This is a genomic window from Cupriavidus sp. C1SS-2L, from assembly GCF_057073735.1.
Genome location: NZ_CP172711.1, coordinates 1 through 54368, shown reverse-complemented (window position 1 = coordinate 54368; position 54368 = coordinate 1). Strand labels below are relative to the sequence as shown.

Sequence of the window (54368 nt, the reverse complement as noted above, 5' to 3'; positions counted from 1 at the left end):
CTGGCGTCCTGTTCGAAGAAGCGGTTTGCGCGGGAAACCGGCGCGCCGGCGTGCGCCGGTTCGTTACATTCGCGCCGTACTGTCGCGCCCAGGTGCGTACCGAGGGAGCGATATCGACTAACGTCGGCGGCATGTTCGGCAACACATCCATCGTCCAGCCACCCAGCCGCTTTGGCGCAATATACGCCGGTCGCCAGCTGCCGTCGGCCAGGATATCGATCACGAACAGCGACGTGCCGACGCTCAGTCGCCAGGTGTTGACCACGGCTGGGGGTAAAGGATTACCTGGTTGTGGCATCGTATTCCACCGTAACAGGAATAAGGGATTCCAAGCCAGAACCGCCGAAAATTCGATCACTCCAATTCGAGCCCTGCAATGAGCGCGTCCAGGTCGATTTTGTTGTCGCTTTGAAAAGTGTAGTGCCCGTTCAAAAGGATATGCCGCCAGGCTGCCGGTGATATCTGCGTAAGCCGCGCCAGCGCCTTGGCGTTGCCACTGGCCTCCCATTTCGTCAGTAGATGCGACAGAATCGCCGAGTTGTAAAAAATGATGACGTTGGCGATCAGCCGGGCGCACTGGTTGCTGATCTCGATTTCGATGTCGGTGCGGCCGGTCAATTCCTTCTTGCCGCCGACCTGGGCGATGGTCGAACGAAGCTGATGGTAAGACTCGAGGCGGTTTTGGGAGCGATGCACGTTTCGCTCGAGCTGCGGGTCGCGCAGGTAACGCAACGTGTAGATGGTACGAATGAGCTTATCGAACTCAAAAATCGCGCGACGTGTCGGGTTTTCCTGCGAGTACGTACATAGTTTGCGGATCAGCGAGCCCTGCGTGATCTCTTTGAGGCCCAGCGTGGCGACGATCTGATCGATATTTGTCTTCTCACTGGTGATGAGCTGCCGATCGATTTGTCCGATCGGCTGAATCAGGCATTTCTCGTACAGCGCCGGGTCGTCGATACAATACAATTCCTGCAACTGGTCATCGAGGTTTGTGAAGCGAGGCTCGAAGCGCAACCCGAACCAATACAGGATAGCGAAGTTGGCTTTGTTGATGCTGTGCATGTCGCCGGTGATCGCAGTCGGCACTATATCCGACGTGTTGCGATACCAGATGTCGAACACGTGATGCGCCTCGTACTCGTGCGCGCCGATTAGGTAGCCGTTCAACGGGACATGATTGCACAGCAGCGTGTAGGCGACGACGCCTTTGCCTCGTCCGAAGTATTTGCGCGAGTAACGCGCCTTCACGGTCGGTCGCTCGACGCCGAATTTCTGCCCATCGACGGCGCTGTACAGCGCATCGAGATCGAACGAGTAGTACGGGAAGATCGGCAGCGCGGCGATGGCGTTGCTGATGCAGTCGTTGGCCGCATGCAGCGTCGCCTGACGCAGATACTGCTGGTAGGTGCTATCCAGAACGTGGTACGGAATGTCGCTGGTGCGCGCCATGACATGGTTGCCATGGTTCATTGCCTGAGCGATGATAACCGCCATCAGGCTATCGGCGTCCGCTACCTTCTTCGCGTAGCGCGGCTGCAATGGCGTCAGCGCCGACAGGAACTGGCACTGGCCGTTGACGAAGCGGAACACGTCGGCAACATCGCAGAATGGCAGTTGCTCGTAGAATGCCTGCTCACGCACCTTCTGGTTCTCGGTTTTCGGTTTGCGCCAAATCAGCTTCTGCGTATCCTTGTCGTATTCCAGGTGCGTAAGCTTGCCCTGTTTCAGCTCTCGGTTGAAGGCCAGCCATTGTGCATGCAACTCGGCCGCTAACGCATCGAGTTGGGCATCGATTGGCTGCTGCAGGAACGGGATCTCCATCTGCGCCAGCGCGTCGGCCTTCTCGTTCATCGAAACAAGCTCGTCGGAGAAGTGACGATGTTGCAGACTGTCGTCGAGATAGATCTCTCCCGACTGGAAGCGCTTCCGGATCTGGCGGTACAACCAGAATTCGTAGCGATCGGCGTGCAAACCGGTCGGCTGACCATCAGCGCCGAAGATCAGCAGGTACGGTCGCAGGCGCTTCGGCAGCGTGGCCGCGGGACATTCGGCGAGCGGTCGTTGTGACAGGCGCTGCTGTTTGGCGAAGGCCCCCTTGACCCAAGCCAGCGCCGCGAGCCACGGGTTGTCTGGGGAGGTGCCGACGAAGTCGAGCTCGACGTACAAGGGGCGCAGGTGACGGCGAATACGTTTGGCTAGGCCGTCCACCGCCAACCAGTGTAGTGCCAGTTGACTCAGCGGCTTGACCGTCATGCGTTGCGCCGTGTTTTGTAGCACATCTTTGGCCATGATTTTATAGGCGCGCTGACGCACCTCGCCGAACGGCGTCGGATCGGCTACGCTGTCGTCCACATAGAGCGACAACAGGCGGCCGATCTGCGGCGTTTCCCGATGGCGTTTTACTTGCTCGGCGATGAGTGACTGTTTCGCGCCCGCGCTGCTTTCTTCCTCGAGCTGCTTCATGTGGAAGGCCATCGCATCGACCAGGTTGTCGGTGAGCTGTCGGAAGCGCACCCAGGCGTAACACAGCAGGTAGAGCTGCGCCTGATCCGCCTTCAGGTTGCGCAGGTCGTGGACGGTATAGAAGTTCGCCAGGCTTGCGTAGTACAGCACGTTCTGCTGCGAGATATCCAGCCGGGGCAGCAGCGTCCTGGCGATTTCGTGCAACGGCTGCAGCGTGCCGCGCTTTTCGCGTTCGCGGACCATCTGACGCCAGCCGAAATTCTTGGCATCCTGTTTCAGCGCCGCCAGTTTCGACAGAGTATCATCGCGCACCAGAAGTTGGTCTAGCGCGGTTTGGGTCAATTCGTCCAATACGCCGGTGAGCAGGTCGCCCAGCCGCCGACGTTCGACGGACAGGGCTTCGCTGACTAGCTCTTGCAAGGTCGTGTAGCCGGGCCGGATCATCTTGTGCTCATTGAGCCACACGATGAGCTCGGCGGCGACGAATCCCGGTGTCACGTCGCGACGTACGATCTGCGCGGCCTGCTGCATGAGTTGCGGCAGGAAGGCGGCCACCCACGGTCGATAGCCGTACAGTTCAGCGATCTGTTCGCGCTGGGCGTAGTACTCGTGCCGGGTGATCGGCTTGCGTTCGAACGGCTCGCCGTGGAAATAGCGGCTCAACACGAAATCGTAATCGTCCTCAACCTCGTCCCAATCGAAGCGGAAGAAGGCGTGCTTGGACTTGAAGTAGCCAATCTGCAAGATGCAATAGACCTGCGCGGGTATGGAGGGCCGGCTACTGGCGAGCGCCAGTTCGGATTCGGTCAATGCCAGGTATTCCAGCCGCTGCGCATCGTCGAAATCAGGCAGGCCATACAGGGCTTCCTGTTCGGCGTCGGAAAAGACGCTGAGCAGCTTATTCTTGTTGATCATCGACCATCCTCTCCACGCAACGTCAGATCCTTCAATTTTGTGATATCACGACATGGGGTACGACAGAAATATTGAACTCCCGCATTCTACAGAGATAAGCTTTATTATCTCTGTGGCATTGTTTCCATATTAAACTCGATGACATGAAAACGCGCCCCACGAGCCCGTCCGCCGCCGACATCCCGACCGACTTTCCTGATGCTGATGCACTGGCAGCGCTGCGTGCCTGGTACGAGGGCGCATCCTCGCGTGAGGCGGCACACCGGTACATGCAAGATCGGCTCAGCCACAGCCAGTCAGCCCGCGGCGTCATCGGCCAGATCCGCCGGCAACTGGCACTTTATGCCCGTAACCGACAGCGGGCAGATCTGGCCACGCTGTTCGAATGCCCGGCCCAAAAGCGTATGCATCATGCGCGCGCCACCACGCAGGCTGTCGAGCTACTGCGCATCATGCCTGCGCCAGCTCCGCAGATCGGCGACGACATTGCGCACTGGCTGCCGAATCGCGCTGCCCGCACCCTGCACGCGGCCGGCATCCGGACCCTGGCCGATCTCACGGTACGGATTCCGCGTCGCCGGCAGTGGTGGACCGTCATTCCGGGTCTCGGGCCGGCCAGTGCAAGAAGGATCGAGGCCTTCTTTGCCGCGTACCCGGCGCTCACGGAGCGGGCCCGCGCACTGATCATCGCGGATCGGCAGTCAGTCGTGACGCCTTGGGAGCAACTACGGCTACCGCACGAGATCGACGGATCCGCCGGCGCCTTCCGCGCACCGGTGTCGGCCTGCATCCTCGGCGTCGACAACGATTACGACGCTATCCAGGCATGGCTCGCGTTGCACGAATCCCCGGCCACGCAGCGGGCCTACCGCAAGGAAGCCGAACGGCTGATTCTCTGGGGCATCGTTGCTCGCGGCAAGGCGCTGTCTTCGCTGACCACCCGGGATGCCACCGACTACAGGGCGTTTCTGCGCAGACCTACACCGCGAGAACGCTGGGTCGGGCCACCGCGGCCGCGCACATCAACGGACTGGCGCCCGTTTGTCGACAACCTCTCGGCCCGTTCGATTGCGCATGCGCTTGCCGTGCTCAGCGCCATGTTCCGCTGGCTGGTCGAGCAGCGCTACGTCGTGGCCAACCCATTCTCCGGCATCAAGGTACGCGGCAGCAAGCGCGCCATGGCTCTTGAAACCTCGCACGCTTTCACCGAAGGAGAATGGATGCTGACGCGCACCATCGCCAACGGGCTCGAGTGGTCGTACGGCTGGCAGGCGCCCGCTGCGCAACGGTTGCGGTTCATGCTGGATTTCGGCTACGCAACGGGACTGCGGATCAGCGAACTGGCTGACGCCACACTGCGCAGCATCGAAGTCGACGCAGCCGGTGATCACTGGCTGCACGTGGTCGGCAAGGGCGGCAAGCCAGCCCGCGTTACCCTGACACCCCTAGCGCGCACAGCGCTGGACCGATATCTGCAGGAGCGGGGGCTTCCTGTCAGCCGTGCTCACTGGAATCCGACCACGTCCCTGATTGGCAGCCTTGACGACGCCGATGCCGGCATCAAGCCCTTGCGGCTGTGGGAAGTCATGCGCCGGTTTTTTCGGCTCGTCGCGCAGATTATCAAGAACGACCATCCGGTGCTGGCTGAAAAGCTGCATCGGGCCTCTCCGCACTGGATGCGGCACACCCATGCGACCCACGCGATCGCCAGAGGGGTTGAGCTGAGCGCCGTACGAGATAACCTGCGTCACGCGTCGATTTCGACCACGTCGATTTACTTGCATACCGACGATGTAAAGCGGGCACGGCAGTTCGGGCAGGCATTTACCGACTGAGTTACTCGCTCGGCACGTCAGGCAACAAACCGATTGACGTTCACAATGTGGAATGACGGAATTTTCTGGGGTTCCGGCGTAGAACCCCATAACAATCGCAACATTATCGGGCGCTGCCTCGAGTCGCTACAGACTCATGGAAAATGCCTCCTGCGGGAAATTATCGTTGTTGACAACGCGAGTACGGATGGCGGTGCAGACTTTATCACTGAGAACTTCCCGGACGTCCGGGTAGTAGTTAACCCCGTCAACGGCTGTGCCTCCGGGAGAAATCTCGGTGCAAGTCTGGCGACAGGTAGGTATCTGGCGTTCTTCGATTCAGATCAGTGGTTTACCAGCTCGTCGTTCTTGGTCGAGGCACTGCAGATCCTCTCTCGAGACGCAAGCGTTGGCGTCGTAGGATGGGCGGCTGGGTGGTTCGATCGCACGCGTACCGATCTGGGCGGCATGATTGCCGACTATTGCCAAAATCGCGCGATGAACCAAGAGGCGTTGCTCAATGGCTATCGCGCCGACATCGGCTATCTGGGCACTGGCGGGTTTTTTGTTCCGAGATCTGTTTTCAATGCAACTGGTGGATTCGACGATTTTTACGATCCGACCTGTTTCGAAGACACCGACATGAGCTTCCAGATCAAAAGGCTCGGATTGAAGGTCTGCTATAGAGACCTGACAGGTATCCGGCATCAGCCGCATCAGACTACCAACGCCAACTCACAGGGTCGGAGCTACACCAAACTCTTTCTCAGAAACGGCGAGTATTTCAAGAAGAAGTGGGAGGCTCATCCCGAGTTCTTCCTTGACTATCCTGGGCACTAATGTGACGTCCTGTGAGCCCAGCGCACGTTTCTTGCGAAAGACGATGCACCAACGGGACGCCGCCTCAAGGTTGGGCGCCGCCTTCGTGAGCAGCATGACGGTTGTGGGTCTGAGCGAGTTGGGTCAATCCGGCTCAACTCGCGTAGAACGTACCTCTCACCGCTCGGCTGGGAGTACATCGACCTGACTGGCGACTAAATGTGTCGCAAAAAGCCACTGTCTGCAGGAAGGGAGATTCCGGCCGTTGCGGCCGCTTCCGGAAATGCGTTAGCGATGAGCCATGGGCCTGAGCCGGATTTTCAGACCATTCGGCTCCATGGCATTTCTGAAGCCCAAGCAACGGCGGGCGCCTCCGTCGAGGGGCTTAGCGTGCAATATTCTCCGTTTTCTGAAGCGACCCCCTTATGGTGCAGCGCCGGATCGCCGATCTGTGGCGTCAGGCTGCCGCCGATGTCCCCGCTACCGTCAATTGGGCCGCAATGTACAAAACGCTGCTCGGCGAACTTGTTGCCTTGAGCGCGCAAGGTGCGGTGCCAGATGCTGAGTTGCGTGCCCGTCTTGAAGCCTTGATCACCGAAACCCAGAAACGCAAACCACCGAGCAGGGCCTCCCTGGTCCGCGAGGGATTGATTGATGGAATTCGCCCCGTGCGGTCGTTGCTCGTCGCCATTGCAAAGCTGCCCTGGCAGGCCACCGGCGAGCATCCTGCCATCGAGTACCTTGCCAAGCTGCAAGCTTTATATCTCAAAGGATCCAGAAAGCTGCCAGTTGAAGTGGTGGCACCAAGTCTGGGAATGATCTGGCAGGTTTCGATCTCCAGCCCAGACCGGGAACGGGCGTTTCAGGCGTTGGAGGTGGCCACCCTGTTTGCCCTGCGCCGCGCGGTGCGCAATGGCTCGGTCTGGATTGAGCACAGCCTGAGCTTTCGGGGTCGTGCGCGCTTGTTCTTCACGGACGAGCGTTGGCAGGCAGAGTCCAAGAAACACTATGCCCGTCTATCGTTACCCAGCAAGGCTGCCACTTTCTTGAAGCCTTTGCTGGCCAGAGTAACTGCCGGTGTCGATGCGGTGGCCGCTGCAGCCCGCAGTGGCGTACTGCGCGTGGATGATGAACTCCATTTGTCGCCATTGCCCGCAGAGGACGAAGACCCAGAAGTGACCAAGCTGCGCGCGGCTTTGGATCACCGCATCGGTGAGGTTCAATTGCCGGAAGTGATTCTGGCCGTTGACGCCCAGGTGCGCTTTAGCTGGATCATGCTCGGACGTGAGCCGCGCTCTACCGACGAGCTGCTGATGGTCTATGCCGGCATCATGGCCCACGGCACCAGTCTGACTGCGGTCGAATGCGCGCGCATGATTCCGCAATTGTCTGCCACCAGCATTCGCCAGGCCATGCGCTGGGCGCGGGACGAACGGCGTCTGAGCCAGGCCTGCCAGGCTGTGCTGGAATTCATGCAGCGACACCCGATTGCCGCCACCTGGGGGCGGTCCGATTTGGCATCTTCTGACATGATGAGCATGGAGACCACCAAACGGGTGTGGCAAGCCCGGCTTGATCCTCGGCGCAACACACCTTCCATTGGAATCTACTCCCATGTAAAAGACCGGTGGGGCATCTTCCATGCGCAGCCCTTTGTGCTCAATGAGCGCCAGGCGGGCGTGGCCATTGAAGGTGTCATCCGCCAAGAAAAGCTGGAGACCAGCCAGCTTGCTGTGGATACCCATGGCTACACCGACTTTGCCATGTCACATGCCCGTTTGCTTGGTTTTGATCTTTGCCCGCGGTTGAAGGAACTCAAACAGCGCCACCTCTTTGTGCCACGCGGCACCAAAGTGCCCGCAGAAATCGCTGCGGTGTGCGAAGCCAATGTCGACGTCGCTTTGATCGAAAAGCATTGGGATAGTCTGGTGCACCTGGCAGCCTCGGTCATGAGCGGACATGCCAGTGCGGTGGCAGCTCTTGCGCGGTTCGGTTCTGCCGCCCAGGGCGATCCAATCTATGAGGCTGGCGTGCAATTGGGGCGGTTGCTGCGTACGGCGTTTTTGGCTGACTACTTTGTCAAGGACGCTTTCAGGAACGAGTTGCGCCGGGTGCTCAATCGGGGCGAGGCTGTTAACGCCCTCAAGCGCGCCATTTATACCGGCCGGATCAGCCCGGCGCAGGCCAAACGTGTCGATGAAATGCAGGCTGTGGCCGATGCGTTGAGCCTGATGGCCAACATCGTGATGGCGTGGAATACCTCACAGATGCAGGCGGTCCTGGATCGCTGGTCGAACCGCCGCCAGGTCATTCCACCGGAACTGATCGGGAAGATTGCGCCCACCAGGCTGGAGAGCATCAACTTGCGGGGTGTGTTTCGCTTCCCGGTTGACCGCTATGCTGACCAAATCCTGCCTTCGCGGCCAAATGCATCGATAACTGGCACCAATGGATGAAACCGACCACGGTTTGACGCCACGAATCGCAGATTTGAAAGTGAACAGGAAAGTCAATGAAATCAACGATCTACCAACACCACCTCCGCGCCAGTGCTAGCTTTTCGTACCGTCACTTATTGCACTGAAAACGAGGAGACCCCGGATCACCAAACGCGACCGATTCGGTCAGCTCGATTTCGAGATACTCGGCGGGCAACTCGGCATCAGCCAGCACGCCCTTTACCCACCCGTCGAAGTCCGGTCCCACTTGGCTCGCCGAAACATTGACGGCCAGCCGGAACGGTCGCCATGCCAGCATTCGCCAGTCACGCATCTGGCGGCAGGCTTCGCCCAGCACCCAAGCGCCGATTTCAGGCATCAGGCCGGACGATTCGACCACGGGCAGGAACTGGCCCGGTGGCAATAGTCCAAGCGTCGGATGACGCCAGCGCAACAGGGCTTCCGCGCCGACAATCCCACCACTGCGCAGATCGACGACGGGCTGGTAGTGCAGTTCAAGCTGCCCGCGCTCGACCGCTTGGGCCAGTTCCGGCGTCGTCCATCCATCCGGCCGGAAAGCGCTCATTCTCTTTCCCTGAATGCCCGCAACGCCCGCGACAGGGACAGAAGGAACAGGCCGGTCAAACCGAGCGCCGCGATGACCCAATGCTCGCCGAGGAAAGCACCGGCGGTTGTGCCGGCCAGCACGACAGCGAGGATGGGCAGGTGGCAGGGGCAAGTCAGCACAGCCAGTCCGCCCCACAGGTAGCCGGTGATCGGTTTGTGCGTCTCGGACGGCAAGCGCTCGGGGTTGTTCATGGCAGACTCTCCGCGTGCTGTGCCGGCTCGGTCGGCAGGGTGGCCAACTGCACTTCCAGATCGGCCAACGCTTCGCGCCGACGCTCGACGAACTGACGCAGCAGGGCAAGCTGCGCGGCCGCTTCGTCGCCGTCCGCCGCATCCAGCGCCCGGCACAGCCGCGCCAGCGCGTCGAGGCCGATGCCCGCCTCGAAGGCCGCCCGCACGAAGCACAGCCGTTGCAAGGCGGCGTCATCGAACAAGCCGTAGCCGCCTGGTGTGCACGCCACCGGGCGCAGCAATCCGCGCAGCAGGTAGTCGCGCACGATATGCACGCTCACCCCGGCATCAAGAGCCAGCCGGGACACCGTGTAGGCGTTCATTGAACACCTCCTTTTTCTCACCCGGCGCAGCAGGAAAGCTGCTTCACATCCTTGTTGAAGGTCTGCGCCGCGAGCTTCAACCCCTCGACCATCGTCAGGTAGGGGAACAACTGGTCGGCCAGTTCCTGCACCGTCATGCGGTTGCGAATGGCCAGAGCCGCCGTCTGGATCAGTTCACCCGCTTCCGGCGCGACCGCCTGTACGCCGATCAGCCGATGGCTGCCTTCCTCGATAACCAACTTGATGAAGCCGCGTGTGTCGAAGTTGGCGAGCGCACGCGGCACGTTGTCCAAGGTCAAGGTGCGGCTGTCGGTCTCGATCCCGTCGTGGTGGGCTTCCGCCTCGCTGTAGCCCACGGTCGCCACTTGCGGATCGGTGAACACCACGGCCGGCATTGCGGTCAGGTCGAGCGCCGCATCGCCGCCGGTCATGTTGATCGCGGCACGGGTGCCGGCCGCTGCCGCCACATAGACGAACTGCGGCTGGTCGGTGCAGTCGCCGGCCGCGTAGATGTTCGGGTTGCTCGTGCGCATGCCTTGGTCGATGGCGATGGCACCTTGCGCATTGACAGTGACCCCCGCTGCGTCCAGCGCGAGGCTGCGCGTGTTCGGTGTCCGACCGGTGGCAACCAGCAGTTTGTCGGCGCGCAATTCACCGTGCGTGGTGGTCAGCACGAATTCACCGTCCATATGGGCGACCTGGCTGGCTTGCGTGTGCTCCAGCACCTCGATGCCCTCGGCACGGAAAGCGGCTGTCACCGCCTCGCCGATGGCCGGGTCTTCACGGAAGAACAAGGTATTGCGCGCCAGGACCGTGACCTTGCTGCCCAGCCGGGCAAAGGCTTGCGCCAGCTCCAGCGCCACCACCGACGAGCCGATTACGGCAAGGCGTTCGGGAATGGTGTCGCTCGCCAGGGCCTCGGTGGAAGTCCAGTAGGGTGACTCTTTCAAGCCCGGAATCGGCGGGACCGCCGGGCTGGCACCCGTGGCGACCAGGCAGCGGTCGAACATCACGACGCGCTCGCCACCCTCGTTCAAACGGACGGTAAGGCTCTGGTCGTCCTTGAAGCGCGCCTCACCGTGCACAACGGTGATGGCCGGATTACCGCCCAGGATGCCTTCGTACTTGGCGTGCCGCAGTTCGTCGACGCGGGCCTGCTGCTGGGCCAGCAGCTTACTGCGGTCAATCGTAGGCACAGTTGCCGCAATACCGCCATCGAACGGGCTTTCCCGGCGCAGATGGGCGATGTGGGCGGCGCGGATCATGATCTTGGACGGCACACAGCCGACATTGACGCAGGTGCCGCCGATGGTGCCGCGCTCGATCAGCGTGACCTGCGCGCCTTGCTCGACGGCTTTCAGCGCCGCCGCCATCGCGGCTCCACCGCTGCCAATGACCGCTACCTGCACCGGGGGCTCGTTGCCACTGTGCTTTTCGGCGGCGGCCATCCATCCCCGCACCTTGTCGAGCAGTCCGACGCGGTTGTCCGCCAGTGGCGCATCGGCTAGCGTTGCCTTGTAGCCCAGTCCGGCCACGGCGGCAGTCAGCGCGTCCGGCGATGTGCCCGGCACGATGGCGAGTTGCGCTGTGCCCTTCGGATAGGACACCAGCGCCGACTGCACGCCTGGCACTTTTTCCAGCGCTTCCTTGACGTGCGCCGCGCACGAGTCGCAAGTCATGCCGGTGATTTTTAGATGGGTCATGCAACAGATCCTTTATCGTTTGTGGCGCCAGACAATGACGTCCGTTGTGCTGCGGTGCCGTTTTCAGTGACTCACTGCTTGACGCTGGACGGATAGCCCGCGTCTGCGGTTGCCTTGGTCAGCTTCTGCACGCTGGTCTTGGCATCGTCGAAGGTGACGACCGCTTGGCGTGTCTCGAAAGTCACGTCAACTTTGCTGACGCCTTCGACCTTGGAAATCGCCTTCTTGACAGTGATCGGGCAGGCGGAGCAGGTCATGCCCGGTACGGACAGCGTGACGGTCTGGGTGGCGGCCCAGACGGGGGCAACAACGGCGGCGAGGGCGAGGGAGGCAAACAGTTTCTTCATGGTGAACTCCGATCAGTAGAAAAATGGCATGACGTAGGGAAATCCGAGCGCGACCAGAACCAGCGCGGCCACGATCCAGAAAATGAGCTTGTAAGTAGCTCGCACTTGGGGAATCGCGCAGACCTCACCCGGTTTGCAGGCCGCTGCCTGCCGGTAGATGCGCCGCCAGGCGAAGAACAACGCCACCAGCGCCACGCCGATAAAGATGGGGCGATAGGGTTCCAACACCGCCAAGTTGCCGATCCAAGCGCCGCTGAACCCCAAGGCGATCAGAACCAACGGCCCGAGGCAGCAAGCCGAGGCGAGGATGGCGGCAAGCCCTCCAGTGAAGAGCGCGCCGCGCCCGGTTTTTGGTTCAGACATGCGCTTGTCCTTTCGAATTGAAATTGGATAGCGTAACCTTACTTCCGTACTCATGTACGGAGTCAAGCGATATGGAAAACAATTTGGAGAACCTGACCATTGGCGTTTTCGCCAAGGCGGCCGGGGTCAATGTGGAGACCATCCGTTTCTATCAGCGCAAGGGCTTGTTGCTGGAGCCTGACAAGCCCTATGGCAGCATCCGCCGCTATGGCGAGGCGGATGTAACGCGGGTGCGCTTCGTGAAATCAGCCCAGCGGCTGGGCTTCAGCCTGGATGAGATCGCCGAGCTGCTGCGGCTGGAGGATGGCACCCATTGCGAGGAAGCCAGCAGTCTGGCCGAGCACAAGCTCAAGGACGTGCGCGAGAAAATGGCTGACCTGGCGCGCATGGAGGCCGTGCTGTCTGAGTTGGTGTGCGCCTGCCATGCGCGAAGGGGGAACGTTTCCTGCCCGCTGATCGCGTCACTACAGGGTGGAGCAAGCTTGGCAGGTTCGGCTATGCCTTAGCGTGCTTTATTTTCCGTTTTCTGAGACGACCCCTGCCTCGCCGGAAGTGGCGATGCTCGAGAAAAAAAGCCGCCTCGATCTCGGGCGGCTCCAGGGGAGGGCAGGGGGGCGATCACCGCTTGCAATGCACCAGGTCGTCGTTCACCCACGCACTTTCGACCAGGCCGTTTTCGCGCAGCTCGTCGCACGCTTCGCCTACCTGCTCGCGCCACTTCTTCGGCCGGGTGGAATCCGAGCCGCACATCAGCCGGAACGTCTCCAGCTTGAGCGGGTACGGCTCCTTGTGGGTGGCGAAGTAGTCGAACATGCGCCGCGCGGTGGGCGACAGCTTGCGGTACTTCTCCCACACGAATTTCGTGTAGTGGTCGCCGGCGAACAGCACCACGATTTCGGCGTCGATCTCGACCTGGCAGCGCGACGTGCGCTTGCCGCGATCCAGGACGCGGAAGCGCCGGATCAGCGACACCGATTCGAGCCGGCCGATGCGTTGGGATGAGAACTGCATGGCCGACGCCTGGAGCCGCGTCAGGCATTCCTCGGCCCTTGTGTAGTACCGACCGTTGATTGACCAGTCCAAGTCCTGGCAAAGCTCGTAGAACGTGAAGGAAACCGGCTCTCCGAGCGCGGTGCGCTTCGCGTACTCCAGCACCTGGGCGAATACCAGCTCGTCGTCGTCGGCGCGCAGCTCGATCCCGGTGTAGGTGATCTCCACGTCTTTGTTGACGTGGTAGATCGACTGGCCTTGCAGCGCGGCGCGCGGCACCTTCTTGTTGCGGACGGTGAAGATCGCCGACCGCCCGAAGTCGTTGGGCAGTGCCCGCATGTGATCCGGCCAGGGAGCCAGGTCGAACAGCGAGAGCTGCATGTCCTTGATCTGCTGCTTCGTGTGCTTGAGCAAGGCCGTCTGCTTGGCCTCGCTGACCTTCTCGGCCAGCTCACCGCCGGCCGTTCGCTTCTTGGTCGCCATCGCACTACTCCGTTTGTCCTGGGCCAGCGCGCCGATCTGCTCGGCCATCTTGTTCACGGCGGTGCGCGGTTCGGGCGGCAGGCCCATCGTGCGCGCAAGCTCGGCCGATTCCTGCGCCATGCGCTCGGATCGCTCGACGGCGGCACTTGCCGGCGTCGGTAGCTTCGGCGGCAAAGCCGCCTCGTTGTCGCCGGCCGTGGCCGGCAGCTCGAAGAGGGAACCGGCGGGGCGGAAGGCCCCGCCGGCGCTGCCCGAGTCCCTGCGAGCGGCGGCGGTACGGGCGGCAAGGTCGGTGGCGTCGGCTTCGCTAAGCCCGCCCTCGATGAGCTTGCGCCTGTATTCCTGCTCGTTGAACTCGTTCTGCATCTAATCTCCCTCCTAGCATACTGCCCGGCCGTGGCCGGGCCTGGCCTTACTGGCCGCCGCCTGGCGCTTTGGTGTCCAGGTATTCGATTTCCTCGGCGATGAAATCGAAGCCGTATTCGGTCTTGCCGTCCTTCTCGTACTTCGTCGGCTCGATGCGGCCCTGGACGAACACCTTGGAGCCTTTGCCCAGGTACTTGCCCGCGTTCTCGGCCAGGCCGCCGAACGACTTGATGCGGAAGAAGTCCGTCTGCTCCTGCTTCGCACCGGCTGCGTTGCGCCACACGCGATTGACAGCCAGGTCGAAAACGGCGCGGGCGCTGTTTTCGCTATGGCGAACGTCGGTATCGCGGGTAAGATTACCGATAAACTGGAACAGGTTGTGGCTCATTCGTCATGCTCCTTTCGCTAATGGAGTCGTCAGTTTAGCTAAACCTGCGTCCGTGGTCAAGAACTTTAGCGGCTAAAATTTTCTGCCGCCCGCACCGAGAAGGCATACGGGCCTTGTACAACTACATCTTCTTCACGAACGTGCTCCGGCTGCTCGATGAGCGGCACATGACGAAAAAGGAGCTATCGGACAGGTCGGGGGTTTCGATCTCCTTCCTGTCCGATCTCACTACTGGCAAAGCCAACCCCTCCCTAAAGGTGATGGAGGACATTGCGCAGGCCCTTGAAACTCCCCTGCCGCTCCTGCTTGAATCGACCGACCTGGACAAAGAAGCCCTTGACACCCTGGCCGGCGGCAAGGCACCCCGAAGCCTGCCGCCAGGCTTCGAGCGCGTGGCGGCCGTGCTGCCAGAACACCAGGCGTTCATCGTCAAGAAGTGGGGCGAAGCGACAAGGAAGAAACTTAGAGGGAGTTGACGCCAGGATGTGAGAAGGGAAGGGAAGCGGCGCGGAACTGAGCCACAAGAGCCAGCCAAGTTTTAGCCGCTAAAGCCCGCCGGGGTGGCTCAACCCCCGGACAACCCATAACGCAAACGCCACGGGTTCGGCGCGAGGGCGCACGGAGCATGCGCCGCGTTGTCGCCTCTTTCGCCCCTGCAATCCGCGATGCAACGTCGCGGCCGAAGTCACCCTTGTGCGCTTCGGTGTTGCGGTCGAAATTAGTTCGGTATATCGTATGAACCTGTGTAGAATGCGCGAAACGCAACGGCATACAGGGCATACGGAATGACCGACCAGAAACCAGAACACAACAGCATCAAGGAACGGGCGAAGAAGAAGCTCGAACGCGACATGGGGCCGGAGCTGCTGGCCGCCCTCAACGATCCCAAGACCGTTGAAATCATGCTCAACGCGGACGGCAAGCTCTGGCTCGAACGCCTGGGCGAGCCGATGAAGTGCATCGGCACGCTGCGCGTCGCGCAGGCGCAAGCCATCATCGAAACCATCGCGGGCTACCACGGCAAGGAAGTCACGCGCTCCAAGCCGATCCTGGAAGGCGAGCTGCCCCTTGATGGCAGTCGCTTCGCCGGCCAGCTCCCGCCGGTTGTGCCCGCACCCACCTTCGCCATTCGGAAGAAGGCCGTCGCCATCTTCACGCTCGATCAGTACGTCGAACGCGGAATCATGACCGCGCCGCAGCGCGAGGCATTGATTGCAGCGGTGCGCGCGCACCGGAACATCCTTGTGATCGGCGGCACCGGCTCGGGCAAGACCACGCTGGTGAACGCGATCATCAACGAGATGGTGATTCAAGACCCGACCGAGCGGGTTTTCATCATCGAGGACACCGGCGAAATCCAGTGCGCCGCCGAGAACTACGTCCAGTACCACACCAGCATCGACGTGAACATGACGGCGCTGCTGAAAACCACCCTCCGCATGCGCCCCGACCGAATCCTGGTCGGCGAGGTGCGCGGCCCCGAAGCCCTTGATCTGTTGATGGCCTGGAACACCGGGCACGAAGGAGGTGCTGCAACCCTGCACGCAAACAACGCCAAAGCTGGATTGGATCGGCTCGCCATGCTCATCAGCATGCACCCCGATTCCCCGAAACCCATTGAACCGCTTATCGGCGAGGCGGTTCACGTGGTTGTTCATATCGCCCGCGTCGAAGGCTCGCGGCGCATCCAGGAAATCTTGGAGGTTTCCGGGTTCGCCAACGGCCAGTACATCACCAAAACCCTCTGACTAGGAGTTACGACCAATGCAAGCAACCTTCCCGGCATTCCGCCTCAACCGCAACGCCCTGTTCTACATGGGCCTCTTCGCCCTCCTGGCGTTCTTCCTGCTGGCCCCCCAGCACGCATTCGCCTCCGAGGGCACCGGCGGCTCTCTGCCGTATGAGAGCTGGCTGACCAACCTCCGCAACTCCGTCACCGGCCCGGTGGCCTTCGCGCTGTCGATCATCGGCATCGTGGTCGCCGGCGGCATCCTGATCTTCGGCGGCGAACTCAACGGCTTCTTCCGCACGTTGATCTTCATCGTCCTGGTCATGGCCCTGCTGGTCGGCGCGCAGAACATGATGAGCACGTTCTTCGGCCGTGGCGCGGAAATCGCCGCCCTGACCGATGGCGCGCTGCACCAGGTCAAGGTCGCCGCGCTGGACGTGGCCGGCTTCCCCGGCGAAGCCGTCATGCGCTGGGCCGAGCGCGGCCACATCGCGGGGTAAGTCATGGCTCTGCGCGCGATCCCCATCCGTAGGGCCGGCAACCGAGAAAACCTGTTCATGGGCGGGGATCGTGAGCTGGTGATGTTCTCGGGCCTGCTGGCCGGCGCGCTGATTTTCAGCGCCCAAGAAGTGAGGGCAACGGTGTTCGGCATCGCCTTGTGGTTCGGCGCGCTCTTCGCGCTGCGCCTCATGGCGAAGGCCGATCCGAAGCTGCGACACGTGTACCTGCGGCACCGCCGGTACAAGCCGTACTACCCGGCTCGCAGCACGCCCTTCCGTGACAACACGCCGAGTCAAGGGAAGCAATACAAATGATCGAAGCAATCGCAATTGCCATTGCTGTGCTCGGTGCGGTTCTGTTGCTCATCCTCTTTGCCCGCATCCGGGCTGTCGATGCCGAGCTGAAGCTCAAGAAGCATCGCGCCAAGGATGCCGGCCTGGCCGATCTGCTCAATTACGCCGCCGTGGTCGATGACGGCGTGATCGTGGGCAAGAACGGCTCCTTTATGGCCGCCTGGCTGTACAAGGGTGATGACAACGCCAGCAGCACCGAGGAACAGCGGGAAATGGTGTCGTTCCGCATCAACCAGGCCCTGGCGGGCCTGGGGAACGGCTGGATGGTGCATGTCGATGCTGTGCGTCGGCCTGCGCCGAACTACTCGGAGCGGGGCGTGTCATCGTTCCCCGACTCCGTTTCCTTCGCCATTGACGAGGAACGCCGGCGCTTGTTCGAGGGCCTGGGCGCGATGTTCGAGGGCTACTTTGTCCTGACCGTCACGTGGTTCCCGCCAGTGCTGGCCCAGCGCAAGTTTGTCGAACTCATGTTCGATGACGATGCGGTGGCTCCCGACCATACGGCGCGCACTACGGGCCTGATTGCGCAGTTCAAGCGCGAGATCACCAGCCTGGAATCGCGCCTGTCCTCGGCGGTCAAGATGACGCGCCTGCGCGGCCAAAAAGTCGTGTCGGAAGAGGGCAGGGAAGTCACGCACGATGACTTCCTGAGCTGGTTGCAGTTCTGCGTGACGGGCCTCCATCACCCGGTCATGCTGCCCAGCAATCCGATGTACCTCGATGCGGTAATCGGCGGGCAAGAGCTGTGGGGCGGCGTCGTGCCCAAGATCGGGCGCAAGTTCATCCAGGTGGTCGCCATCGAAGGCTTCCCCTTGGAGTCAACGCCTGGGGTGCTCTCGGCCCTGGCCGAGCTGCCCAGCGAATACCGCTGGTCGAGCCGCTTCATCTTCATGGATCAGCACGAGTCCTTGAAGCACCTGGACAAGTTCCGCAAGAAGTGGAAGCAGAAGATTCGCGGCTTCTTCGATCAGGTGTTCAACACGAATACCGGCTCGATCAACCAGGACGCGGCCGCGATGGTCGGCGACGCCGAGGCGGCCATCGCCGAGGTCAACAGCGGCTTGGTGGCGGCCGGCTACTACACCAGCGTAGTCGTGCTGATGGACGAGGATCGGGAGCGCCTGGCGGCCTCCGCGCTCCTGGTCGAGAAGGCCGTCAACCGCCTGGCCTTCGCGGCCCGTATCGAGACGATCAACACGCTCGATGCGTACCTGGGCAGCTTGCCCGGCCACGGCGTCGAGAACGTGCGCCGGCCGCTCATCAACACGATGAACCTGGCCGACCTGCTGCCGACAAGCTCGATCTGGACGGGCAGCGCCACGGCTCCGTGCCCGATGTACCCGCCGCTGTCGCCGGCGCTCATGCACTGCGTGACGGTGGGCGCTACGCCGTTCCGCCTGAACCTGCACGTGCGCGACCTGGGCCACACCTTCATGTTCGGCCCGACCGGCGCAGGCAAATCGACGCACCTGGGCATCATCGCCGCGCAGCTCCGTCGCTACGCCGGCATGTCGATCTACGCCTTCGACAAGGGCATGTCGATGTACCCACTCGCGGCCGGCATCCGCGCGGCCACGAAGGGCAAGAGCGGCCTGCATTTCACGGTGGCCGCCGACGATGACCGCCTGGCGTTCTGCCCGCTCCAGTTCCTCGAAACGAAGGGGGATAGGGCCTGGGCGATGGAGTGGATCGACACCATCCTGGCGTTGAACGGCGTCAACACCACGCCGGCGCAGCGCAACGAGATCGGCAACGCGATCATGAGCATGCACGCCAGCGGCGCGCGCACGCTCTCCGAGTTCTCGGTGACGATTCAGGACGAGGCGATCCGCGAGGCCATCAAGCAGTACACGGTGGACGGCTCGATGGGCCACCTGCTCGACGCCGAAGAGGACGGCCTGTCGCTGTCCGACTTCACGGTGTTCGAGATCGAAGAGCTGATGAACCTGGGCGAGAAGTTCGCGCTGCCGGTGCTGCTCTACCTGTTCCGCCGCATCGAGCGCGCACTGAAAGGCCAGCCCTCCGTCATCATCCTGGACGAAGCCTGGTTGATGCTGGGCCACCCCGCGTTCCGCGCCAAGATCAGGGAATGGCTCAAGGTGCTGCGCAAGGCCAACTGCCTTGTGCTGATGGCGACGCAAAGCCTCTCCGACGCGGCCAACTCGGGCATCTTGGACGTGATCGTGGAATCGACCGCGACCAAGATTTTCCTGCCTAACGTCTACGCCAGGGATGAGGACACATCGGCGCTCTATCGCCGTATGGGCCTCAACGCGCGTCAGATCGAAATCCTGGCGACTGCCATTCCGAAGCGTCAGTACTACTACGTCTCGGAGAACGGCCGCCGTCTCTATGACCTTGCCCTGGGGCCGATGGCCCTGGCCTTCGTCGGTGCGTCCGACAAGGAATCGGTCGCCACCATCAAGAGCCTCGAAGCCAAGTTCGGCCACGAATGGGTGCATGAGTGGCTGGCCGGCCGTGGGCTGAATCTCAACGACTACCTGGAGGCCGCATGAGCATCGCCGACACCCTCAAGGGCTTGATCTTCAAGAAGCCCGCCAACTCCGCCGAGCCGCGCGATCCGCGCCGCTCGAAGGAACCGCTCGCCGGCGGCCGCCGTGCGGGCGAGGCCGAGAACCCCTACCTGGCCGCGCGCCGCACCTGGAACGATCACGTGGGCAGCGTCGTCTCGCAGCGCCAAACCTGGCAGGTGATAGGCATCCTGTCGCTGTTGATCGCGCTGGCCGGCGTGGGTGGCGTGATCCACATCGGCAGCCAGTCGAAGTTCATCCCCTACGTGGTCGAGGTGGACAAGCTGGGCCAGACGGTGGCCGCCGGCCCGGTGCAGGCCGCAGGGAAGGCCGATCCGCGTGTCATCCACGCCGCCGTTGCGGACTGGATGAGCTGCGCGCGCATGGTGTCGCCTGACGTGGCCTTGCAGCGCAAGTGCGTGTTCAAGGCGTACTCGATGCTCGCCCCCAACGATCCGGCGACGCCAAAGATGAACGAGTGGTTGAACGGCACGCCCGATTCCAGCCCGTTCAAGCGCGCCGAGAAGGAAATGGTCAGCGTCGAGATCAAGACCGTCATCCCGCAAACGCCCGACACCTGGCAAGTCGAGTGGGTGGAAACCACGCGCGACCGCCAAGGCACGCTGAAAGGTCAGCCCGTCACCTGGCGCGCGCTCGTGACTACCTACATCGCCGAGGTCACGCCCAACACCACCGATGAGCAACTGCGGAACAACCCGTTGAGCATCTACGTGCGTGATTACTCCTGGTCCCGCATCCAATGAATTCGAGGTCATCCACCATGAAGAAAACCCTCTCCGCTTTGATCGTGGGCGCTGCTGTGGCGGTGCCCTCCCTGGCTCTGGCCGCCCCTGGCGACGACATTGCCGACAAGTATTTCAACAAGACCAACCCGACGCTGACCGCTCAAGAGCGCGCGGCGCTCGCCATCGCCAAACGGTGGGAAGCGGGGTCGGCGACCGGCATCAAGCCGGTGGCCGGCTCGGGCGGTGCCATCAAGTTCGTGTACGGCGCGCAGCAGCCGAGCATCGTTTGCGCGGTGCTCCAGGTGTGCGACGTGGCCTTGCAGCCCGGCGAACAAGTGAACTCGATCAACCTGGGCGACACGGCCAGGTGGACGGTGGAACCGGCCATCACCGGCAGCGGCGCGACCGAGGTTCAGCACCTCATCATCAAGCCGATGGACGTGGGCCTCGAAACCAGCCTGGTTGTGACCACGAACCGCCGCAGCTACCACTTCCGCCTGCGCTCGCATCGCACCGAGTACATGCCGCAAGTCTCGTTCACGTACCCCGAGGAAGCGCAAGCCAAGTGGGACGCGATCCAGCGCCGCGAGAAGCAGGAACGCACCGACAACACCCTGCCGGCGACGGGCGAGTACCTGGGCGATCTCTCGTTCGACTATGAGCTGTCCGGGTCGGCGAGCTGGAAGCCTGTGCGCGTCTACAACGATGGCCGCAAGACCATCATCGAAATGCCCGGCACGATGCAGCAGACCGAAGCGCCGACGCTCCTGGTCGTGCGCAAAGAGGGCGGCTTGTTCACCGACGACGAAACGGTGCTGGTCAATTACCGCGTGCAGGGCAATCGCTACATCGTGGACACGGTGTTTGACCGCGCGATCCTGATTGCCGGTGTTGGCAGTAGCCAAGACCGCGTGACCATCAGCCGGAGGAAGTGACCATGCGCAAGATCGTCTCTCTCGCGCTGCTCGCCCTCGCCCTGGGCCTCGGCGGCTGCGCAACCACCAGCCAGTACGGCAACTTCGTCCAGTCGGCCGCGCTCGATCAGCAGAAGCTCGCCACCGACGCGGTGCAGCAGCTCGCCACGCTGTACGCGCCGGCGCGCACGCGCCTGGAGCTGCAACAGCCGACGCCCGATCCGTTCGGCCAGGCGCTCGTCAAGTCGCTGCGCGACAAGGGCTATGCCCTCCTGGAGTACGCCCCGGCCGGCGCTTCCACGCAGGCCCCGGCCTCGGCGGCATCGCAGGCGAGCGCACCGGCCACCACGGCCGCGTCGGGCGGCCTGCCGTTGCGCTACGTGCTCGACCAGGCTGGCGACTCGAACCTGTACCGCCTGACCTTGATGGTCGGCAATCAATCCATCACCCGCCCTTACCTGGCGCAAAACGGCACGTTCGCGCCGGCCGGGTACTGGGTGCGCAAGGAGTGACGCCATGACAGAAAACGCCGATCAGATGGCACCTGACGCTTCGCCTGGCGAAGTGTCCAAGAAGGCGGGCGTCCGTCGCGTCAACAACATGCCCATGTACATCCTCGGCGGCGTCCTGCTGTCGTTCGTGCTGGTCATGGCCCTGGTCGCGGCGGATCGCGCGGCCAAGCAGAACGCGCCGGCGGACGGCCCCAAGGAGAAGGCCGGCAACACGTCGATGTTCGCCAAGGAGATCGCAGGCGACAAGACCGGCGGCTTGATCGAGCCGGCAAGCCCGCTCAAGGTGCCCGACATGCCGACCGGCCCGGCGTCGGCTCCGCTGGAGATCGCGCGGCCGTCCAACCCGGACGCGCCGCCGGCCCCGCCGGCCAACCCCGGCAACCCGGGCCAGCCGGTGAACGACGACGAGGCCCAGCGCATCCGCATGGCGAAGATGCAGATGTTCGGCGAAGCCGTGAAGGCCAAGACCACCGTGCGCGTGGATGCCCCGCGTAGCAACGGCTCCGCGCCGGGTGGCCCGAGCACCTACACCGGCACGCCGCAGACGCGCGATGAAATGCTGAACCGCATCGCAGCGGTGCAGCAGCAAATCGACGCGCAGCGCAGCAACGATCCGACCGCCGCCTATCAAGCACGCCTGGCGCAGATTCGCGGCATGGGCGTCGGTGGTGGCGGCGCGGCTCCGGCCGCCGGCGGCATGGGCGCGGGCGGTGCGCCGCAGCTCCTGCAAACCTCGACCAGCGGCGGCGGGCGCAACAGCATGGCGCAGTTCGGCCAAGGTGGGCAGGGCGACCGCTGGAAGCTGGATTCGCAGCCGGAAGCGCCGCGCACACCGTTCGAGCTGCGCGCGGGCTTCGTCGTGCCGGCCACGCTCATTTCGGGCATCAACTCCGATCTGCCGGGCCAAATCATGGCCCAGGTCGCGCAGGACGTGTACGACACACCGACCGGCAAGCACCTGTTGATCCCGCAGGGATCGCGCCTCGTCGGCTCGTATTCGAGCGACGTGGCCTACGGCCAAGCGCGCGTGCTGGTTGCGTGGCAACGCATCGTGTTCCCCGATGGCAAGGCGATGGACATTGGCGCGATGCCAGGCGCGGACAGCGCGGGATACGCGGGCTTCCACGACCAGGTGAACAACCACTATGTGCGCCTGTTCGGCTCGGCCTTCCTCATGTCCGGCGTGACAGCAGGCATCACCTACAGCCAACGCCAGAACCAGGCCACAAACACCTATGGCGCACCGAGCGCCAGCAGTGCCCTAAGCGAAGCCCTCGGCCAGCAGCTCGGCCAGGTTACGGCGCAACTCATCGCCAAGAACCTGAGCATTTCGCCGACGCTGGAAATTCGGCCGGGGTATCGCTTCAACGTCGTGGTCACGAAGGACATGACGTTTTCCAAGCCGTACCGTTCCTTCGATTACTAACGCCATAGGAGAAAAGCACCATGAAGCCGAAGTTTTTAGCCGCTAAATTGGCCCTCGTCATTGCTGTTTCGAGCACGCTGGCGGTCACACCTGTGCAGGCTGGCATCCCCGTCATCGACGGCACCAACCTGTCGCAGAACATCATGACGGCCATCGAATCGGTGGCCCAGACGCTCAAGCAAATTGAGCAGTACAGCACCCAGCTCCAGCAGTATCAAAACCAACTCCAGAACACGATGGCCCCGGCCGCGTATATCTGGGATCAGGCGCAATCGACCATCAACGGGTTGATGAACGCGGTCAACACGCTGGATTACTACAAGACCCAACTCGGCAGCCTGGACAGCTACATCGGCAAGTTCCAGGACGTGAACTACTACAAGAACTCGCCGTGCTTTACGGCGGCAGGGTGCTCCGACGCGGAACGCGCAGCACTTCGGAATGTGGCCCAGCTCGCGAGCGAGTCGCAGAAGAAGGCCAACGATGCCTTGTTCAAGGGCCTCGATAGGCAGCAAACGAATCTCACGGCCGATGCAGCGACGTTGCAGCGTCTTCAATCGGCAGCGCAGGGCGCGCAGGGCCAAATGCAGGCCATCGGCTACGCCAACCAGCTCGCCAGCCAGCAGGCCAACCAGCTCTTGCAGATTCGTGGCCTGCTGATCGCGCAGCAGAACGCGATGGCAACCAAGATGCAGGCCGACGCCGACAAGGAAGCCCAGCAGGCGGCAGCGGCCGCACAACTGCGCCAGGGCAGCTACCGGGCCAGCCCGGCGCGCACCTGGTAAGGGGGATTCATGAAAGCAATCAAGGCTCTGTCCTTGGCCTCGGCCGCCCTCGTGGCGGCCTTGGTCGCCGGCTGCGACAACAAGCCGGCCACGGCCCCCATGCCGGAAGTGAACGACGAGAACTGCAAGCCCGAGAACATCGCCAAGATCGAGGACAAGGGCGTCCAGCAGGCTTTTTCGTCGCTGTGCTTGCGTCGTGGTGGGGATTTCAAGCCCAGCCCGAAACGCGAATGGTGAGGTGCTGACGATGAGAATGCCAGCCAATCTAAAAACCCTCGCCCTGCCGCTGTTCGTCTGGCTGGCGTTCTTCGCGGTCGATGCCCACGCGGCCATCGACAACGCCGGCGTGTTCGATAGCGTGCTGGATCGCTACCAGGCCGCCGCGAGCGGCTGGGCCGGTGTCATCACCACGGCCGCAACCTGGCTCTTCTGGACGCTGGTTGTGATCTCGATGGTCTGGACGTTCGGCATGATGGCCTTGCGCAAGGCCGACATTGGCGAGTTCTTCGCGGAGTTCGTCCGCTTCACGATCTTTACCGGCTTCTTCTGGTGGGCGCTAACCAACGGCCCTAACTTCGCCTCGTCCATCTATGCGTCGTTGCGGCAGCTCGCCGGCAACGCGACGGGCCTGGGCAATGCTCTGTCGCCCTCGGGCATCGTGGACGTGGGCTTTGCGATCTTCGACAAGGTGATGGATCAGTCCTCGGTGTGGTCGCCGGTGGACAGCATGGCCGGCATCCTCATGGCCGTGGCGATCCTGGTCATCCTGGCCCTGGTCGGTGTGAATATGCTTCTGCTGCTCGCGTCGGGCTGGGTGCTCGCCTACGGCGGCGTGTTCTTCCTCGGCTTCGGTGGTTCGCGCTGGACTTCCGACATGGCGATCAACTACTACAAGGTCGTCCTGGGCGTGGCCGCGCAGCTCTTCGCAATGGTGCTCCTGGTGGGCATCGGCAAGACCTTCCTCGATGACTACTACTCGCGCATGAGCGCCGGCATCAGCCTCAAGGAAATGGGCGTGATGCTGATCGTCGTCATCATCCTCTTGGCGTTGGTCAACAAGATTCCGCCGCTCATCGCCGGGATCATCACCGGCGCGAGCGTGGGCGGTGCCGGCATCGGCCAGTTCGGTGCAGGTGCTGCGTTGGGTGCCGCAGGCATGGCAGCAGCAGCGGCCGCGACCGGCGGCGCCGCTCTGGCCGCCGGCGCAGCCTCGGCCGCCGGTGGTGCCTCTGCCGTCATGGCCGCCTTCTCGAAGGCCAATGAGAACGTGTCGGCAGGCACGGACGTTATGTCGGCCTTCTCGGGCGGCGGCAGCTCGGGCGGCGGTGCGGGCGGCGGCGGCGACGCCGGCACCGGCAGCACGCCCTTCGCTCAGGCTGCGGGCTTTAGCGGCAGCTCCGGCGGTGGCTCTTCGTCGGGTGGCGGCAGCCCCTCGACCGGCAGCAGCTCGGGCAGCTCGAAGGGCGGCGATAAGGGCGGCGGCAAAGCCGACGCCGGCGGCCAGGGCAGCAGCTCGACGGCCAGCACCGGCAGCAGTGCCGACAAGGCCGCCAAGAACGAACCCAAGCCCGCCGGCGGGGCAGGGCAAGGGCAGCAGGCCGCACCGGGCAGCACCGGCCCCGGCTTGCTCGCATCGGCCGCATCGGCCCTCGGCACGGCCGGCCGCATCGCCGCCGACGCCGGCGCGAACTTGGCGAAGGGAACCGCCGATGTTGCCAAGGCCAAAGCCGCGAGCCTGCGCGAAGCCGCAGCCGAGCGGATCGCCGACACCACTGGCGGAAAGATCGCCGCCGCGATCAAGGCGCAAGGAAGCGGCACGGCCGAGAACATCGACGTGCCCGACCAGCAGCCCGCGCCGAGCTTCGGCGACAACAGCCTGGCAGGCGGCCCTGCCGATGCCGATCCCGAGTCCGAAGTAGCTGCGTTCGCCAACCGCGAGCAAGGCCGCGACGGCACAACTGCGTAACCAAGGAGAGTCCAACCATGAAGAAGAAACTGTTTGCCCTGGCCGCCCTCGTGGCAGCCCTCGGATCGACCGCCGGCACGGCCAGCGCGCAAGACGTGCTGACCGGCGACACGCGCCTGGCCTGCGAGGCGATCCTGTGCCTGTCGTCGGGCACGCGCCCGAGCGAATGCACGCCGTCGCTGTCGCGGTACTTCAACATCACGAAGCGCAAGCTGTCGGACACGATCCGCGCCCGCCTGAACTTCCTCCAGCTTTGCCCGGTGGCGAGCCAGACGCCGGAAATGCAGTCGCTCGTGTCGGCGATCTCGCGCGGCGCTGGCCGGTGCGACGCGCAGTCGCTGAACTCGACGTTGGTGATGTGGACGGGCGGCTACGACGATGGGCGCACGTACATCAGCAACCAGTTGCCTGACTACTGCGGGGCCTACACCGGCCACGCCTACACCGACTTCGCCAGCAGCGGCACGCTGCCGCGCTATGTCGGGACGCCAGAGCGGGGCGGGTATTGGGTCGAAGCGCGCGACTATGACCGCGCCTTGGCCGAGTACAACGAACGCATCCGGCGCGAGGACGAAGAGCGCCGCCGTCAGTCCTGGCTGAACTGAGGGAGGGGAGGGCATGCCGTTCTTCGCCGATCTGCCGCCGCAGCTCCAGGAGCGCGTCGTCTGCTCGATCTCGGCCGCCGTCAAGTACGAGGTGCCGGTCAACATCGTGTTGGCCGTCGCCGAGAAAGAGGGCGGCAAGCCGGGCCAGTGGGTGCGCAACTCGAATGGCACGCATGACGTTGGCCCGATGCAGTTCAACACCGCGTACCTGGGCGACCTGGCCCGATACGGCATCACGGCGAACGATGTGGCGGCTGCCGGCTGCTACTCGTTCGACCTGGCCGCCTGGCGGCTGCGGATGCACATCCGCAACGACAAGGGCGACCTCTGGACGAAGGCGGCGAACTACCACTCGCGCACGCCGCAGTACAACGCGGTGTACCGGGCCGACTTGATGCGCAAGGCGTCGAAGTGGGCCGATTGGCTCGAAGCTCGGTTCGTCACGCTTGACGTGACGAAGGCCGGGGCCACGCCCTCGACGCCCAGCCAGCCCGCGACGGTGGCCCAGCGGGCGACGCCGGCGGCCAGGCCGGCACCAGCACCCCAGCAGGCCGCCCCAGCGGCCGCAGCAGCTCGCAGCGTGTCGGTGGCCGGCTACGTGCCCCGCACGGTGTCTTTCAACACTTCACGCGAGGGGTCGGCCGAGTAGGCCGGCTCTTCCGATTTAGCGGCTAAACATGGACAAATTCCACGCCTTCATGATGCGGTACACGCTGGGCGTCGGCCGGTTGCTTCAAGCCTATTGCAAGTGGGCGGAAGGGCAGGCCAAGAACCAGCTCGATTTGCTTCTGCTGGGCCTCGGCCCGATCTTCGCCTTGGGCCTTCTGCTGTGGGCGCTGCCGGCGTGGATCGGCAAGCCCATCGCCTTCGTGCTCTCACTGCCAGCGCTCTACATCATCTTCCTGGTGCTGCGCGCCTACGCGATTCGCGGGGGCCGGCGCTGATGAAGGCCCTGCGGATTCCTGATGGAACCGTCGAAGCGTTGAAGTGGCTCGCACTGGTTCTCATGACCGGCGATCACGTCAACAAGTACCTGTTCAACGCGACGCTGCCGGTGCTGTTCGAGGCCGGCCGCGTGGCGCTCCCCCTTTTCGTGTTCGTCCTGGCCTACAACCTGGCCCGGCCGGGCACGCTCGAACGCGGCGTGTACGGCCGCACCATGTCGCGCCTGGCGATGTTCGGCGCGCTGGCCTCCGTGCCCTTCGTGGCCCTCGGCGGCCTGTACGCCGGTTGGTGGCCGCTCAACGTGATGTTCACGCTGCTGGTCGTCACGGCCACGGCTTACCTGGTCGAACGTGGCGGCAAGCTGCACCTGGCGGCCGCCGGCGTGGTGTTCCTGGTCGGCGGCAGCTCGGTCGAATATTGGTGGCCGGCCGTGGCTTTCGGCCTGGCGGTGTGGTCGTACACGCGCCGGCCGAGCTGGGCCGCCGCGGCGGTCGCGGTGCTGGCCTGCGCGGCCCTGTGGTTCGTCAATCGCAACCTGTGGGCCTTGGCAGCCCTGCCGGTGCTCTTCCTGGCCTCGCGGGTGGATGTGCGCGTGCCGCGCCTGCGCTGGGCCTTCTACGCCTATTACCCGCTGCACCTGGCCTCGCTCTGGTTGATCCGCATCCCCATGAGCAAGGCCGGCTACCTGTTCTTCTGATTGGAGTCCTGCCCCATGCGAAAACCCGTTCTTCTGGCCCTCTCTCTGGCGTTCCTGGTCAGCGCGCAAAGCGCACTGGCCGCCGGCGACGCCGGCAACTTCGGCACGCCGATCAAGTCCGGCGTATCGGTGTCCTTCCCCGACAGCAGCGCGACATTCCAGCCGACGCCAGAGGCCCTGGAGCTGCTGGCCGACGCTAGGAATGCGGCGATCATCTACATCAGCGGGCGCACCAGCACACTACGGCCCAGCGCGGCCGATGAGGCCCTTGCACTACGCCGTGCGCTCTCGGCCAGGTCGTACTTGGTGGCGCGCGGCGTCTCGCCGCTCAAGATCATGGTGAACTTCGCATCGGCCGCCGATTTCGTGGCAGACAACTCGACGGCCGAGGGCCGGCGCGAGAACCAGCGCGTGGACATTGAGGTGGTCTACATCCCCACCTACTGAGCGATCCGGCATCGCCATTCCTGGCGGTGCTGCAGGTCGCTCCAGCAGCTTCGCATCGTCGGCTCTGACGATGCAGGCCCGGCCGGCTTCCCTTGACAGCATCGCCATTTCTGACGATGCTGGCCAAGTCCCGATTTACTCCAGGAAGAAGGCCATGAGATACCCCGGCGGCAAGGGCGGTGCCGGCGTCTACCAGACGATCATCAACAACATCCCGCCTCACGACACGTACATCGAAACGCACCTGGGCGGCGGCAACATCCTGGAGCGCAAGCGGCCCGCTGCCCGCAGCGTCGGCATCGACGTTGATCCCGAGGTGATCGAGGTCTGGCAGCAGCTCGACGTGCCCGGCCTGGAGCTGCACCACGGCGACGCCGTGGCCTGGCTGGAGTCCCACCAGTTCACCGGCTCCGAGTTCGTCTACGCCGATCCGCCCTACGTGATGGACAGCCGGCGCGGCGGCAAGCTATACCGCCACGAATACGACGACGCCGACCACGTGCGGCTGCTCGACGTGCTGGCCGGCTTGCCGTGCGCGGTGATGGTGTCGGGCTACAGCTCAACGATCTATGACAGCTCTCCCTTGGCGTCATGGAGAACCATCGACTTCAACGCGATGACGCGCGGCGGCATCGCTATCGAACGGCTGTGGATGAACTACCCCGAGCCGGCCGAGCTGCACGATCTGCGCTACCTCGGCAGCAACTTCCGCGAGCGCGAGCGCATCAAGCGGAAGAAAGCCCGCTGGCAAGCGAAGCTCGCCAAGCTCGATCCGCTGGAGCGGGCGGCGATCATGGAATGCCTGCGCGAGCTGGAGGCGGCCGAGTAGGTCACGCCTGCGCCTGGTTGTGCAGCGCCCATACGCGCTTGACCTGGCTTTCACTGCACCCGGCCAGCCTGGCCGTCTCTGGAATGCTGTGGCCTGCGCTGCGCAGCGCCACGATGCGTTCATGCACCTTTGTGTTGGCCTTGCGGCCGGTGTAGCGGCCGGCGTCCTTCGCCAGCTCGACGCCCTGCCGCTGCCGCTCGCGGCGATCCTCGTAGTCGTCGCGGGCCATCTGCAACGCCAGCTTCAAAAGCATGTCCTGGATCGACTCCAGCACCACCTTTGCCACGCCCTTCGCCTCGGCGGCCAGGTCGGATAGATCGACCACGCCAGGGACAGCCAGGCGCGCGCCCTGGGCGCGGATCGAGGCCACGAGGCGTTCGGCCTCGGGCAGCGGCAGGCGGCTGATGCGGTCGATCTTCTCCGCAACGACGACTTCACCGGGTTGCAGGTCGCCGATCATGCGCAGCAGCTCGGCGCGATCGGCGCGAGCGCCCGAAGCCTTCTCGCGGTAGATGCCGGCGACGTAGAAGCCGGCGGCCCTGGTGCTCTCCACGATGGCGGCCTGCCTGGTCAAGTCCTGCTCGTCGGTGCTGACGCGCAAGTAGATGCGCGCGACCTTGAAAGCGACGCCGGCGGCCTGGTGCTCGGTCGGCGTCCGCATGATGCGGTCGGCACCTTCGACCAGGCCATCGCCGCCGACGCGCAGCGGTGGCGTCTTGGCGAGCGCCTGGCGCGCTGCGCGTGACTGGCGCGGCATGGCCGCAATCTGTGTTTCCTGGGCGGTGCGCGGCGTGATGATCGCGCTGCGCTTCGCCTTGGTCTTGCCTGGGAAGTAGCCGTTGCGGCTGGTCATGGGTTCCTCCGGTCATTTTGGGTATACGCAAAGTGTCCGGTCATGCTACCCCCGGCCAAAAAGGCCGTCATGCGATTTATCTTGGCCGGGTCGTTATTGGCGGGTCTAAATGGCCGCTCCGTGGATCTCATCGCCAGAAATGGCGATGCGAGATCCAGGGCAGGGCGGCCGCCATCGTCAGACCTGGCGATGGTCGACGCCGGCGCGCATCGTCGGATGTGGCGATGCGAGCTCGAGGTCGGTGGCCACCGCCGGCGACCTGGTGCCATCGTCGGCAATGGCGATGCTGCAGCTCGACGTGCGCGGCCTGGTCGTCTCGGCATCGTCGGATGCGGCGATGCTCGAGCGAGGCGAAAAAAAACCGCCTCGGGGTGTCCGAGGCGGCAAGTCTGCATGCGGTTCAGGGAGGAAGAAACCGCGCCGGCGATCAGGGAGGAAAACCGCGCGGCCTGATGTGCAGCTCGGCCACTTTAGCCGGATTTTTCGACTTATCCGATGCGAGCGGCCCGCCGTGGGCGCTGCTCGATCTGCTGTTGCTTTTTCTCGACGTGCTTCTGCTCCTGGTGCTGCTGCTCGTCGCGCTGCACCTGGCTGATGGCCGCGCCGATCTGCCGCTTCACGCCCTCGATGCCCAGCTCGCTCTTGTGCGCCAAGTCGTTGAAGTCGGTGTGCTGCTTCATCGTGGACAGCGCCGCGATCTGCGCGCCGCTCAACATCGACGCCTTGAGCTTGGCCGCCTCGTCGCCGGCCAGCTCGACCTTGCCGGCGGCGGCGTCGGCAAGGCGCTGCTCGGCGCGCAGGTGGGTCTTGAAGCTGTCGGGCGTGATGGCGGGCAAGTCGCGCGGGTAGGTGTTCTCGGCCGGCGCGAAGATCGGGAAGATCGCCTTGCCGCCCACGGCCTGGGCGGCCGCCTCGGCCTTCTCCCGGCCGGGGTTGTTGCCGTGGGTCATGACCAGGTGCCGGTCGTCGTCGCCGGCGATGATGATCGGCTTGTCCGGGAACTTGGCGTGCAGCGCCTTCGCCACGGCCTCAAGGTTGCCGCTGTCGAAGGCGGCGACCGTGGCGTGGCCCACGGCCTCGGCCACCTGGGCCGCCGTGGCGTAGCCCTCCGAGATCACCAGCGCCGGCGCGGCCGCCAGGGCGTCCATGCCGCCGACCGGGTGGAAGCATCCTTCCTTCTTCGAGTCCTTGGCGAACCGCTTAGTGCCGTCCTCCTGGATGTATTGCATCGTCCATTGCTTGCCCTCTGCGTCGAAGGCCGGGATGTAGGTCTTCTGGCCTTCGCGGTCGGTCATCACGCCGGCCTGCGCCTGGATGCCTTTGGCTTGCAGGTAGGGCGTCGGCTGCTCGATGGGCACGAGGTCGGCCATCTGCCGACCGACGCGCTGCGCGGTGGCCTCCTGGGCCTTGTCCTGCTCGACGGCTCGCTGTGCCAGCTTCTCGGCCGCCTCGGCCTGGAGCTTGGCCTTCTCCTGGTCGCTCAAGGCGTAGCCCTTGCTCTTCCAGGTAATGTCCGTGCCGGTCTTGTTGTTGATGATCCGCCCGGCCGGGTGCCCGTCCAGGTGGCCCACGTAGAAGCCATCGAGCGCGCCCTTCTTGCCGCCCTCGACCGGCACGCGGTGCCGCTTGCCATCCATGATCGGGTGATCGCCCTGGGCGTTGCTGCCGGTGAACAGGCCGGCGCTGCGCATGGCCTCGGCGAACTCTTCCCTTGGCGTCATCGCTGGCCCTTGCTGGGCCTGCACGTTCTCGGGCTTCCAGCGTTCGAGCTTCGCCGCGTCGGCGCGCGGGCCGACATACCAGGACTTCGCGGCCTTGTCCCAAAGCGCGCCGGCGGCCTTGGCCGCGTTGCGCTGCTCGTAGGGCACGGCCAGGTACTGGCGGGCCTGCTGGGCCTGCTGCGCGGGCTTCTGCGCCTCGCCCTGGGCTTCGGGTGCCGGCTGGGCCGAACGCGGCTCTACGGCCGCTGTAGCGGCTCCCTGCGCCCATTTGGCGAAGGGAGCGGCATCGGTGCCCGGCGGCACGTACCAGGACTGTTGCTGCCGATCCCAACGCGCCCCGAGGCTCTTGGCCTCGTCCTTCTCCTTGTACGGCACGTTGATGTACTGCCGTTCGGGCTTCTCGGCCTGCGGCTGCGCCTGCTGCCGCTCGCGTTCCTGGCGCTCCAGCTCGGCCGCGCGGCGCTGCGCGTCGCTGTCGTTGAGCATGGCCGACGCCTCGGCGGTCTTGCGTGCCTCTTTAGCGGCTGAAATGTCCTCTTCGGTCGCGTTGGGGTCGCGCCGTACACGCTCTTCCTGCACGCGGGCCAGCTTGGCGGCGCGCTCGTGCTGGTTGTCGGTGCCCAGCGCATCGACCAGGTGCAGGCGCTCGGTCAGAGCCTCGGCCTGGCCCTCGGTGCGGGTGCCGGCGACGAAGGCAAAGGCGTCCTCGCCGAACTGCGCATCGGCCTTGCGCGCGTAGACCTGGAACGCCTGCGGCTCGATGCCGGCCTGGGCGGCATCGACGGTCTGGCCGTCCTGCTCGGCCACGCCGACGATGCGCAGCTCTCCGCTCCAGTCGGGCGGCAGCTCAACGCCAAGGTGTTGACGGGTCGCGTCGGCGAACGCCTGGCCGTCGATCTCGCCGGCGGCGAGCTGCCGGCGCGCGGCGGCGGCCTGCTCGATGCCCTGCACCGCGTCGGCAGGATGGGCGGCCAGCAGGGCGGCCGCCTGGTCGTTGGTCGGTGGGGTCATGTTCGCCTCCTGGTCTGCGACGGCCGCTTGCTGCTGGGTCAGCGCCGGCAGGGCCATCAACTGGTCGGGCGCGTAGTTGTTCAGCTCGTCCAGGCTGCGAACCTGGTGGGGTTCACCGTCCTGGTCGTGGAACGCAAAGATGCGCTGGCCGTCGCTCCACCTGGCTTCGGCGTCGATGCTCGACACGATCTGTTCGCCGTGCTGCTGGAGCTGCTGCGCGAGGTGGAGCTGTTCGGCCATGTTGGCGAACTCTTGCGCCAAGCCCTTGCGCTCCAGGTAGGCGTTGTCGGTGTCGGTGTGGCTCGGGTCGATGCCGAACACCGGCGACAGCCGGTCATGCGCGACCGCGTAGAACTGCTCGGGATCGGTGCCGGTGATGCTGCCCACGGTTTCGAGGCCACGGCTGCGCAAGGCGTCTTCCAGGGTGTCGCCCTGGAATGCCTGGTAGTGGCTGAAAGACACGTCCGGGTTGTCCAGGACTTCGGCAATGTCCACGGCCAGGGCCTGGGCCACGGCTTCGTCCTGGGCCTGGCTCTGCTGCTGGTCTTGCTCCTGAACCTGCTTCTGCTCGAAGGCCAGCACGTAGTCGTGAATCTTCTCGGCATCGGCGGCCGCGCGGAACACCTCCAGCGGCTCGTCTTGCAGCGCCTTGATCCACGAACCCACATAGGCGGCGTGCTGGCCCGGATCGTGGCCGATGCCCAGCTCGTCGCCGACGATCATGGAAGCGATTTCGGCGCGCAGCTCTTCCTTGGCGTACCCCTCGCTCCCGAACGGGTGCGCCAGGTCGCGGTCAAGGCGCGAAGCGTGGCCCGTCCAGTGGCCCAGCTCGTGCAGCGCGGTCGCGTAGTAGCGGTCGGAGCTGGGGAACTGGCCGCGCTCCGGCAGGGTGATGCTGTCGGTCGAAGGGCGGTAGAACGCCCGATCACCGGCGGCGTGGGTGATCGTCGCGCCCGAGGCTTTCAGGATGTGCTCGGCGCGCTCGACGGCGTTCCAAGTCTGTTCCTTCTTCGGCTGGAGCGGCGGCAGGCCGTCGATCTGCTCGCCGTTGAACACGGTCGCAAAGAACACGCGCGGCCGCTCCAGCATGACGGTTTCCTTGACCGGCTGGCCCTTCGCATCGAGGACGGGCCGGCCGCTGTCGTCCAGCTTGTCTTGCTCTTCGCTGAACTTCCAGTATTGAACCGGCGTGCCTTTCTCGCCCTTGCGAACCTGCGCGCCCACGGCGGCGGCCTGCTTGTAGGTCATCCAGCGCGCATCGCTGCGGCCCTGGGCCATCAGGTGGATGGCGTTGATCCCTTTGTACCGCTTGCCGGTGGTCGGGTTCATCGGCAGGTAGGCGTTGGGTTCGCCCGGCTCCCACGGCTTTTGCCACGGTGCGGTGCCGGCCTTGAGCTGCTCGATCAGCTTTTCGGCCACGACTTCGTGAAACGGCTTCTTCGGCTCCATGTTCTCGTCCCTTCGGAATAGCTCGTTGAACTGAGGGAAGTTCTGCTGTGTCCGGGAACGGTCGCGCAGGCCCTGGGCGACCATGCACACGATGTTGTGCAGGTCGTCGGCCTGCATGGGCCGCACGCGGGCGATGCAGGTTTCCGTGAATGACTGTTGGCCGCGCTGCTGCACCTGGTCGGCGACCTGGTGCTGGCTCGGCTCGATGCCCTCGCAGTGCAGGGCAAACACTTCCTCGGCGCGCACGTCCAGGGACTGGCCGGCATAGCGCCGGTTCACGTCATCCCATAGCGGCTTGAGGGTGGGTTCGTTGCGGGCGGCCGCCAGGCCGTCCAGCAAGGCGCGCTTCTCGCCCGGCGCGAAGGTGTTGGCCCCGTAGTGGCCTAGCACCTCGTGCCGCAGCGTCATCAGTAGGTCGCCGGCGCTCTCGACGTTCTGCAAGGGCACGTCCACGCGGCCACGGTAGGCGCGGCCGGCGTGCAGCGTCTCCTTGGGCACGTAGCCGCCCTTCATGTCGGCCGGCACCTCGGCCGCTCGCGGCCCGTACAGCTCGGCCGCGTCCTCGCGGAACTTGTAGGCCAGCTCCAGCGCGCCGGGGTAGTCGCGGACGAAAGCCCGCGTCACCCCTTGCGCCTCGGCTTTCGTGATCGGCATGGGTCAGCCCTCCGACGCCTTGCGCGCGGCGGCCTGGGCAACCGTCTCGCCGGGCCGCAGGTCGTACAGCTCGCGGGCGTTCGTGGTGGTGATGAACGGCGGGATGTCGGCGCTCGGGCCTTCGTCGTCCAGGAATGCCGGCTCCAGCGCGCCATCGACTTCCACCAGGTCGTCGCCGCTCGCGGCGGCGTCCTGCTCGGACAGCGCGTCCTCCACGAACGCGCCCACGCGCTCGGCTTCGTCGGGGTCGAACTCGACCTGGAAGCCGGGCGTCAGCGCGTCGGCCATCTTCTCGCGCACGGCCTCGCGGCCGGCGGCGTCGTCGTCAACCGGCGGCAGGACGGCCAGCGGCTCGTCGTGGGCGGCGGTGTTGGTGGTGGTTTGCTCGTTCATGGTCGATCTCCTTCGCTGTGGTCATTCGGATGCCGGGCCGTTGCGGCCCTTGCTGTAGTCGGGCCGACCCTTGAGGTCGGGGTAGGTCTGCTTGCATGTGGGGAAGTTGCTGCAACCCCACCAGAATTGCCCCTTCTTCTTGCTCGGCCGGCGCGACAAGCCGCTGCCGCAGGCCATGCACTTGTGAAGGGATGACACCGGCGCGGCTTCCTTGCCGCCGGCGATGGTCACGGCTCCGCTGTTGGCCTTCGCCACCTGGTCGCGGATGAACGTCTCTTGCTTCGTGATGAAGGCGTCCAGGGCGGCCGTGCCCTGCTCGACGCCTTTCAGCATCCGCTCGTAGAGCGCGGTCAGCACCGGGCTTTTCACAACCTCGGGCAGCGCGTCGATGACGCTGCGGCCGAGGGTCGTGCTGATGATCTGCTTGCCTTTGACGGCCAGGAACTCGCGCCGCTTCAACTCGGAAATGATCGACGCACGGGTGGCCGACGTGCCGATGCCGTCGCCCTCGCGCAGCATCTTCTTGTGCTCGGCATCGCTGACGAACTTGTGGATGTTCTCCATCGCGCGGATCAGCGTGCCCTCGGTAAAGCGCGCTGGCGGCTTCGTCTTGGCGTCCTTGCGGGTGGCGTCCGTGCAGGTCACGGCGTCGCCCTGGGCCATCGACGGCAGGGCCTGCGTGCCGCTGTCGTCGTCCTCGTCCTTCTCGCCTTCCTCGTCGGCCTGGCTGTACACGTCACGCCAGCCGTTGCGCGTGACTACCTTGCCGCTCGCGGCGAAGTTCTCGCCCGCGATCTCGACGCCCACGGTGGTCTGCATGTACTCGTGCAGCGGGTAGAACTGCGCCAGGTAGGCGCGCACGATCAGGTCGTAGATGTTGCGCTCGCGCTCGCTGAGGGCGGCCTTGCTGCCCTTCTGCATGGTCGGCACGATGCCGTGGTGCGCGGTGATCTTCGAGTCGTCCCACGTCTTGGACTTGATACGCGGATCGGCACCATCGACCAGGCCGGCCAGTTCGGGGTTGACGTGCTTGATCGCCTCCAGCACGCGCGGCGCGTCGGCGTGCTGCGACTCCGGCAGGTAGGCGCAGTCGGTGCGCGGGTACGAGGTCAGCTTGTGCGTCTCGTAGAGCGCCTGGCAGGTGTTCAGCACGTCCTCGGCGCTGTAGCCGAACTTGGCCGAGGCCAGTGCCGTAATGTCGGACAGGGCGAAGGCCAGCGGCTGGTTCTGCTTCTTGGCCTCCTGTTTGTACGCGGCGATGGTGCCCGGCTGGCCCTTGACGGCGGCCACCAGGGCGTCGGCGACGGCGGTATCGACAAGGCGGCCTTCGCTGTCCAGACCGGCTTGATCCTCCTTCGCCTTCCATGCGGCGGCGAAGCTGCCGCCGGCGTGCTGCACCACCGCCCGGATGGTGTGGTACGGCACGGCCTTGAATGCCTCGATCTCGCGGTCGCGGGCGACCACGAGGGCCAGCGTCGGCGTCTGCACGCGGCCCACGGTCAGCAGGGCGCGCGAGCCGCCGCGCTGCGCGCGCAGCGTGTACGCGCGGCTGAGGTTCATGCCGATCAGCCAGTCGGCGCGCTGCCGCCCGCGTGCAGCGTCGGCCCAGCCTGCATAGGTGGTGTTCTCCTTCAACGCGGCCAGGCCGCGCTTGACGGAAACGGAGTCCTGCGCGCTCACCCAAAAGCGGCGCACCGGCTTGCTGTTGCGGAAGTGCTCCAGCACTTCGTCAACCAGCAACTGGCCTTCGCGGTCGGGGTCGCCGGCGTTGACGATCTCCTTGGCCTCCTTGAGCAGCTTGCCGATCACGGCGAGCTGCTTCTTCGCGTCGTCCTTGGGCTTGAGAATCCAGCTCTCGGGGATGATGGGCAGCTCATCGACGCGCCAGACCTTCTTGCCGGACTGGCCGCGCGGCACGTCATCGGGCGTGTACTCGTCGGGGTCGGCCTGTTCGAGCATGTGCCCGAAGCACCAGGTCACTTTGTCGGTGCCGCACTCGATGAAGCCGTCGCCCTTGCCGGTCGCGCCCAGCTCGCCGGCGATGGCCTTGGCGACGGACGGCTTTTCTGCGATGAAAAGGCGCATGGTGTGTCTCCCTACCAGGTGATGACCGGACGGATCACGGTCTTGATTTGCGAACGATTGATCGGGCCGAAGTAGCGGCCGTCGAAGGATGTGGCGCTCACGTCCGACATAAGCAGCACCTCGGAATTGCCGAGCGTGTAGCTGTTGGACTGATAGCGCGGCAGCGGCCGACCGGCCTTGTCGGCCTTGATCGGCGCGCTGAGGGGCAGCAGCTCGCCGTTGACGCGCACGCCGTCATCGGCGACGGCGACGGCATCGTCTTTAGCGGCTAAAACGCGCTTCATCATGTAGCCGTAGCCGCCCTGGCAGAAGCCGGCCCCGATGTAGCCCCTCTCCTTGGCGTCATCGAACACGCCGAGCTGCGGCGGGCAGAAGAGGACGTAGGCCCCCTTCTCCACCGGCGCGCTGCTCGTCCAGTACAGGCCGACCGGAATGCTCTTGGTGGTGTTCACGCGGGCACCGGCGGCATAGCCGCCGGCGGCCAGCAGCAGGGCGGCCACGCCCGCGATGACGACGCCTGCCGCGATGCGTTTCAGGATGCGGCTCATATCGTGATGCCCTCCCCTTCCGTCTCGGCCTGTGCGACGGCGCGCAGGCGGTCGCTGACCTTGGGCGCAGGGATCGCGGCGCGTGCCGAGAACACTGGGTCTTTGAAGTACAGGGGTTGCTTGCCGTAGATCGCCGGGTAGCCCGCGACGTAGATCACCATGTCGCCGGCTTCTTCGATCTCGCCCTGGGCGTTCTTCTTTGGCCCCGGCATGCGCAGGCATTCGTCGGGCGTCAGCAAGGGCCGCTGCACTTCCTGGTAAGTGCGCGACACCTGGCCCAGCATCGCCGCCGTGCGGCGGCCGCTGGTCGTGATCTGCTCCTTCACCACGGTGGTCTGCCCGGTGAGGCGGGACAGGTGTTCGGCCGTCTCGACGCGGTTGGGCGGGTAGGCGTTCTGCACGTGGCAGTTCGACGTGATGCTTTCGTCGTGGCCGTAGCCCGTCTCGCGGCTCTTGAGCTGGTTAATGTCCTGGCAGATGAGGTAGCACTTGATGCCGTAGCCGGCCACGAAGGCCAGCGACTCTTGCATGATCTCCAGCTTCCCGAGGCTCGGGAACTCGTCCAGCATCATCAAGAGCCGGTGCTTGTAGTGCGCCACCGGCCGGCCGCCCTCGAAGTCCATCTTGTCGGCCAGCAGGCGCACGATCATGTTCACCATGACGCGCACCAGCGGCCGCAGGCGGGCCTTATCGTTGGGCTGGGTGACAATGTAGAGGCTTACCGGGTCGTCCTCGTGCATCAACTGCTTGATGCGGAAGTCCGACCGGCTGACGTTGCGGGCCACCACGGGGTCGCGGTACAGGGCCAGGTACGACTTGGCCGTGGACAGCACCGATCCGGCTTCTTCCTCGGGCCGATCCATCATGTCGCGGGCCGCCGAGCCGATGGCGTGATGGTTCTGGCCGTCTACGTGCCCGTAGGTCGCCATTTCCATCCAAAGCTCGCCAATGTCCCGGTTCGGGTCGGCCAGCATCGCATCGACGGACGGCAGCGTGGCGGTGCCGCCATCGTCCTTGGCCTTGTACAGCGCGTGCAGGATCACGCCGACCAGGAGCGCGAAGGCGGTCTTCTGCCAGTGCGAGTCCAGGCCCTTGCCGTCCGGGTCAACGATCAGCGTGGCAAGGTTCTGCACGTCACCCACCTCGTATTCGGTGCCGAGGCGGATTTCGTCCAGCGGATTCCAGCAGACGCCGCCCGAGGTGCTGGCCGGCTCGAAGCGCAGCACCTTGTTCTTGGCGTGCTTCTGCCGCCAGCCGGCGGTCAAGGCCCACAACTCGCCCTTCAAGTCGGTGATGACGCTGCTCGCGCCCCACGACAGCAGCGTGGGCACCACCAGGCCGACGCCCTTGCCCGAGCGCGTGGGCGCGTAGGTCAGCACGTGCTCGGGGCCGCTGTGCCGCAGGTAGAAGAAATTGCCGTCCTTGTCCTGCCAGCCGCCCACGTACACGCCGGTAGCCGTGGGTGCGGCCTTGCCGGTGACGATCTCCAGGACGTTGCGCTCGCGTGGCAGCAGGCCGGCCGCCTGAATGTCCTTCTTCTCGGCCCAGCGGGCCGAGCCGTGCAGGTACTCGTTCGCCTTCGAGCTGTTGGACGTGACGACCTTCGCCACGGCCACGCCCAGCAGGCCCACGGTCGAAACCAGCATCCCCATGCTGCCGGCCTTCATGATCTCGTCCGGGTACTGGCTGTACCACTTGTACGTCCAGTGCAGGATCGACCAGGGCGCGTACACGTGGCCCACGTTGGGGCCGAGGGTCGCGTGATAGGCGAACGTGTGGGCGAAGAACTGCGTCGCGGCCTGGAGGCCGCCGACCATCGAGGCCGCGCCCAGCACCGGCAGCAGCTTGCTCGGCTTCGGTTTGGCGGTTCGGACTTGCGGCCCTACCGCGTTGTTCATCTTGATCTTCATCTACTCCTTCCTTTCGACGTTTTGATGGAGCCTTTCGCGGTGATCGAGACGGCATCGCCGACCGCGATGCGCGTCAAGCGCCGGGCCGTGGCCTGGTCGATGGGCATAACCATGACCTCATCACCTCGTTTCAAGAGGGCCAGCGCCTGGCCCTCGATAGTCCTGGTGCCCTGGAACGTGAGCGCACCATCACCGGCAGTATATCGGGAATGCTTCGGTATATCGAAACCTTTTAGGCGCTTTGCCTCGCGTTCGGCGATGTACTTGTCGGCGGCGGCGACGCCCGGCGGCGTCTGGCCTACTCCTGTTCCTGGCCGAGAAATTCCCCGTCGCAGTGCGTGATCTGGTTGGGTTCCTTGCTGCTCCACGTGACGAGGAACATCACGCGGCAATAGCACTTCACTTCCGCCGGCGATGCGAACCACACCGAGTTCGGACAGTGCTCGCAAACGGTGCTGGCTTTGGGGCGGCGGTTTTCTTCCAAGGCGTCCAACGTCGGGCTTCCGGTGGACGGTGGCGGCGTGAAGGCCGGCGTCGGCGCGGTCGCCTCGGCCGGCGGCTGGCCGGCCGTCGCCTGCTCGGGCGACGGCTGCGGCTCCGGTAGCGTGCTGGTCGGCAGCGGGCCGCTGTCCAGGGCCGCCAGCGCCGCGTCCAGTTCGTCCTCGATGCTCTGGTCTTTCGGTTCGCTCATGGGTGTTCTCCTTGTTCAAAAGCGCCTGCCGCCGGCTCTCAAGAGCCGGATCGGTGAAGGTGATGGGTAGCTGGGAATCGACGGCGGCGCGGATCATCTGCGCCTTGAACTCCACCGTGCCGTTGACGGTGATGCGGTTGCCGTAGCGTTGCATCGCCAGGCGCAGGGCTTCTTGCAGCCCTTCGCGCGTGGCCTCGCGGGAGACTTGCAGGCGGTCACCGTCATCGCGCACGGCGCTCATGCCGGCGCGGAAGATGATCGTCCCCTTCTTCGTGATGTTGTCCACCGCCGGCGCGTGGCCGGGCTTCGCCTGGCCCTCGCCCCGGATGGTGTTGCCCTTGAGGCCCTGGGCCGCCTCGCGGGCGCGCAGGGCGGCCAGGGCGTCGGCGCCGCCGTGCTGCGCCTCCTTCTTGAGCCAGTCGGCCCACGTGCGCCGGCTGTGCTCGGCGTAGAGGGCCGTGCGCTCCTGCTGGAACTGCTTGTTGATCGCCTGGAGTTCGCTGCGCAGGGCCTTGCTCGCCTGGGCGTACAGCAGCTTCTTGTTCGCGCGGCCCTCGCCGACCACCTTAATCGTGGCGCGGCGCAGGCGGTTCGACCTCTTGGCCGCCTCGATCAGCCGATCCTTGCGATGCCGGGCGCGCTCCAGGGCCTGGGCGCGCGCCGTGGTCAAGCTCTGCTGCTCGGCCTTGTACTTCGCGTACAGCTCCACGGTGTTGACGCGAAGGCGGATGGGGTCTTTGCGGTACTGCCGCTTCGCGGTGGTTTGCGCCTGCCGTTCGGGCGAAGCCTCGAACGGGCCAAGCCGCGCCTCCAGGCTCGGCTTGGAAAGGTCGCGGGCTACTGTGCTCGCCTTCACCATCGTTCCGTCGCCGGCCTCGAACACGAGGCCATTGGCGCGGACGCGCAGCTCCATTCCGTTGTCCCGCATGACCTGGTGCAGTTCCTGCCAGGACTGCGCGCCCTTGATCTCGTCCAGGCACTCGCGCTTGATCCAGCCGACCAGGCTTTCAACGCCGGCATGCCGCTCCATGTCGGCGGCCCGGCCCTCCGCGCCGCGCTTGCGCGGCTCGTGGTTGTCGCGCTCCAGGCCGTAGTCGCGCTCCAGGGCCGTGCAGAGTTCCGCCAGCGCCCGGTGCGGGTAGTACGGCTCGTGCATCGTGTGCCGCGTCGGGTGAATCTTGTTGATGGCGATGTGGATGTGCAGGTTGTCGGTGTCGTTGTGGACGGCACTGATTCGCTGATGCTCGCCATAACCCAGCCCGACGCAGATGCGTTCCTCAATCGCGCGCAAGGTGTCGGCGCTGGGCTGCTCGCCGGCCCGGAAGCTGACGATCAGGTGGTAGGTCTTGTCGCCCTTCGCGCGGGTGTTCGTGTGCTGGGTCGCCAGCACCTCCGTGATGGCGTCCTGGATGGAACCGGCTTCGCAGTTCGTCGCCTGCACGTGGCCCAGCCGGTGGTCTTTGCTTTGGGCGTCGGTGATGTAGTTCGCCAGGCCCGCGAAGTCGCTCTTGCCAAGCGAGCGCATCGGCACGTGCTTGGCGATCATGGCCGCCCCTCCGGCTTTTTAGCCGCTAAAGAAGTCAAGGCTCGGCCCTCGGCTGAACCACGGCCTTCATGATCCGGCTCATTTCGTCCTGGGTGGCCTCGATCCGGCCCAGCAGGGCCAGGATGGTCGCCTCGCCGAACTGGAGCGTTCGCACGTCATCGGTCAGCCAGAGCTTGAGCAGGCCGCCAAGGCGGCCAAGGTCGCCGTTGACGCGCACCAGCTCGCGCACGTGCTGGTAGTCCATGACGCCCTTGATCTGGTAGCCCTGGCCCACGTCGCGCAGATAGCGCGCCACGCTGACGCCCGCCCTCTTGGCGTTCGCCTCGATCTCGTCTTTCTCTTCGGGGAACACCGGCACCCGCAGGTGCTGCCGCCGCCGGCGGCCGTGTTCCTTTTCGTCGTTCTCCATGCCTCGCCTCGTCTCTCATGCCGGCGGTAGCCGGCTGCCTCGCAGAGCAGGATGACCCGTTGAGCGCCCCCGGCGCGAATAAGGGACAGTGAAGATAGATAACCGGCTCGCCGGTTAGCTAACTTCACACATCCTGCCCGCCTTACGGCGTTAATAACACCAAGGAAAGTCTACACCAGCCATTACGATTTATCCGCAACTATCGCGCTATCAGGCCGCAAAAGCAGCAACGGATATAGCGAAAACCGCCACAATGGCCCATAATGCCGCTATCGAAGCGTGCCAATGCACGCCGATAGCGGACTTTTTGCGTTTCCGTAGCGCCGCTTAGTAGCGTTACATTTGCGATGAGAGGATTAGATGGACGAACACGATGCCAAAGACCTACCCCGAAGAGCTGGCTGAATGGGTGAAGGGACGGGAAGCCAAGAAGCCGCGCCAGGACAAGCACGTGGTCGCGTTCCTGGCCGTCAAGAGCGACGTTCAAGCGGCGCTCGATGCGGGCTATGCGATGAAAACGATCTGGGAGCACATGAAGGAAACCGGCCGGCTGCGCTGTCGGTACGAAACCTTCACCCAGCACGTGAAGCGGTACATCAAGGCCGCGCCGGTAGCTTCCCCGCCGCCTCCCGCCACTCCCCCGGACAGCCAGCCCAAGGGCGCGAAGCCCGAGCCGAAGGCCGCCCCGCCGGCCTCGGAATCCAAGAGTGAGCCGCCCAAGATCGGCGGCTTCACGTTTGATGCGACTCCAAAGAAAGAGGATTTACTGTAATGGCGAAAATTCACATGGTTCTGCAAGGCAAGGGCGGCGTCGGCAAGTCGATGATCGCGGCCACCATCGCGCAGTACAAAGCCGGCAAGGGACAGAAGCCGCTTTGCATCGACACCGATCCGGTGAACGCGACGTTCGAGGGCTACAAAGCCCTCAACGTGCGCCGGCTCAACATCATGGACGGCGACGAGATCAACACCCGGAATTTCGACGCCCTGGTCGAGATGATCGCGTCGGCCGAGGGCGACGTCATCATCGACAACGGGGCCAGCTCGTTCGTGCCGCTGTCGCACTACCTCATCAGCAACCAGGTGCCGGCGCTGCTCCAGGACATGGGCCACGAACTCGTGGTGCATACGGTCGTCACCGGCGGCCAGGCCCTGGTGGACACGGTGAGCGGCTTCGCCCAGCTCGCCAGCCAGTTCCCGGCCGAATGCCTGTTCGTGGTCTGGCTGAACCCGTATTGGGGGCCAATCGAGCACGAGGGCAAGGGGTTCGAGCAGTTGAAGGCGTACACGACCAACAAGGGCCGTGTGTCCGCCATCATCCAGATTCCGGCGCTGAAAGAGGAAACCTACGGCCGCGACTTCGCCGAAATGCTCCAGGATCGGCGCACCTTCGATGAGGCCCTGGCCGATTCGGCGCTCACGATCATGACGCGGCAGCGGCTCAAGATCGTGAAAACCCAGCTCTTCGCCCAGCTCGAAAACGCGGCGGTGCTCTGATGGCGGCCGACGACAAGATCGAGGAGCTGATACGGGAGATCGCGGCCAAGCACGGCATCGCCGTGGGCCGCGACGATCCGATCTTGATCCTCCAGACCATCAACATGAAGCTGATGCAGGACAGCGCATCGGCCCAGCAGGAAATCTTGGACGCCTTCAAGTCGGAACTGGAGTCCATCGCCCACCGATGGGGTGATGACGCCAAGGGAAAGGCGGAAAGGACGCTCAACGCGGCGTTGGCGGCCAGCAAGGACGCCATGACGCGGGGAATGCAGGAGGGCGCGAAGGCGGCCGCCGAGGCCGTGCGGCGTGAGGTTGAGGCGGTGACGGCGCAGCTCGTCGCGCCGATCCGCGAGGCGCGGCGCGTCGCCATGATGAACATGGTCGCGGCCGGCATGGCGGTCGTGGCCGCCGGCCTGGCCCTGTGGGCCTCGCTGTAGATGGCGATGCGGGATCTCATCGTCAGAACTGGCGATGGTCGACCGCGCCGGCGGCATCGCCAGGTTCGGCGATGCTGGCCAGCTCCCGGCATCGTCGCTTGTGACGATGCTGCAGGATGATTCCACCAGGCCCTCGGCGGGCCTCCCTCGCCAGAAATGGCGATGCTCGAGAAAAAAGCCCGGCGACCGCCGGGCTTCGTTTTTATGCGGGCCTGGCTGACAGGCCCAAGGACTGCGATCTCCCTGGCCGCTCCTGGGCCTGGGATTGCTTGCGCTCCTGCTCCTGCTTGCGCATCAGCAGCTCATGCCGGCGGGCGGCCTCGCGCATGGCATCCCAATCGGAAGCCAGCTCGGGGTTCTCGGCGCGCATCTTGCGCGTCGCCAGCTCTTCGATCTTCGGCGAGTGCAGGCCCATGCCTTCCTTGATCTCGCGGACGGCCTCCAGGCGCGCGTGAAGCGTCTGCAAGCGGGCCTGCTGCTGCGCCTGCTGGTTCTGCCAGGCTCGCTTAGAGCCGGGCAAGGAAAGCCGGCCAGGCGCGGACGCCTGGGTCTGCTGCAAACGGGCCTGCTGCCGGTCGATCAGGTTTTCTAGCCTGTCCTCGATGTGCTCCACCTGGTCGTGCTTGGCCTGCACGTAGAGCGCCAGGGTTTCGGGGTAGGACTGCTCGACCGGGGCCGCCTCTAGGGTGGCCTGCTGCTCGATCTCGGCCGCCTGGGCGGCCTCCAGCAAGTCGGCTCCGGTGTCCTCGCGCGAAGCGCCGAAGGCGGCACCGCCGAGGGTGGCCGGCGCGCTGACGCGGGCCGGCTTGGTGGCGCGGCTCTCGGTGCCGCTGCCGGGGATGGTGAGTCGTTTCAAGGGCGTGCCTCCTTTTTAGCCGCTAAAGCTACATGGAGCGCCCCCGCGTCAGTTTCGGGGCCTCTGCGGCGACTGCCGCCTTGCCCTGGGCGTTGTAGCTGATGCTCTTTGCGCTCCCAATTTCAGGTACTTTATCGAAATCTGACCGAGCGTGCATGACAAAGTTCTTGCCGATCTGCTGGTACACGTTGGTGGCGTCGGCATGAACGATCACGCCGGCGTGGGTCTGCTTCTTGTCGGCCGCTTGGGCCGTGTACAGGTTGTAGATGCCGGGCTTCAACGCGCCCGCCTTGTCTACTTTCTGATTCGTCCAAGCGCCGTCCTTTTCGGCCTGAACGATGCGTTGACCGTTCATGACCAAGAGGCGTTCTTTCATCGGGCACTCCTATGGTTGCCGTAGTTCTCAAAAGGGTGATGGTGGCCCCATGCAAGCCGCGCTCCAACAAAAAAGCCGACCTCGGCAAAGCGAGGCCGGCTCTTCCCAGCGGCCGGGTTGTGCGTTTTGTCAGGGTTCCAGGGTAATTTTAAGGAAAACCAACCGATTTATCAGGTCTTTTTGCGTCCGCCGCTGGTCGGATCGGCCGCCCGGCCTTGCGCCATGACGGTTTCCAGGGCCTCCAGCCGGCCGCGAAGCCCGGCCGCTTCCTCGCGGGCCTGGGCAGCGTCGCGCTTCGCCTGGTCGCGCTCGCCCTGGGCGGCGGTCAGCCGCTCGGCCTGGCGGTGTGCCTCGGCCGCCATCGCCTTGCGCTGCTCCTGGTGGGCCTGCTCGGCCGCCTCGGCCTTGGCCTGCACCTTCACCAGCTCCGCGCGCACCTGGTCGCGCTCGGCGGCGGCCGCCTCGGTGGCCTTCCGCTGCTCGGCCTGAGCGGCGCGCGCCTGGTCGGTCGCCTGGTTCGCCCGCTCCAGGTCGGCACGCAGCTCGCCGGCGCGGCGCTCGATCTCGGCGGTACGGCTGTTCGCGGCCGCGAGGTCGGCCCGCAGGGCCTCCACCTGGTCGGCGCTGGCCGTGGCCCTCTCCTGGGCCTTGTCGCGCTCTGCGCGCGCCTGGCGGGCTTCCTGATGGGCGTGATCCAGCTCCGTGCGCAGCTCGCCGGCCCTGGCCTCGGCCGTGGCCGCGCGCTCGCTGGTCGCCGCGAGCTTGCCGCGCAGCTCGTCGGCCTCGCCCTTGGCGGCCGCCTCGACGGCCTCCAGGGCCGCGATGCGGGCCTTGGCCTCGTCCAGCTCGCCGGTGAGCTGGTCGGCCAGCTCTGCGGCTTCCTGGCGCGCTGCTTCCGTCTCCTGGCGCACGGCCTCCAGCGCCTCGCGCTCGGCGGCCAGGCGGTTGTTCGCCATTTCCAGCGCCACGGCCCACAAGTCGCCGCCCAGCTCGGCCAGCTTGTCAGTGATCGCCTGCGGTGCCGGCTCGCGGATCGGGGCGGCCTGGCTGGCCTTGCGTGCGCGCCACTCGTTCATCGCCTCGCTGATGGTGGTGAAGCTGCCGCTGCCGAGCTGCTTGCGCACGTTCGCCAGCGTGGGGTTCTGGCCGGCCGCGTCCAGTTCGTCGGCCACCGCAAATATCTGCTCCTTCGAGATCGCCATGTCGGGCCTCCTTTGGCCGGTTGTATGTTGTAGCGTGAAGCATACTACAACATACAACACTACGCAAGCGGTTTAGCTGAACTTTTTTTAGCGGCTAAAACGCGGGCAAAAAAAGCCCCGCTCGATGGCGGGGCGATGGGTGGGGGTCGGTGGTCGGCGATGCCCGGCGCTGGGCGTGTCAGCCCTCCAGCAGCGCGACAAGCTGCACGGTGCCAAGGTCGGCCTCGAACTCCTGGCCGTCATCCTCGTATTTGAGCCAGGCCCAGCCCTCGGCCGGGGGCCGGCGGTTGAGGATCAGCCGTGCCGGCCGGTCGTCGTGCTTGACCTGGATGATGGCCTTCTTGAGCTTGTCGGGGTCGGCCTCCTTCGGCTCCTTCTTCCCCTTGGCGTCATCATCCTGCGGCCCCTGCTCGCCGTCGCCGGCCTCGGCGTCGGTCTTGCCGGTCAGCGCATCGACGGTGTTGGGATCACGGTCGCCGTCCTCGTGACTGCGCTTGTCCTCCAGGAACTCGCGCAGCAGCTTCACCGAGCCGCGCGTCAGCTCCTGGCTGTCGTCGGCCAGCCAGGCGGCCACCTCGTCGGGGTTCTTCTTGTAGGCCGTCACCAGCTCGTTGATGACAGTCACGTCCTTGCCCCGGCCGCTATTGAACGCCTCGGCAATGGGTTCGGGCAAGTCCAGCAGCGTGACGTGCTGCGTGACGAAGGCCGGCGACTTGCCGATCTCCTTGGCGATCTCGCCCTTCTTCTTGCCCTTCGCCAGCTCGCGGCCGATGAAGTCGGCGATCTCACGCGCCGTCAGCTCGTTGCGTTGCAGGTTCTCGATAACCTGGTCGGCCTCGTTGTAGTCGTTGTCGATGAAGGCCGGGATCGTGGTCTTGTGCGCCCACTTCGAGCCGCGATAGCGCCGCGCGCCGTGGTTGATGAGGTAGCGCCCCGGTGCGTCCGGGTTCTCGCGCACGCTGATGGGCGACTTCACGCCGCGCGCTTTGATCGTCTCGCCGATCTCCGCGATGCTCTCCGGCGAGAAGCCGGGGTTGTCGGCCGTGCGCGGCTGGTGCGGGTCTTCGTCGATCAGGTCAAGCGGCAGCTCCTGCGGGCCTGCGCCGCCGGCGTTGGCCGCCGGCTGCTCGTTCAGCAGGCCGGCCAGGTCGCCCAGCCCGTCCAGGCCCAGCCCGGACGATTGCGGCTTGTCCTGCTCCTTCTTCTTGGCGTTGGTCTTGGCGCTCATTGCGCGATCTCCATCTTCGTGAACACGTAATCCGCCAGCGCACGCACCTCCTGGGTGGCCTTCCGCGCGGCGGTCTTCTTGATCTTCCACACCGGCATCTGCTCGCCCAGCGCCTCGGCGATGCTGTCACGCGCGCCGATGCTGAACGGCAAGATGAGCTGCGGGTATGCCTGCTGCAACGTCGCCAGGTTGTTGACGTGGCGCGGCTTCCGCGCGTCCACCTTGTTCGGCACCATGCCGAGGAAGCGCAGCTTGGGGTTCTGCTTGCGCAGGTTGCTGATGACCGCGACCATCTTCTTCATGCCCTGCAAGCTGTACGCCTCCATTTCGATGGGCGACAGCATGTAGTCGGCCGTCAGCACGGCCGCCGTCATGGCGACGCCAAGGGAGGGGGCCGTGTCGATCAGGCACACGTCGAAGAACTCGCCCAGCGCGGCCACACTGGCCCGCAGCGCGGCGGCCGCCTGGGAAAGCTCCATCTTGTCCAGGTTCGCCAGGTTGGCGTCTGCCGCGATCAGCGCCAGGCCGTCATCCTCCCGGTCAGCGAACCAGGCGCGCAGCTCGTCGCCGCCGGCGGTGAACATGCGACTGGCGGGATAGCCCGAGTCGTGGCCGGCCAGCGTCCAGCTCGCATTGCCCTGGGTGTCCAGGTCGATCACTGCAACCCGAAGGCCGCGCTCCTGGAAGTCGAACGCCAGGTGGCAGGTTGCGAACGTCTTGCCTTGACCGCCTTTCTGAATTGCCGTGACCAGTGTTTTCATGAGTTGGGTTCCTGTTTCCTCTTTCCCTTGGCGTCGGCTTCCCAACGCTTGACGATGAACGCTTGATGCTCCGGCAGTACCGCCGTCACCCGCTCGAAGCCCTGCGGGAGCACTTCCCCCGCCACTGCCCACACGCGGCTGACCGCTTGCGATACCGCCCCCTTGGTCAGCCCCAGCGAGGCCACAAACTCGGCCTGGGGCCTTCCATCGACCAGCACGCCGCGCGCTATGTCGATGGTCTGTTGCCCGATCTCCAGGCCCTTGATCGCCGCCTGGAATTGGGCTTCGGTTAGCCGTTTCTTCATGGAGAACACCCATATAAACTCCACACCCGGTTGTTGAACAAAAGGCGGTGCCAGCCGCCGACCATGTGCAGAAGTTTAGCTAAACTCGCCGCCCGCGTCAAGCGTTTTAGCGGCTAAAAATGGGCGCGTGATCTTCTTTCTTGGCGTTCAACCTGGCCGCGTCAGCGGCACTCATGAAGAACGTCATCAGCGGGCCGACCGTGCGGCTCGAACCGTTGGCAAAGCACACGTCGAACTGACCGCCGGCGGTGTGCGGATCGACGCCTTCCACCAGTCGCCAGGGGTCAAGGCCCCATTCCTCGGATTGCGCGCTGTACCAATAGGCCGGCGCATCGCCGTTCAAGTCGCTGGCCGCGTACTCGCGCACCAGGACGGCCACCCGGCCGGTGTTCGGCTCCACGAATCCCGGCGGGTAGGGTAGGGTCTGTTTTTTCATGTCAAAGCCCCTTCGGCTTGTAGATCGAAACGAAGTAGGTGATCGCGGTCAGCACCGCGAAGTACGCCAGGAACGACCAACCGGCATACACGCCAGGCGTGTTCCAGTGGTAGAGCATCCGCACGAACTGGAAGAAGGTGGCAATCGACAGCACCCACTTGAGGATCGGCCAGACCAGCACGGTCGCCACCCATACGAACTTGACCAGGCCGGCCAGCAGGCCAGCACCGGGGGCCTTGTTGGGGGCAGCAGACGCGGCGGCAGGCTCCACCGGCGCGGGCGCGGCGGGCTGCTCGATCTCCTTGGGGAACTTGATGATGTTGGACATAGCTTGACCCTCCACGCGCTTACGTGTTGAATGCTGGGTGCTCCCACTCGGAAGCATGGTTACGGTGTGCCAGCACCAGGCCAAGCGCCCCGGATCACTCCGGGGCGTTCCTCCACCTGGGGCCGCCCTTGATCTTGCCTCGGCTCACGCAATACTCCTTCTTGGCGTCCTCGATAGGCCCGGCCGTTGCCGACCGGGCCATGTGCTCTTACCAGCCGGCCCGGCGCTTGGCCTGCTCGACGGCTTCCATCGACCAATGGCCCTTGGCCTGCCCCTCCAGGGAGCATCCGGCGAAGTACGCCTTGCCGCGCAGTTCCTCGGCTTTGCACACCAGCTCGGCCGCCTCGGCCATCATGGCCGCGATCTCGTCACGGCGGGCCGGGAAGTCGGTCGCTGCCGCGCCCTCCAGCTCGTCAATCCAGGGCATAATCTTGTTGTCGCTCATCGGACTTTCTCCGGTAGTTGACCTGGGCAATGTGCCCGGCCTTCAAGTGCTATATTAGGGCAAAATGCCCTAACCTGTCAAGCACTTTAGCTAAACTTTTTTCGCTTTACCGGAATCCGAAGGCTAAACTTTAGCCGCTAAAACCTTTCCCTTGGCGTCAATCCTCTTTCCAGATCACGCCCAGCCCGGCCTGGTCGCACAGGATCGCCCATGCCGCATAGGGAATCGGGGTGTCCTCGCCGATCCAGCGGCGGATCGTGCGGTCGCCCTTCGCGCCCAGCCCCAGCGCCTTCGCGGCCTTGCTGCCGCTGAACCCGGCCAGGCGCAGCACCTCTCGGACTTCCTCGCCGGTCGGTTGCGCCCAGCGTTCGGCCGGCTTCAAGCACTCCAGCCGGATATTGGCGTCGTTCGTCATTCGTTCGTTCTCCTGGTCAAGTGATAAGCCGCAACTGGTCGAAGCCGTAGATCGACTGGATGCAGCTCGGGTCTGAATCGACCACGCGCCGGCCTGCGCGATTGGTCTTGTACGTTACCGGCCTGTCGTCGTGCGCCCACACCTGGCGGGTGTCGGGATGCACCTTCACGATGATGATGCGCTTGCCGATGTAGCGGTCGAAAACCGGGTGATGGACGCTCACGATCTCGCACCGCTGGCCGGGCTTGAACTCCACCAGGTCGGCCGGGCCTCCATCGCCATTCCTGGCGATGCTGCAGGTTGCCGCGCTCGCTCGCGGCATCGTTGTTTCCGGCGATACAGGCCCGCCCTCGCCCGGCTCGGCATCGTCGGCTTTGACGATGCTGCAGGTCATCGTCGTTTCTGGCGATGCGGGATCTCGCTCCGGGCCTGCGCCGGTGATTTTTCCCTTGGCGTCCAACCCGGCGGCCCTGGCCGCCTTGATCCTGGTCGCGGCCTCGGCCGCCCAGCGCCTGGCGATGAAGGCCCGATGCGAGGGCAGCACCACATCGACCAGGACGAACCCCGGCGGCACCAGGACGGTCGCCGGTGCGCGCCGCGCCGGCGGCTCCAAGCCGGCCAGCCAAGCGGGCAGGGGAGCATCGGCCAGGCGGTCGCGGTAGCTGGCCTCGACCATCACCGGGCGCTTCTTCTCGGCTCGCTGCGCAGCCAGGATGCCGCGCGCAACCTCGTCCACCGTCATGCAGCCCTGCGCCGTGTCGAAGTGCGAGCGGTAGCCCGTTTCGGAGATAAACGGCCTGTCCAGGTCGATGACGTGGAACTGGAAGTGGGCACCCAGCGGCCCGCCGTAGCCGGCCTCGTACTCCACCAGGGCGCGCATGTCGCCATCCGCGACCAGGAACTGGCCGCGCTGGCCCCACAAGGGCACGTCGCCAGGCACCGCCGCGCAATGGCGCTCGATGACCTGGCCGGGCGCGTCGTGGTCGGCCATGCTGCCCACGTGCGTTCCGCCGTTCATCTTCCAGATGACGGCCTCGTATCGGTCGCTGGCCGCCTCGGCGGCCGCACCGTCACCGCGCATGATCGCCGCGTCGATCTCCACCTCGGCCGCCACGGCGGCGGCCAGCAGCTCGTCGCGGTCGGTGGGCAGCTCGGCCAGCAGCTCGGCCGCCGGCGCGTTCCAGTCCTGGCCCGGCTGGGCCGGCGTCTTGCGTTTCTTCGCCATCGGCCGGCCCCTCAAGTGTCAGCACGCCGCCACGCGATCACGTCGCGGGCTTCGTAGCCGTGGCGCTTGCAGTCGTCGCAGAATCCCGAGCTGAACCCCTTGTGGTTCGTGCCGATCCATGCGGCCGGCTTGCCGCATTCGTGGCCGTAGGTGCCCGGCTCGGCGTTGTGGCACTTGCCGTCCGTCGCGTAGCTGTTCGTCGGTGCCTGGGGAGCGTTGTTCCTGGTCATGGTCGCCTCCTGGAAGCCCCGGCCGAAGCCGGGGCCGCCCCTCATCAGTCAATAGCCCGGTAGATCGCGGCCGCCTCGGCGTGGCTGGCTGCGAAGCCGCGCAGGAAGTGATAGCGGTCGATCAGGGCATCGCCGGCGTCCGTGTCGGCGGCCTCGGCCGCGAGCTGACCCAGCGCGAACAGGGTTGCGACAATGCCGGCGGCGTCGGCCGACAACTCGCCTCGGAAGCCGTTGCCGTCCACCTCGATCTCCAGGCGGTCGGCCAGGTCGGGGGCCATGTAAAAACCGCCGTCCGACAAGGTGTAGTAGTGCCAATACGCGCCGCTGTAGCGTTCGCAGAGCCGGCGAAGCCAGGCATACACCAGGGCCTCGCCGCGCATCATCAGACGCGGGCCGAAGTAGGCGGGCAGGAAGTCGAGGCGCTGGGCCTCGGCGACCAGGGAAGCGGTAACGGGTTGCTCTTGGGTGTTCATCGGACTTTCTCCGGTAGTTGACCTGGGCGAAATGCCCGGCCTTCAAGTGCTATATTAGGGCAAAATGTCCTAATCGTCAAGCACTTTAGCTAAACGTTTTAGCCGCTAAACCTTGCCCTTTCCCTTGGCGTGCATTACAATGTAATTCACGAACCCAACCGGAGAACCAATCATGGCTGCAAACCAGCTCGTACAAACGCGCATCGACGGCGCGATCAAGGAAGAAGCGGCGGCCGTCCTGGCCGCGATGGGCCTTACCGTGTCCGACGCGGTGCGGCTGCTGCTCACGAAGGTGGCCCAGGACAAGGCGCTGCCCTTCGAGCCGCTGATTCCGAACGCCACCACCATCGAGGCGATGAAGGAAGCCCGCAAGGGCAAGCTGCCGCGCTTCGCCACCGTCAACGATCTGATGGCCGATCTGCATGCGGCAGATTGAGCGCACCGGCCAGTTCAAGCGCGACTACAAGCGCGAGGCGAAAGGGCAGCACCGGGCCACGCTCGACGCCGACCTGGTGCCCGTCCTGGTCGCGCTCGCCGACGACCAGCCGCTGGAACCTCGGCACCGCGACCACGCGCTGACCGGGGACTGGAAGGATCACCGGGATTGCCACGTCAAGCCCGACCTGGTGCTGATCTACCAGAAGCCCGACGCCGACACGCTGCGCCTGGTGCGCCTCGGCTCTCACTCCGAACTCGGCTTGTGATCGGCGCGGGCCTGGCCCCGCGTCTCACGTTTCATTGACACTTGAGGGGCGCTTTCCGCGCCACCGGCCGAGCTGGCCGACCCCCTTCCTTGGCGTAAAACCTGCGGCGGTGGAGCTGCTGCGATGCTTGAGGATCGCGCGGCCGGTCGAACCGCGGCGACCTGGTTGGGGAGTGTGAGGGGGCTTTGCCCCCTCGCAAGCTCTCGAACTTACTGCCTTCCGCCAGGCGCTTGCGCCTGGCTCTCCTAAGCCGTAGCGCCGAAGGCGCTCCATTGTGGGGTGAGGCCGCAAGGCGGCCGAGGGGCGTAGCCCCTGGGGGGATGGGAGGCCGCTTGCGGCCGGGTGGGATCGAGAAGGGGGGTTTCCCCCCTTCGGCGGCCGGTCATGCTGCGCGGTAGCTTGGGCCGTGTTGCCGTTTTTTTCGCCAGCCTCTGGTTAAAACTACCTGGTTATATAAAAAGGTTATAAAGACGGTTAAAAACCTGGTTAGCATGACCGAAAAACGCGCGTAAACCGTTGTCACGCCAAGGAAAAGCGCGAAGAGGCCGCCCCTCAAGTGTCAATGGATAAGCCCCCCATGTGTCAATACGCTGCCCCTCAAGTGTCAAGAACCGCGCCCCTCAAGTGTCAGTAGGGCCGCCCCTCAAGTGTCAATACCGGGGCAGGGTTCCTAACAGGGTTATCCACAACTTCGGTGGATAACTCCATGCCGATCAGGCACTTAGGCCGCCTCGGCGGCCGCCTGGACGGCTCGACCAGGCCGAAATCGGCCGCTGCCCCCCAAGTGTCAACATCGCGCCGGCCCCGCTGCCCCTCAAGTGTCAACGTCAGGGCTGCGCCGGCCGGCCTCGGCCGACTTGTCCCGAAACTGTCCACAACGGCCGCGCCGGTGGGGCAGGGCAGGGAAGGCCCCGGAAA

56 protein-coding genes and 2 pseudogenes (1 of these 58 running past the window's edge) are annotated in these 54368 nt (G+C 64.9%); 27 read left to right on the top strand and 31 right to left on the bottom strand.

Annotated elements, in window-relative coordinates; all coding sequences use genetic code 11:
- Positions 1–358: the 5' portion of a hypothetical protein gene (locus ACIGJG_RS33290; protein ID WP_156903410.1), read on the bottom strand. The gene continues 5 nt to the left of window position 1, outside the view; only the first 358 of its 363 coding nucleotides appear in the window; the start codon lies at positions 356–358; the stop codon falls past the left edge of the window.
- Positions 355–3381 (bottom strand): Tn3 family transposase, encoded by a 3027-nt coding sequence (locus ACIGJG_RS33285; RefSeq protein ID WP_007181927.1) that lies wholly within the window; start codon positions 3379–3381, stop codon positions 355–357. Before ACIGJG_RS33285 ends, ACIGJG_RS33290 begins: the two co-directional genes overlap by 4 nt.
- A 143-nt stretch (positions 3382–3524) precedes the next feature.
- Here ACIGJG_RS33285 and ACIGJG_RS33280 point away from each other — a divergent pair, with 143 nt between their 5' ends.
- The 3 genes and pseudogenes from ACIGJG_RS33280 to ACIGJG_RS33270 all read left to right on the top strand — a co-directional run.
- Complete coding sequence (locus ACIGJG_RS33280; RefSeq protein ID WP_007180429.1) at positions 3525–5216, top strand: site-specific integrase; 1692 nt, start codon at positions 3525–3527, stop codon at positions 5214–5216.
- A 33-nt stretch (positions 5217–5249) separates the two neighbouring features.
- Entirely contained in the window at positions 5250–6035 is a 786-nt protein-coding gene (locus ACIGJG_RS33275) for a glycosyltransferase family 2 protein (RefSeq protein WP_483674383.1), read from the top strand.
- A gap of 401 nt (positions 6036–6436) precedes the next feature.
- A pseudogene (locus ACIGJG_RS33270) lies at positions 6437–8470 on the top strand (Tn3-like element IS1071 family transposase); the annotation flags it as partial.
- Between the two features lie 142 nt (positions 8471–8612).
- On the opposite strand, the pseudogene ACIGJG_RS33265 reads toward ACIGJG_RS33270, so the two are convergent.
- The 6 genes and pseudogenes from ACIGJG_RS33265 to merT form a co-directional block, all read right to left on the bottom strand.
- Positions 8613–9038 (bottom strand): annotated as a pseudogene (locus tag ACIGJG_RS33265) (EAL domain-containing protein); the annotation flags it as partial.
- Positions 9035–9271, bottom strand: coding sequence for a broad-spectrum mercury transporter MerE (gene merE / locus ACIGJG_RS33260; protein ID WP_003132004.1), 237 nt, complete (start codon positions 9269–9271; stop codon positions 9035–9037). The gene merE and the pseudogene ACIGJG_RS33265, both read right to left, overlap by 4 nt.
- On the bottom strand, positions 9268–9633 hold the full coding sequence (merD, locus tag ACIGJG_RS33255; protein ID WP_000995360.1) for a mercury resistance co-regulator MerD: 366 nt from the start codon (positions 9631–9633) through the stop codon (positions 9268–9270). The genes merE and merD overlap by 4 nt, the downstream gene beginning before the upstream one ends.
- Before the next feature lie 17 nt (positions 9634–9650).
- Complete coding sequence (gene merA, locus ACIGJG_RS33250) at positions 9651–11336, bottom strand: mercury(II) reductase (protein WP_003158917.1); 1686 nt, start codon at positions 11334–11336, stop codon at positions 9651–9653.
- A gap of 71 nt (positions 11337–11407) precedes the next feature.
- Positions 11408–11683, bottom strand: a complete 276-nt coding sequence (gene merP, locus ACIGJG_RS33245) for a mercury resistance system periplasmic binding protein MerP (protein ID WP_003131987.1) — start codon at positions 11681–11683, stop codon at positions 11408–11410.
- A gap of 12 nt (positions 11684–11695) precedes the next feature.
- Positions 11696–12046 (bottom strand): mercuric ion transporter MerT, encoded by a 351-nt coding sequence (gene merT, locus ACIGJG_RS33240; protein ID WP_003131974.1) that lies wholly within the window; start codon positions 12044–12046, stop codon positions 11696–11698.
- Positions 12047–12117: 71 nt separating this feature from the next.
- Here merT and ACIGJG_RS33235 point away from each other — a divergent pair, with 71 nt between their 5' ends.
- Entirely contained in the window at positions 12118–12552 is a 435-nt protein-coding gene (locus ACIGJG_RS33235) for a mercury resistance transcriptional regulator MerR (RefSeq protein WP_003131969.1), read from the top strand.
- Between the two features lie 112 nt (positions 12553–12664).
- Here the strand turns inward: ACIGJG_RS33235 and trfA are convergent, their stop codons facing one another.
- Together trfA and ACIGJG_RS33225 are read right to left on the bottom strand one after the other, a co-directional pair.
- Positions 12665–13885 carry a plasmid replication initiator TrfA gene (gene trfA, locus ACIGJG_RS33230; protein WP_011114072.1) on the bottom strand — a complete coding sequence of 407 codons (1221 nt, stop codon included), beginning with the start codon at positions 13883–13885 and terminating at the stop codon, positions 12665–12667.
- Between the two features lie 46 nt (positions 13886–13931).
- Positions 13932–14273, bottom strand: a complete 342-nt coding sequence (locus tag ACIGJG_RS33225; RefSeq protein ID WP_000019167.1) for a single-stranded DNA-binding protein — start codon at positions 14271–14273, stop codon at positions 13932–13934.
- 113 nt (positions 14274–14386) lie between these two features.
- Here ACIGJG_RS33225 and ACIGJG_RS33220 point away from each other — a divergent pair, with 113 nt between their 5' ends.
- From ACIGJG_RS33220 to ACIGJG_RS33135, 18 genes are all read left to right on the top strand, one after another.
- Positions 14387–14749: a transcriptional regulator gene (locus ACIGJG_RS33220; protein WP_011114045.1), complete on the top strand. Its 363-nt coding sequence runs from the start codon at positions 14387–14389 to the stop codon at positions 14747–14749.
- 309 nt (positions 14750–15058) lie between these two features.
- Complete coding sequence (gene trbB, locus ACIGJG_RS33215; RefSeq protein ID WP_000132020.1) at positions 15059–16021, top strand: P-type conjugative transfer ATPase TrbB; 963 nt, start codon at positions 15059–15061, stop codon at positions 16019–16021.
- A 16-nt stretch (positions 16022–16037) separates the two neighbouring features.
- On the top strand, positions 16038–16502 hold the full coding sequence (gene trbC / locus ACIGJG_RS33210; RefSeq protein WP_011114046.1) for a conjugal transfer system pilin TrbC: 465 nt from the start codon (positions 16038–16040) through the stop codon (positions 16500–16502).
- Positions 16503–16505: 3 nt separating this feature from the next.
- Positions 16506–16817: a conjugal transfer protein TrbD gene (locus ACIGJG_RS33205; RefSeq protein WP_001207961.1), complete on the top strand. Its 312-nt coding sequence runs from the start codon at positions 16506–16508 to the stop codon at positions 16815–16817.
- Positions 16814–19372, top strand: a complete 2559-nt coding sequence (locus tag ACIGJG_RS33200; RefSeq protein ID WP_011114047.1) for a VirB4 family type IV secretion/conjugal transfer ATPase — start codon at positions 16814–16816, stop codon at positions 19370–19372. The genes ACIGJG_RS33205 and ACIGJG_RS33200 overlap by 4 nt, the downstream gene beginning before the upstream one ends.
- Positions 19369–20151 (top strand): conjugal transfer protein TrbF, encoded by a 783-nt coding sequence (locus ACIGJG_RS33195; RefSeq protein WP_011114048.1) that lies wholly within the window; start codon positions 19369–19371, stop codon positions 20149–20151. Before ACIGJG_RS33200 ends, ACIGJG_RS33195 begins: the two co-directional genes overlap by 4 nt.
- A gap of 17 nt (positions 20152–20168) precedes the next feature.
- Positions 20169–21068 carry a P-type conjugative transfer protein TrbG gene (gene trbG, locus ACIGJG_RS33190; protein WP_006122480.1) on the top strand — a complete coding sequence of 300 codons (900 nt, stop codon included), beginning with the start codon at positions 20169–20171 and terminating at the stop codon, positions 21066–21068.
- 2 nt (positions 21069–21070) lie between these two features.
- The gene (locus tag ACIGJG_RS33185) at positions 21071–21559 is read left to right on the top strand and encodes a conjugal transfer protein TrbH (RefSeq protein WP_006122479.1); all 489 of its coding nucleotides are present in this window, start codon (positions 21071–21073) and stop codon (positions 21557–21559) included.
- A gap of 4 nt (positions 21560–21563) precedes the next feature.
- The gene (locus ACIGJG_RS33180) at positions 21564–22985 is read left to right on the top strand and encodes a TrbI/VirB10 family protein (protein ID WP_011114050.1); all 1422 of its coding nucleotides are present in this window, start codon (positions 21564–21566) and stop codon (positions 22983–22985) included.
- A gap of 20 nt (positions 22986–23005) precedes the next feature.
- Positions 23006–23770, top strand: a complete 765-nt coding sequence (trbJ, locus tag ACIGJG_RS33175) for a P-type conjugative transfer protein TrbJ (RefSeq protein WP_010890135.1) — start codon at positions 23006–23008, stop codon at positions 23768–23770.
- A 9-nt stretch (positions 23771–23779) separates the two neighbouring features.
- The gene (gene trbK / locus ACIGJG_RS33170; RefSeq protein WP_000644148.1) at positions 23780–24007 is read left to right on the top strand and encodes an entry exclusion lipoprotein TrbK; all 228 of its coding nucleotides are present in this window, start codon (positions 23780–23782) and stop codon (positions 24005–24007) included.
- 10 nt (positions 24008–24017) lie between these two features.
- Complete coding sequence (trbL, locus tag ACIGJG_RS33165; protein ID WP_011114051.1) at positions 24018–25736, top strand: P-type conjugative transfer protein TrbL; 1719 nt, start codon at positions 24018–24020, stop codon at positions 25734–25736.
- A 17-nt stretch (positions 25737–25753) separates the two neighbouring features.
- Complete coding sequence (locus tag ACIGJG_RS33160; RefSeq protein WP_010890138.1) at positions 25754–26341, top strand: TrbM/KikA/MpfK family conjugal transfer protein; 588 nt, start codon at positions 25754–25756, stop codon at positions 26339–26341.
- Between the two features lie 13 nt (positions 26342–26354).
- Positions 26355–26990 (top strand): transglycosylase SLT domain-containing protein, encoded by a 636-nt coding sequence (locus ACIGJG_RS33155; protein WP_011114052.1) that lies wholly within the window; start codon positions 26355–26357, stop codon positions 26988–26990.
- Positions 26991–27018: 28 nt separating this feature from the next.
- The gene (locus ACIGJG_RS33150) at positions 27019–27285 is read left to right on the top strand and encodes a hypothetical protein (protein WP_010890140.1); all 267 of its coding nucleotides are present in this window, start codon (positions 27019–27021) and stop codon (positions 27283–27285) included.
- Positions 27285–27983, top strand: a complete 699-nt coding sequence (locus ACIGJG_RS33145) for a TraX family protein (RefSeq protein WP_011114053.1) — start codon at positions 27285–27287, stop codon at positions 27981–27983. The genes ACIGJG_RS33150 and ACIGJG_RS33145 overlap by 1 nt, the downstream gene beginning before the upstream one ends.
- Positions 27984–27998: 15 nt before the next feature.
- Positions 27999–28430 carry an OmpA family protein gene (locus ACIGJG_RS33140; protein ID WP_001665065.1) on the top strand — a complete coding sequence of 144 codons (432 nt, stop codon included), beginning with the start codon at positions 27999–28001 and terminating at the stop codon, positions 28428–28430.
- 154 nt (positions 28431–28584) lie between these two features.
- Positions 28585–29259: a DNA adenine methylase gene (locus ACIGJG_RS33135; protein WP_011178411.1), complete on the top strand. Its 675-nt coding sequence runs from the start codon at positions 28585–28587 to the stop codon at positions 29257–29259.
- Position 29260: 1 nt separating this feature from the next.
- On the opposite strand, the gene ACIGJG_RS33130 is transcribed toward ACIGJG_RS33135, so the two are convergent.
- The 8 genes from ACIGJG_RS33130 to traJ all read right to left on the bottom strand — a co-directional run bounded on the left by ACIGJG_RS33130 (position 29261) and on the right by traJ (position 42529).
- Positions 29261–30112: a recombinase family protein gene (locus tag ACIGJG_RS33130; protein ID WP_011296189.1), complete on the bottom strand. Its 852-nt coding sequence runs from the start codon at positions 30110–30112 to the stop codon at positions 29261–29263.
- Positions 30113–30600: 488 nt separating this feature from the next.
- Entirely contained in the window at positions 30601–34947 is a 4347-nt protein-coding gene (locus tag ACIGJG_RS33125) for a zincin-like metallopeptidase domain-containing protein (RefSeq protein ID WP_011114055.1), read from the bottom strand.
- A 3-nt stretch (positions 34948–34950) separates the two neighbouring features.
- On the bottom strand, positions 34951–35340 hold the full coding sequence (locus tag ACIGJG_RS33120) for a protein TraD (RefSeq protein ID WP_006122510.1): 390 nt from the start codon (positions 35338–35340) through the stop codon (positions 34951–34953).
- A gap of 21 nt (positions 35341–35361) precedes the next feature.
- Positions 35362–37425, bottom strand: coding sequence for a DNA topoisomerase III (locus tag ACIGJG_RS33115; RefSeq protein WP_011114056.1), 2064 nt, complete (start codon positions 37423–37425; stop codon positions 35362–35364).
- An 11-nt stretch (positions 37426–37436) separates the two neighbouring features.
- Entirely contained in the window at positions 37437–37973 is a 537-nt protein-coding gene (gene traF, locus ACIGJG_RS33110) for a conjugative transfer signal peptidase TraF (protein WP_006122512.1), read from the bottom strand.
- Positions 37970–39883, bottom strand: a complete 1914-nt coding sequence (locus ACIGJG_RS33105; protein ID WP_000694765.1) for a type IV secretory system conjugative DNA transfer family protein — start codon at positions 39881–39883, stop codon at positions 37970–37972. Before ACIGJG_RS33105 ends, traF begins: the two co-directional genes overlap by 4 nt.
- The gene (gene traI / locus ACIGJG_RS33100) at positions 39880–42120 is read right to left on the bottom strand and encodes a TraI/MobA(P) family conjugative relaxase (RefSeq protein ID WP_011114057.1); all 2241 of its coding nucleotides are present in this window, start codon (positions 42118–42120) and stop codon (positions 39880–39882) included. The genes ACIGJG_RS33105 and traI overlap by 4 nt, the downstream gene beginning before the upstream one ends.
- A 34-nt stretch (positions 42121–42154) precedes the next feature.
- The gene (traJ, locus tag ACIGJG_RS33095) at positions 42155–42529 is read right to left on the bottom strand and encodes a conjugal transfer transcriptional regulator TraJ (protein WP_000426567.1); all 375 of its coding nucleotides are present in this window, start codon (positions 42527–42529) and stop codon (positions 42155–42157) included.
- Positions 42530–42902: 373 nt separating this feature from the next.
- Here traJ and ACIGJG_RS33090 point away from each other — a divergent pair, with 373 nt between their 5' ends.
- Genes ACIGJG_RS33090 through ACIGJG_RS33080 form a run of 3 tightly spaced genes read left to right on the top strand, consistent with a single transcriptional unit; the run spans position 42903 to position 44466 of the window.
- Positions 42903–43301 carry a TraK family protein gene (locus ACIGJG_RS33090; protein ID WP_001127128.1) on the top strand — a complete coding sequence of 133 codons (399 nt, stop codon included), beginning with the start codon at positions 42903–42905 and terminating at the stop codon, positions 43299–43301.
- The gene (locus ACIGJG_RS33085; RefSeq protein ID WP_011114058.1) at positions 43301–44026 is read left to right on the top strand and encodes a nucleotide-binding protein; all 726 of its coding nucleotides are present in this window, start codon (positions 43301–43303) and stop codon (positions 44024–44026) included. The genes ACIGJG_RS33090 and ACIGJG_RS33085 overlap by 1 nt, the downstream gene beginning before the upstream one ends.
- Positions 44026–44466 (top strand): conjugal transfer protein TraM, encoded by a 441-nt coding sequence (locus tag ACIGJG_RS33080; protein WP_000718516.1) that lies wholly within the window; start codon positions 44026–44028, stop codon positions 44464–44466. Before ACIGJG_RS33085 ends, ACIGJG_RS33080 begins: the two co-directional genes overlap by 1 nt.
- Before the next feature lie 202 nt (positions 44467–44668).
- Here ACIGJG_RS33080 and kfrC read toward each other — a convergent pair whose 3' ends face one another.
- The 13 genes from kfrC to ACIGJG_RS33015 form a co-directional block, all read right to left on the bottom strand.
- The gene (gene kfrC, locus ACIGJG_RS33075; protein WP_000826922.1) at positions 44669–45322 is read right to left on the bottom strand and encodes an IncP plasmid survival protein KfrC; all 654 of its coding nucleotides are present in this window, start codon (positions 45320–45322) and stop codon (positions 44669–44671) included.
- 28 nt (positions 45323–45350) lie between these two features.
- Positions 45351–45698, bottom strand: a complete 348-nt coding sequence (kfrB, locus tag ACIGJG_RS33070) for an IncP plasmid survival protein KfrB (RefSeq protein ID WP_000664557.1) — start codon at positions 45696–45698, stop codon at positions 45351–45353.
- A gap of 170 nt (positions 45699–45868) precedes the next feature.
- Positions 45869–46900 carry a DNA-binding protein gene (locus tag ACIGJG_RS33065; protein WP_011114059.1) on the bottom strand — a complete coding sequence of 344 codons (1032 nt, stop codon included), beginning with the start codon at positions 46898–46900 and terminating at the stop codon, positions 45869–45871.
- Between the two features lie 178 nt (positions 46901–47078).
- The gene (locus tag ACIGJG_RS33060; protein WP_011114060.1) at positions 47079–48128 is read right to left on the bottom strand and encodes a transcriptional repressor gene korB; all 1050 of its coding nucleotides are present in this window, start codon (positions 48126–48128) and stop codon (positions 47079–47081) included.
- Positions 48125–48889 (bottom strand): ParA family protein, encoded by a 765-nt coding sequence (locus tag ACIGJG_RS33055; RefSeq protein WP_011114061.1) that lies wholly within the window; start codon positions 48887–48889, stop codon positions 48125–48127. The genes ACIGJG_RS33060 and ACIGJG_RS33055 overlap by 4 nt, the downstream gene beginning before the upstream one ends.
- Positions 48886–49194, bottom strand: a complete 309-nt coding sequence (locus tag ACIGJG_RS33050) for a transcriptional regulator KorA (RefSeq protein ID WP_011114062.1) — start codon at positions 49192–49194, stop codon at positions 48886–48888. Before ACIGJG_RS33050 ends, ACIGJG_RS33055 begins: the two co-directional genes overlap by 4 nt.
- Positions 49195–49300: 106 nt before the next feature.
- Complete coding sequence (locus tag ACIGJG_RS33045; protein ID WP_011114064.1) at positions 49301–49630, bottom strand: DUF2761 domain-containing protein; 330 nt, start codon at positions 49628–49630, stop codon at positions 49301–49303.
- Position 49631: 1 nt separating this feature from the next.
- Positions 49632–49958 carry a KleE stable inheritance protein gene (gene kleE / locus ACIGJG_RS33040; RefSeq protein ID WP_011114065.1) on the bottom strand — a complete coding sequence of 109 codons (327 nt, stop codon included), beginning with the start codon at positions 49956–49958 and terminating at the stop codon, positions 49632–49634.
- Between the two features lie 208 nt (positions 49959–50166).
- A complete protein-coding gene (gene kleA / locus ACIGJG_RS33035) occupies positions 50167–50403 on the bottom strand; it encodes a stable inheritance protein KleA (protein ID WP_011114066.1) in 237 nt (78 codons plus the stop codon).
- Positions 50404–50560: 157 nt separating this feature from the next.
- Positions 50561–50818, bottom strand: a complete 258-nt coding sequence (gene korC / locus ACIGJG_RS33030) for a transcriptional repressor KorC (protein ID WP_011114067.1) — start codon at positions 50816–50818, stop codon at positions 50561–50563.
- Between the two features lie 16 nt (positions 50819–50834).
- Positions 50835–52043 carry a klcB gene (locus ACIGJG_RS33025; RefSeq protein ID WP_483674398.1) on the bottom strand — a complete coding sequence of 403 codons (1209 nt, stop codon included), beginning with the start codon at positions 52041–52043 and terminating at the stop codon, positions 50835–50837.
- A gap of 11 nt (positions 52044–52054) precedes the next feature.
- Positions 52055–52273, bottom strand: coding sequence for a hypothetical protein (locus ACIGJG_RS33020; RefSeq protein ID WP_012478187.1), 219 nt, complete (start codon positions 52271–52273; stop codon positions 52055–52057).
- 44 nt (positions 52274–52317) lie between these two features.
- On the bottom strand, positions 52318–52746 hold the full coding sequence (locus ACIGJG_RS33015) for an antirestriction protein (RefSeq protein WP_011114069.1): 429 nt from the start codon (positions 52744–52746) through the stop codon (positions 52318–52320).
- A 172-nt stretch (positions 52747–52918) separates the two neighbouring features.
- Here ACIGJG_RS33015 and ACIGJG_RS33010 point away from each other — a divergent pair, with 172 nt between their 5' ends.
- Together ACIGJG_RS33010 and ACIGJG_RS33005 are read left to right on the top strand one after the other, a co-directional pair.
- The gene (locus tag ACIGJG_RS33010; RefSeq protein WP_011114070.1) at positions 52919–53182 is read left to right on the top strand and encodes a type II toxin-antitoxin system RelB/DinJ family antitoxin; all 264 of its coding nucleotides are present in this window, start codon (positions 52919–52921) and stop codon (positions 53180–53182) included.
- A complete protein-coding gene (locus ACIGJG_RS33005) occupies positions 53169–53450 on the top strand; it encodes a type II toxin-antitoxin system YafQ family toxin (protein WP_011114071.1) in 282 nt (93 codons plus the stop codon). Before ACIGJG_RS33010 ends, ACIGJG_RS33005 begins: the two co-directional genes overlap by 14 nt.
- Positions 53451–54368 lie beyond the last annotated feature (918 nt).

Excerpts from the sequence above, each read along its gene's own strand:
- trbC (WP_011114046.1), top strand. The coding sequence starts at position 16,038 with ATGCAAGCAACCTTCCCGGCATTCCGCCTCAACCGCAACGCCCTGTTC.
- kleE (WP_011114065.1), bottom strand. The coding sequence starts at position 49,958 with ATGTCCAACATCATCAAGTTCCCCAAGGAGATCGAGCAGCCCGCCGCG.
- trbK (WP_000644148.1), top strand. The coding sequence starts at position 23,780 with ATGAAAGCAATCAAGGCTCTGTCCTTGGCCTCGGCCGCCCTCGTGGCG.
- traJ (WP_000426567.1), bottom strand. The coding sequence starts at position 42,529 with ATGGAGAACGACGAAAAGGAACACGGCCGCCGGCGGCGGCAGCACCTG.
- ACIGJG_RS33105 (WP_000694765.1), bottom strand. The coding sequence starts at position 39,883 with ATGAAGATCAAGATGAACAACGCGGTAGGGCCGCAAGTCCGAACCGCC.
- ACIGJG_RS33005 (WP_011114071.1), top strand. The coding sequence starts at position 53,169 with ATGCGGCAGATTGAGCGCACCGGCCAGTTCAAGCGCGACTACAAGCGC.
- ACIGJG_RS33060 (WP_011114060.1), bottom strand. The coding sequence starts at position 48,128 with ATGAGCGCCAAGACCAACGCCAAGAAGAAGGAGCAGGACAAGCCGCAA.
- traF (WP_006122512.1), bottom strand. The coding sequence starts at position 37,973 with ATGAGCCGCATCCTGAAACGCATCGCGGCAGGCGTCGTCATCGCGGGC.
- traI (WP_011114057.1), bottom strand. The coding sequence starts at position 42,120 with ATGATCGCCAAGCACGTGCCGATGCGCTCGCTTGGCAAGAGCGACTTC.
- trbJ (WP_010890135.1), top strand. The coding sequence starts at position 23,006 with ATGAAGCCGAAGTTTTTAGCCGCTAAATTGGCCCTCGTCATTGCTGTT.
- ACIGJG_RS33125 (WP_011114055.1), bottom strand. The coding sequence starts at position 34,947 with ATGCCGATCACGAAAGCCGAGGCGCAAGGGGTGACGCGGGCTTTCGTC.
- ACIGJG_RS33150 (WP_010890140.1), top strand. The coding sequence starts at position 27,019 with ATGGACAAATTCCACGCCTTCATGATGCGGTACACGCTGGGCGTCGGC.
- ACIGJG_RS33180 (WP_011114050.1), top strand. The coding sequence starts at position 21,564 with ATGACAGAAAACGCCGATCAGATGGCACCTGACGCTTCGCCTGGCGAA.
- ACIGJG_RS33010 (WP_011114070.1), top strand. The coding sequence starts at position 52,919 with ATGGCTGCAAACCAGCTCGTACAAACGCGCATCGACGGCGCGATCAAG.
- ACIGJG_RS33085 (WP_011114058.1), top strand. The coding sequence starts at position 43,301 with ATGGCGAAAATTCACATGGTTCTGCAAGGCAAGGGCGGCGTCGGCAAG.
- ACIGJG_RS33130 (WP_011296189.1), bottom strand. The coding sequence starts at position 30,112 with ATGACCAGCCGCAACGGCTACTTCCCAGGCAAGACCAAGGCGAAGCGC.
- ACIGJG_RS33160 (WP_010890138.1), top strand. The coding sequence starts at position 25,754 with ATGAAGAAGAAACTGTTTGCCCTGGCCGCCCTCGTGGCAGCCCTCGGA.
- ACIGJG_RS33015 (WP_011114069.1), bottom strand. The coding sequence starts at position 52,746 with ATGAACACCCAAGAGCAACCCGTTACCGCTTCCCTGGTCGCCGAGGCC.
- ACIGJG_RS33050 (WP_011114062.1), bottom strand. The coding sequence starts at position 49,194 with ATGAAGAAACGGCTAACCGAAGCCCAATTCCAGGCGGCGATCAAGGGC.
- ACIGJG_RS33055 (WP_011114061.1), bottom strand. The coding sequence starts at position 48,889 with ATGAAAACACTGGTCACGGCAATTCAGAAAGGCGGTCAAGGCAAGACG.
- ACIGJG_RS33120 (WP_006122510.1), bottom strand. The coding sequence starts at position 35,340 with ATGAACGAGCAAACCACCACCAACACCGCCGCCCACGACGAGCCGCTG.
- merD (WP_000995360.1), bottom strand. The coding sequence starts at position 9,633 with ATGAACGCCTACACGGTGTCCCGGCTGGCTCTTGATGCCGGGGTGAGC.
- ACIGJG_RS33200 (WP_011114047.1), top strand. The coding sequence starts at position 16,814 with ATGATCGAAGCAATCGCAATTGCCATTGCTGTGCTCGGTGCGGTTCTG.
- trbB (WP_000132020.1), top strand. The coding sequence starts at position 15,059 with ATGACCGACCAGAAACCAGAACACAACAGCATCAAGGAACGGGCGAAG.
- trbL (WP_011114051.1), top strand. The coding sequence starts at position 24,018 with ATGAGAATGCCAGCCAATCTAAAAACCCTCGCCCTGCCGCTGTTCGTC.
- ACIGJG_RS33135 (WP_011178411.1), top strand. The coding sequence starts at position 28,585 with ATGAGATACCCCGGCGGCAAGGGCGGTGCCGGCGTCTACCAGACGATC.
- ACIGJG_RS33195 (WP_011114048.1), top strand. The coding sequence starts at position 19,369 with ATGAGCATCGCCGACACCCTCAAGGGCTTGATCTTCAAGAAGCCCGCC.
- ACIGJG_RS33090 (WP_001127128.1), top strand. The coding sequence starts at position 42,903 with ATGCCAAAGACCTACCCCGAAGAGCTGGCTGAATGGGTGAAGGGACGG.
- ACIGJG_RS33145 (WP_011114053.1), top strand. The coding sequence starts at position 27,285 with ATGAAGGCCCTGCGGATTCCTGATGGAACCGTCGAAGCGTTGAAGTGG.
- trfA (WP_011114072.1), bottom strand. The coding sequence starts at position 13,885 with ATGCAGAACGAGTTCAACGAGCAGGAATACAGGCGCAAGCTCATCGAG.
- ACIGJG_RS33115 (WP_011114056.1), bottom strand. The coding sequence starts at position 37,425 with ATGCGCCTTTTCATCGCAGAAAAGCCGTCCGTCGCCAAGGCCATCGCC.
- ACIGJG_RS33020 (WP_012478187.1), bottom strand. The coding sequence starts at position 52,273 with ATGACCAGGAACAACGCTCCCCAGGCACCGACGAACAGCTACGCGACG.
- korC (WP_011114067.1), bottom strand. The coding sequence starts at position 50,818 with ATGACGAACGACGCCAATATCCGGCTGGAGTGCTTGAAGCCGGCCGAA.
- trbG (WP_006122480.1), top strand. The coding sequence starts at position 20,169 with ATGAAGAAAACCCTCTCCGCTTTGATCGTGGGCGCTGCTGTGGCGGTG.
- ACIGJG_RS33205 (WP_001207961.1), top strand. The coding sequence starts at position 16,506 with ATGGCTCTGCGCGCGATCCCCATCCGTAGGGCCGGCAACCGAGAAAAC.
- merE (WP_003132004.1), bottom strand. The coding sequence starts at position 9,271 with ATGAACAACCCCGAGCGCTTGCCGTCCGAGACGCACAAACCGATCACC.
- ACIGJG_RS33225 (WP_000019167.1), bottom strand. The coding sequence starts at position 14,273 with ATGAGCCACAACCTGTTCCAGTTTATCGGTAATCTTACCCGCGATACC.
- ACIGJG_RS33065 (WP_011114059.1), bottom strand. The coding sequence starts at position 46,900 with ATGGCGATCTCGAAGGAGCAGATATTTGCGGTGGCCGACGAACTGGAC.
- ACIGJG_RS33235 (WP_003131969.1), top strand. The coding sequence starts at position 12,118 with ATGGAAAACAATTTGGAGAACCTGACCATTGGCGTTTTCGCCAAGGCG.
- ACIGJG_RS33045 (WP_011114064.1), bottom strand. The coding sequence starts at position 49,630 with ATGAAAAAACAGACCCTACCCTACCCGCCGGGATTCGTGGAGCCGAAC.
- ACIGJG_RS33280 (WP_007180429.1), top strand. The coding sequence starts at position 3,525 with ATGAAAACGCGCCCCACGAGCCCGTCCGCCGCCGACATCCCGACCGAC.
- ACIGJG_RS33080 (WP_000718516.1), top strand. The coding sequence starts at position 44,026 with ATGGCGGCCGACGACAAGATCGAGGAGCTGATACGGGAGATCGCGGCC.
- merP (WP_003131987.1), bottom strand. The coding sequence starts at position 11,683 with ATGAAGAAACTGTTTGCCTCCCTCGCCCTCGCCGCCGTTGTTGCCCCC.
- ACIGJG_RS33285 (WP_007181927.1), bottom strand. The coding sequence starts at position 3,381 with ATGATCAACAAGAATAAGCTGCTCAGCGTCTTTTCCGACGCCGAACAG.
- merT (WP_003131974.1), bottom strand. The coding sequence starts at position 12,046 with ATGTCTGAACCAAAAACCGGGCGCGGCGCGCTCTTCACTGGAGGGCTT.
- ACIGJG_RS33185 (WP_006122479.1), top strand. The coding sequence starts at position 21,071 with ATGCGCAAGATCGTCTCTCTCGCGCTGCTCGCCCTCGCCCTGGGCCTC.
- merA (WP_003158917.1), bottom strand. The coding sequence starts at position 11,336 with ATGACCCATCTAAAAATCACCGGCATGACTTGCGACTCGTGCGCGGCG.
- ACIGJG_RS33140 (WP_001665065.1), top strand. The coding sequence starts at position 27,999 with ATGCGAAAACCCGTTCTTCTGGCCCTCTCTCTGGCGTTCCTGGTCAGC.
- ACIGJG_RS33025 (WP_483674398.1), bottom strand. The coding sequence starts at position 52,043 with ATGGCGAAGAAACGCAAGACGCCGGCCCAGCCGGGCCAGGACTGGAAC.
- kfrB (WP_000664557.1), bottom strand. The coding sequence starts at position 45,698 with ATGAAAGAACGCCTCTTGGTCATGAACGGTCAACGCATCGTTCAGGCC.
- kleA (WP_011114066.1), bottom strand. The coding sequence starts at position 50,403 with ATGAGCGACAACAAGATTATGCCCTGGATTGACGAGCTGGAGGGCGCG.
- ACIGJG_RS33155 (WP_011114052.1), top strand. The coding sequence starts at position 26,355 with ATGCCGTTCTTCGCCGATCTGCCGCCGCAGCTCCAGGAGCGCGTCGTC.